Here is a 55311-nt window from a genome sequence, read left to right as displayed (position 1 = left end):
TTTTAAGCGAGGCTAACTTTTATGCCTCAAGCTTATGACTAGAGCCTTGCTCTGTGTCTATGGTTAAACTTTAGAGTGTTAGCTCCAATTTGACAAACGAGAAAAATAAACCTAATAGGTGAAAAAAACTAAACTATAGACCTTGGTCTAATACATTAAGGTTGTGTTTAGTTAAAAGAAGATATGAGCACTAAATATACAGGTACAAAAAAAGCGCCATAAGGCGCTTTTTGTCATTAAGCTACTGCTTAAATAATTTGGTTTTCTTTCCAGGCTTGCTCTTTAGCCATACGCTTTTTACGCTTATCACATGGATCGTCACAATCACAGGCTTTATCAATACCTACCGAGCCTAATCCACCGCAACTACTTGCCATAGATTTTCTTTGCACGATCATACCAACAGCCATAGCTATCACGATTAAAATTAATAAACCAAATGTAAGAAGAAAAAGTGACATTGCTTAGCCCCTATTGATCAGCAATAAATTATGCTCAAACATTGTTGAGCGACCGCTAAATTATACACCCAAAACCCACATAGATGCGAGAGAAGTCTATTTCAAAAAATCGGTTGTAATATGCGTTTAGCACTAATAAAGTTTTAGCTAAACGCCATTATATTACAAATAAGGCTTAAATGCAGTGCTCGCGTAAGTCACAATGCCTTTGTCTGATTTAGCCATTAAGTACACAGGTAAATCGTGCTTTTCAGCGTATGCTTTAGCATCGTCCATTCCCATAACCGTTAATGCGGTTGCTAAGCCATCTGCGGTCATTGCACTAGGATGTAATACAGTAACCGACACTAAGTCATGTTTGATTGGCATGCCTGTTACTGGGTCAATTAAATGAGTGTAAGTTTCGCCATCCATTTTATAAAAAATACGGTAGTCGCCTGATGTTGCAATGCCATTCGTACCGGGCGCTAATACACGGTGCACTTTTCGCTCGCCTGGTGGCGCATCTGGCTGCTCTATCGCGATTTTCCAATCTTGGTTATTTGGCTTTTCACCGCCAATGCGCAGCTCCCCACCTATTTCTACCATGTAGTTACTAATATTTTGGCTTTCAAGTAATTGCGCTACTTTATCAATGCCATACCCTTTCGCTGTGGCCGAAAACGACAGCTCTAAACCATCAACTGTTTTAGCAAGGCCCTGCTCAGTAAGATTAAGTTTATCTACACCAATTTTTTCAATCATTGCAGCAAGTGCTTCATCACTTGGGCGCTTAGTTGGTTTTTTATCAGGTCCAAAGCCCCATAAATCTATTAACGGGCCCATCGTTACATCGAGCGTTTTGGTCGACTTACCTAAACGAATCGATTCACTCACCACAGCCCTAAAGTCTTCACTAATTGGCATAACCTGGTTGGCAGGTAATTTATTAAATGTGTTAATTTCAGAATCGGGGATATACGTAGACATAGACTGATTAACCGCTTTCAATTGCGTATCTATTTGCTGCTGTAATTTAGTGGCATCGACGCTTTTATCGTCGGCAAAGTATTTAATATGATAGGTGGTGCCCATCGTTTTACCTTCTAAAAACACCTCCTGAGGTGTTTTATCAGCCCCACAGCCAGAGATAAATAGCATTATAGTTAATAAAAAAATACTGATAGCGTCTTGAGAACTGCTTACTCTGTTCATTAAATTAGCCCATGTAAAATAAAATAAAAAAGCCCCGTAGCACAAAGTGCGACGAGGCCCGTATTTTAACCAAAACTAAGCTGTTTTGATATGGGTGTTAGCCACCGAAGTCATCTAGTAAGATGTTTTCGTCTTCTACACCTAGGTCTTTAAGCATGCCGATAACAGCCGCGTTCATCATTGGAGGACCACACATGTAGAACTCACAATCTTCTGGCGCTTCATGATCTTTCAAGTAGTTTTCATAAAGTACGTTATGTATAAAGCCTGTGTAACCTTCCCAGTTATCTTCTGGTTGTGGGTCAGACAATGCGGTATGCCATACAAAGTTATCGTTTTCAGCTGCTAAGCCGTCGAAATCTTCAACATAGAACATTTCACGCTCAGAACGTGCACCATACCAGAAACTAATCTTACGCTTAGAGTTTAAACGCTTAAGTTGGTCAAAGATATGTGAACGCATTGGTGCCATACCTGCACCACCACCTACGAATACCATTTCAGCGTCGGTGTCTTTAGCGAAGAACTCACCAAATGGACCTGAAATAGTTACCTTGTCGCCTGCTTTAAGTGACCAAATGTACGATGACATTTTACCACATGGTAGGCTTAGGTTTCTTGGCGGCGGCGTAGCAATACGCACGTTAAGCATGATAATGCCTTCTTCTTCTGGGTAGTTAGCCATTGAGTATGCACGAATTGTTTCGTCGTCTACTTTTGACTCCAGGTCGAAGAAACCAAAGTGATTCCAGTCGCCGCGATACTCTTCAGGAATATCGAAATCTGCGTATTTAACATGGTGAGCAGGCGCTTCGATTTGGATGTAACCACCCGCACGGAAAGGCACTGATTCGCCATCTGGAATTTGTAGCTTAAGCTCTTTAATGAACGTTGCTTTGTTATCGTTAGAGATAACTTCACAATCCCATTTTTTAACACCGAAAATTGACTCTTCAAGTTCAATTTCCATGTCGTTTTTAACATTTACCTGACACGCTAAACGACAGCCTTCACGGGCTTCACCTTTAGAAATGTGATCAAGTTCTGTTGGTAAGATATCGCCACCACCTTCTTTAATGTGTACACGACACTGACCACAAGAGCCACCGCCACCACATGCAGATGATACGAAAATACCTGATTCAGATAGCGCGCCTAAAAGCTTGCTACCTGCTGATGTTTTAATGGCTTTGTCTGGATCGCCATTAATACCGATGATGATGTCACCGCTTGCAACTAACTTAGATTTAGCACCAATGATAACTAAAACTAGTAGTACAACGATAGCGATGAAAACACCAACGCCTAAGAAAATCTCATAACTCATGATTTATCCTCGCTACCTTTACAGTGAAATACCAGAGAATGACATAAAGCCAAGACCCATTAAACCAACAGTGATGAAGGTAATACCTAAACCACGTAGGCCATCTGGCACGTCTGAATATTTCATTTTCTCACGGATACCTGCAAGTAATGTAATTGCAAGCGCCCAACCAACACCAGCTCCAACACCATAAACAACAGACTCGCCGAAGTTATAGTTACGCTCAACCATGAATGATACCGCACCAAAAATTGCACAGTTAACTGTGATTAGTGGTAAGAAGATACCTAATGCGTTGTAAAGTGCAGGGAAAAACTTATCTAATGCCATTTCCAAAATTTGCACAAGTGCTGCAATAACACCAATGAACGTTAAGAAACGTAAAAAGCTAAGGTCTGCTTCAGGGTAACCAAGCCACTCTAATGCACCCGGTGCAAGTACGGCATGGTAAACCAAGTTATTTACTGGTACAGAAATACCCAGTACCACAATAACGGCTACACCTAGGCCAATTGATGTAGTTACTTTTTTAGATACTGCTAAGAAAGTACACATACCTAGGAAGAAAGCTAAAGCTAAGTTTTCAATAAAAACCGCTTTTACAAATAAACTAATATAATGTTCCACTGCTTGCCCCTTACGCTTTAGCTTCTACTTGGTCTTTCTTATAAGTACGAAGTACCCATATGAATAAACCAATGATGAAGAATGCACTCGGTGGTAAAATCAATAGACCCATAGGTTGATACCAACCACCATCTTGTACTAATGGGATAATATCAACACCGAATAGTGTTCCCTTACCAAATAGCTCACGAATGAAACCAACAGTAAGTAATACCACTGAGTAGCCTAAGCCATTACCAATACCATCTAAAAATGACATAAGTGGCGGCGACTTCATTGCGTACGCTTCAGCACGACCCATTACAATACAGTTAGTGATGATTAGGCCAACGAATACAGAAAGCTCTTTCGCCGTAGCGTAAGAGAATGCTTGTAATACTTGGTCTACAACAATTACTAGTGAAGCAATGATCGTCATCTGTACGATAATACGTACTGATGAAGGTATGTGGTTACGAATGCTTGAAATGAACAAGCTAGAAAACGCCGTTACTAATGTCAAAGCAATTGACATGATTAAGGCATTTTTTAAGCTAGACGTTACCGCCAGAGCAGAACAAATACCAAGTACTTGTAATGCGATTGGGTTGTTAGCTAAAACCGGACCAAATAGGACCGACTTCATTTCTTTAGTATCAGCCATTATTTCAACGCTCCTTCACGTACCTTCGCAAGGAAAGGACCAAAGCCGTTTTCACCAGTCCAAAAGTCAACTGTGTGATCAACACCATTAGAAGTTAGTGTAGCACCTGATAAACCATCAATTTGATGTTCGTTGCTAGCACCGCTTTTCATAATGTTAATAGGTAACTCTTTACCTTGCCATTTAGCTGTCCATTGTGGGTTTTGAATTTCGCCACCCAGGCCTGGTGTTTCGCTATGCTTGTAAAAGTTGATGTTTTTAACTGTTTCGCCATCACTTTCAAGCGCTAAGAAACCATACATTACACCCCAAAGGCCGTAACCTTGGATAGGTAAAATGATTGCATCTGTAGAGCCATCTTCTTTTTTAGAGATGTAAACAGGTGAGTTTTTAGTCATACGCTGAATACCAGCGATGTCCTTAATCCCTTCTGCTTTAAGTGCAAAACTTCTTTGTTGGTCGAATTTCGATTTTTCGAAATCAAATGAGTTTGGATCAGCATCTTCAACAAATTCGCCAGTATCCATATCAACAACACGTGCTTCGATTTTGCCATCGAATGTGTCAGATACAGAGTTTGCGATTTCAATATCAGCTGCTGCTAAGATATTACGTTGAATATCTTGAGTTTTATTAGCTTGCTGTAAAGGACGAAGCTGTACAGAAGCAAACGATACAATAATTGCACACACTAAACATAGTGCCACAACAACCGTTAACGTTTTGCCGATTGATTCGTTATTACTAGACATTACGTGCCAACCTCCGCTTGATATTAGCTTGCACTACAAAGTGATCGAACAGTGGAGCAAATAAGTTAGCAAATAAGATTGCTAGCATCATGCCTTCTGGGAAAGCAGGGTTTACTACACGGATCATAACTACCATAAAGCCAATAAGCGCGCCGTATGCGAACTTACCTTTATCGGTAAATGCAGCTGATACAGGGTCAGTAGCCATAAAGAACATACCAAACGCAAAACCACCCAGTACTAAATGCCAATGCCAAGGCATTGCAAATACAGGGTTGCTCTCAGAGCCAACCGCATTTAATAAGAATGCAGTTGCCACCATACCTAGGAATACACCTAGTACAATGCGCCAAGAAGCGATGCGAACGTAAATTAAGAATAAGCCACCAATAAGCACAGCAAGCGTAGATGTCTCACCTACAGAACCTTGAATGAAACCGTAAAACGCATTCCACCATAGCTCCATGTTGCTGTAATCAAGAGTGCCTACAAACGCTTGACCTAGCATAGTTGCACCAGAGAACGAGTCTACTGCAGTCCATACTGTGTCACCTGAAATTTGTGCAGGGTATGCGAAGAATAAGAACGCACGGCCCGCTAATGCAGGGTTTAAGAAGTTACGGCCTGTACCACCAAAGATTTCTTTAGCAATAACAACACCAAACGTAATACCTAACGCCACTTGCCATAAAGGAATAGTCGCAGGCAAAATAAGTGCAAATAATACAGAGGTTACGAAGAAACCTTCGTTAACTTCATGCTTACGCACAGAAGCAAATAGTACTTCCCAAAAACCACCTACTGCAAAAGTAACGGCGTATATTGGTAAGAAGAAACATGCCCCGTAGAACATTTTAGCGCCCCAGCCCGACTCAGCGGTTAATTCACCACCAAATAACTGGAACAAGCCAACCTGCCAAGAGTTTGCTAGTTCAAAACCTTGTGCTAAAGCACCCGCGGCCTGATGACCGATGTTGAACATACCAAAAAACATAGCTGGGAACGTCGCCATCCACACTAAAATCATCATGCGTTTTAGGTCGATATTATCGCGAACGTGAGTTGCGCCTTTATTTACATAACCTGGCGTATAAAAAATAGTCGCGGCTGCTTCATACAGGGCGTACCATTTTTCGTGTTTACCACCTGGTTCAAAATGCGGCTCAATGTCTTCTAAAAATTTCTTTAAACCCATCTCTTAGCCTTCCTTCTCGATCGTTGTTAAGCAATCGCGTAGGATAGAACCATACTCGTATTTGCCCGGACAAACGAAGGTACATAACGCTAAATCTTCTTCATCAAGTTCAAGCGCGCCTAATGAAATTGCACTGTCTAAGTCACGTGAAATTAAGTCACGTAATAATAGGGTTGGCAAAATATCTAGCGGCATTACGCGCTCGTAGCTACCAATTGGTACCATGGCACGTTTTGAACCACCTGTAGACGTTGTCATTTTAAATAAACGACTCGGTGCAAGGTGAGAAAGGAATGTACGCGTTACAGAGAATTTATCACTACCTGGTGCAATCCAACCAAACAGCTCTTTTTCGCGACCTTCAAGTAAAACAGATACTTGAACGTGGTAGCGACCTAAGAATGCATGAGGACCTGAAGAAATAGCGCCAGATAAAACAGAACCAGAAATAACACGGTTATCACCGTCTTCTAATTCGCCTGCCACTAAATCATCTAATGAAGCACCTAGTTGTGTTTTCACTAAACGAGGGTTTTTAACGCGAGGACCTGCAAGCGAAATAACACGGTCTGTGTTGATTTCACCAGTAAGGAATAAGTGACCATACGCGATAACGTCTTGGTAACCAATATGCCAAACTTGTTTATTAACAGATACTGCATCAAGGTGATGAATATGAGTACCAACTAAGCCTGCTGGATGCACGCCACCGAACTCATGTACTTCTACTTGCGCGATAGACGAGCTAGGAACTTGACTGCCAGCTTGCTTACATACAAATACTTTGCCATCGGTCAAACGCGAAACAACAGCAAGACCCGCTTCAAATGCAGCTGCATTTTCGGCAATAATTACTGCAGGATCTGCAGCAAGAGGGTTTGTGTCGATAGCGGTTACAAATATAGAGCTAGGATTTGCATCCAACGCAGCTATTTTGCTAAATGGGCGAGCACGAAGTGCTGTCCATTGACCTGACTGAACAAGTACTTCTTTGGCTTTTTCACGCGATAAGCTTGCAAGCTCATCTGCATTGAAAGAGTCAAAGGTGATTTGCTCACTGCCGTTTACTTCAATAACAACAGATTGCAGCACACGTTTAGCACCACGATTAATTTCTTTTACTGTACCAGAAGCTGGTGCAGTAAATAGGACGCCTGGGTTCTTTTTGTCTTCAAAAAGTACCTGGCCTTTTTTGACTTGGTCATCCACACGAACATGCATGGTTGGACGCATACCGATAAACTCTTCACCTAGCACAGCTACACGTTTGATGGCAGAACCATCATGAATAACTTGCTGAGGCGCGCCCTCTATGGGTAAATCCAGACCTTTTTTTATGTTGATCATACGCACTTGCATTAATTAACGGAAAGAAACTGAAAAATCGTATCAACCACGTCGCCACTTGAGTTATCCAAGATATATCAAGGTACAAAAGAACAACTTGCTAGGAATATCAAACAAGCAACGCAGTAAAACTCCTCACATATTGCTTCGATTTTAACATCATTATGTACGACTATGCGAGTGTATTTATGAAAATTATACGACAGAAACGCTTATTTAGTTTTGTTAAGTGTTTTAAATAAAAATCAAGGTAGACCAAAGTGGTAGCCTAAGCACCTAACTGCCACAAAATATCTAAAACACTAAAAGCAAAAAAGCCGCAATAAGCGACTTTTTATAATTACAAAGTATGATTAGTCAATCATGTTTGCAATTGGCTTCACTGCATCTACATCTTGCTCATAGTCAACAGCGTCAATGCCAAAACCAAATAAACGTAAAAATTCGTTATGGTAGCCTACATAATCGGTTAGCTCATCAATTGAACTCGTATCTACTTTATCCCAAACAGCTTGCACACGTGCTTGTACATCGTCTTCTAGCTCTTTGTAGTTTTGAAATAAGTGGCCGCCCTCGTCAAAGCGTGGGTTTTCACCGTATAGATTTTCGCTAAATAAAGCATGAATTTGCTCAATGGTGCCTTCATAAGTGCCATCGGCTTTCATTACTTTAAATAAAGCAGAGATATATAGCGGCATAATAGGAATAGCAGAACTTGCCTGAGTAACAACAGCATTTAAAGACGACACATAGGCTTGACCATTTAAATCTTTTGTCGATTCTTTAATTGCGGCAGTGGCACGGTCTAAATCTTCTTTTGCTTTACCTATTGTTGCGTGCCCGTAGATTGGCCACGTTAACTCTTTACCTATATAAGTATAAGCCGTGGTTTTAAAGTTATCGGCTAGTACATCTGCTTCTTTTAATGCATCAATCCACATTTCCCAATCTTCACCGCCCATCACTTTAATGGTGTTGTCGATGTCATCTTGGCTTGCAGCTTCTACTGTTACTTCGTCAATTTCGCGCTTTGACGTATTTAAATTTTTTGTAGTTACAGCACTGCCAATAGGTTTAAGTGTAGATGAATACACCTCACCGGTATTTGGATCGGTACGACGAGGCGATGCTAAGCTGTAAATAATACAGTCTACTTTGCCTAAATCTGCTTTGATTGTCTCGATTGCTTTTTGCTTAATTTCGTTAGAAAACGCATCGCCATTAATATTTTTTGACCAAAGCCCAGCTTCATCTGCAGCGTCTTGAAATGCTGCTGTATTGTACCAACCAGCAGAACCTGTTTTACGCTCTGTACCTTCTTTTTCAAAGAAAATACCCAGTGTTTTAGCCCCACCGCCAAATGCCGCCGTAATACGAGACGCTAAGCCGTAGCCAGTAGATGCACCGATTACGAGTACATTTTTAGGCGCATCTTTTAATTCGCCTTGTTGTTTTACATAGTTAATTTGCTCTTGAACATGCTCTGCACAACCTACAGGGTGTGCGTTAGTACAAATAAATCCACGAATTTTAGGCTTAATGACCATTGATCATCCTATATCTTTTACAATAAAAATTAGCGCTAGTTTAAAGGCTAATACTAAAAACACTGATCTGATCAGTTAAACCTGATCAAATACCCCTATTTATATTGGCTAACCTACAGTGTGGTTAATTTAGCTTTGAGCCGCCCATACAATTTGGAGAGTCAGGTGCTTCGCCACCTTGCTCTGAAAATTCATCAGGCGTGTACGTATGAATCGCTAAGGCATGAATATGATTTGCTAGCTCATCTTTTAGTACTTCGTTAATTTGGCGGTGGCGCTGTAGTAATCGCTTACCCGCAAATTCTTCGCTTACCACAATTACTTTAAAATGCGACTCAGTACCGGCGCTATGCATATGGCTTTCGTTAATTACGTTTAAATGCTTACAGGCAATCGCGCTACTAAGCTTGTCTTGAATTTGTTGTTGCATTGACATTAAAACACCATATTTAGTCACTGATTTGTGCAGCTACTATAACAAGTTAATTTAACTAACTAAATTGCTTTTGCTTAATGTGCTCAATAAAGCGGTACGTTAAGCTGATCCGTGGGTGAGCAAGCGTTGTTTGTTTGGGGATTGCGTGCTGGTAGTCGCGCTGACTATGCCCACTCATCACTAAGCAACTGCCGCTTTGTAATTTTAAGTCGGTGACTTTATTAGTGGCTTTTTGTTTTAATTTGAGTACGCGCTCAGCACCAAGCGATATACATACAATGGTAGGCTCAGGGCCTAGTTCTATTTCATCATCACTGTGCCAGCCCATGGTGTCGTTACCATCACGGTAATAATTGACTAATAACGAATTAAGCGGCTTATTTAAATGTCGCTCTAAACGTTTTCGCATTGCTAAAAGCACCTCATCCCACGGCTCTACTATTTGTTTACTGTGTGAGTAACCATATTCAATATTTAAGTCGCTCATAAAACATTGCAAACGTGGAATGGGCCCTGTTCTGCCATACACAGTGACATTAGGCTGCTGCCAATTAAGGTTTTTTTGTAAATAATAAAATAAATCGAGGCTTTTTTGCGCACTAAGCGCCTTACTTTGATAAGAAAAGCCGTTTGGTAACTGTTGGGGGTTGGCGTTTTGCCGTTGCATGTTAGAATTTACCTACATTAGATTACTGATCAACAAACCATTATGACGACGCAAGCCCAGCTAGGCGATAAAACATTTACTCTTGAACGTTTCCCTTTGGATCAAAAAAACCGCAGTTTACAAGCGTGGGATTCGGCCGACGAGTACCTTATCAATTATGTTAACGAACATCACCCTGATTGTCGCTCATTACTAATTTTAAACGACGCGTTTGGTGCCCTTGCCTGTTATTTTAGTGAATTAACGGTTTGTTCAGTTAACGATTCTTATATTAGCCACCAAGCTGCAGCCTATAATTTAAAAGAAAATAAACTATCAACAGCCCAATTTACACAGTTAGATAGCTTATCTGCGCTGCCTGAAGAGGTTGATTTAGTACTTATAAAAATACCGCGTAACGTCGGGTTTTTACAGTTTCAATTAAGCGAGTTGAGTGAAGTACTTGCCCCTGGCACACCGGTTATTGCCGCGGGTAAAACAAAGGAAATTCATAACTCAACTATAAAAGCATTTGAGCAATTTATTGGCGAAACCAAAACAAGTTTGGCCGTTAAAAAGTCGCGTTTAATATTAAGTACAGCTAAAGGCGGTTATAAAGAAGCTAACTTCCCGGTAAGTTGGCAGCTTGAAGGCACTGATTTTAATATAACGAACCATGCCAATGTGTTTTCGCGCGATTCGTTAGATATAGGTGCACGGTTCTTTTTTAATTACTTGCCGCAAACCTCAAAAGCAAAAAGTATTATCGACTTAGGTTGTGGTAATGGCGTAGTGGGCTTAATGACGTTATCACGCTGTCCAAATGCGTCGGTAACCTTTGTTGATGAGTCGTACATGGCGGTCGAATCTGCACGTTTAAATGTAGAACTTAACCAAGCAAATAAATTTGATGATTGCCAATTTATAGAAAACGATTGTTTAACCGGCTTTGCAAGAGACAGCGTGGATATGGTGTTGTGTAACCCTCCATTTCACCAAGCCCAAGCTGTTACCGACCACATTGCGTGGCAAATGTTTAAACAAGCAAAAGATACATTAAAAGAAGGTGGCGAGCTGCGTATTATTGGTAATCGTCATTTAGATTATCACGATAAATTAAATCGTATGTTTGGTAACTGTAAGCTATTAGGTTCAAACAAAAAGTTTGTAGTGCTCAGCGCAACTAAAAATAGTGGGATGCTATAAAATGAAATTAACTAAATTTATTTTAGCCTGTTGCTCCATGCTGGTGTTTAGCGCATGCAGTAACCAGCCAAACCAAGTGATATTAAACCCGGTTTATAAAAGTGGCCAAATTAGCGTTATTTCAGCCAGTTTAAGTACCAGCGTTATTGATTTACGTGGTGATAGCGCAACCCTTAAGCTTGTTGAGTCGGACAAAACCAAGACCTTTGCCAGCCAAGATATTGTAACCTCTGTTAAAAGCGTATTAGATAGCGCGCTAAACCGTAACGGGGCAAGTATTTCAAACCTAGCAACAACCCGCTTTGAACTAGACATTCATGCCTTACAAGCACAGGTGACTGAAAAGCTCATGAGCCATACCAGCGAAGCGCACATTGAGCTAGGCGTACGGGTCATTCGCTCTACCAGCAATTTTAGTAAAGTGTACCGTGGCAGTGCTAATTTAGAAGGGCCGCTGAGCCACGATCGCGCCAAAATTGAAGGTCAACTCAATAAGTTGACGGAACAAATTATAACCCGCATTGTATCGGACCCAGAATTAATTGAATTTTTAAAAGGTTAACAATGAAACGATTTTTAATCTGCTTAAGCCTACTATTTAGTGTAAGCACCTTTGCCGCGCAAGAAGGCCGTTTTGTTCAAAAAGACAATATTTTTCCGCGTGTAGAAATAGTCACGTCATTGGGTAGCATTGTGATTGAGCTAGACCGCTCAAAAGCCCCTATTACGGTAAATAACTTTTTAACCTACGTAATGGATAAAAGTTACCAAGGCAGTATATTCCACCGTGTAGAACGTGATGTTGAAAACGACCGTGACTTTGTAATACAAGGTGGTGGCTACGATAAAGACCTTGATGGCTTACACGAAAACGACCCTATATTTAACGAAAGTGGCAACGGTTTAAAAAATGATATGTACAGCATCGCTATGGCGTATCAAGACCGTGAACCGCACTCGGGAACTCGCCAATTCTTTTTTAATATGGATGATAACGATCATTTAAACCCAGGTAGAGATTGGGGCTTTGCCGTGTTTGGCAATGTAATGGATGGTTACGACACGCTAGATAAAATTATGGCTGTAGAAACCGGCTTTAATGAAAAAATTGGCTACGACTTTGTACCAAAAACGCCCGTTGTTATTTTAAATATTAAAGTACTTGAGCAAACCCCATTATAAATCACTGAGGTGCAACTAAGTTGCACCCAACGCCAATGAAGGCCCTATGAGCAAAACCCTCTCAGTAAGCGAATATTTCTCGTATTTTAAAGATAAACGTTTAATCAATATTTTTATATTTGGTATGAGCAGTGGTTTTCCATGGGTACTGATTGGCTCTGTGATGTCGGCTTGGCTAAAAGACGAAGGCCTAAGCCGCAGTATGATTGGCTTATTTGGTATTGTATTTGGCGCATATAGCATTAATTTTATGTGGTCGCCGCTTATTGATAGAACCAAACTGCCGTTATTGTACAAATGGTTTGGGCAACGTCGCAGCTGGATTTTATTTTGCCAAAGCTTTATGTTTATTGGCACCCTGCTTTTAGCGGGGCTTGATTTAAAAGCAAACTTAGCGATTGCCGCCGGCTTATGTTTACTCATCGCAGTCGCCTCTGCCACACAAGACATAGCAATTGATGCTTTTAGAATAGACACGTTAAGCGAAAACGAATCTCATAAAGCCACTGCAGCTGCTGCTATGGCCACATCGGGTTGGTGGACAGGTTATGCATTACTAGGGGCTATTCCTTTTTACATGGCCGATATCCCCTCTTTAGATTGGCCACAAGTGTATTACTTTTTAGCCGCTGTTATGTTGATACTAATGAGCGGCGTGTTATTTGCCAAAGAGCCTAAATCAAACCGAGAAGCTGTTCACGCAGAGCTTGAGCGCGTATACCTTGAAAAACTAGCCAGCATTAAACAAACGCCCTTTACTAAGGTGATAGCTTGGCTTGGCGTTACAGTGGTTGATCCCTTTAAAACTTTTTTTGCTAAAAATGGGGTTAAAACAGCCCTTGCCTTATTAGCATTTATTTTCTTATTTAAAATAGGCGAAGCTTTTTTAGGGCGTATGTCGATTGTTTTTTATAAAGAAATAGGCTTTAGCAACAGCGATATAGCTACTTTTTCAAAAGTAGGCACTGCAGTACTCACCATTGCTTTTACCTTTGTGGGCAGCTTGTTCAATCAAAAATACGGCATTGTAAAAGGGCTATTTATAAGTGGTGTTGCTATGGCGGGGTCTAATTTAGCATTTTCGGCTATTGCGCTGGTTGGCCCTAATTTGGGCTTATACGCTTTTGCTATTGTCATTGACGGCTTTACTCAGGCTTGGTCGTTAGTGGCTATGGTGGCATTTATATCGATGTTATGTGACCGAGCATTTAGTGCAACACATTATGCTTTACTGGCTTCGCTTGGGAATTTAGGGCGTACATTGCTTTCAAGTTATAGTGGTGTGGTTATTGATGATTGGCTAATGGGAAATTGGGCATTATTTTTTGTGTTAACGGCATTAATGGTAATACCTTCGCTGGTGTTTTTATATTTGATTAGGCATAAGCTCTATCAGTTAGAGCAAAATTACCATAAAAATATGTAATGCATCCCTGCATTAACGTGATTTGCTTAGGCCGTTCAAGTGCCCCTTATAACACCCTAAGCAAAACAATATTAATCCGCTTTAATTAAGCCTAGCGCTTCATGCGGATCAACTTCAAGTGCATTACAGTAACGTACAAACTCAATAACATCTAAGCGGCGTTCTTGATTTTCAATCTTACCGATAAATGAGTGAGGTGTTCCTAGCACTTGTGCCAGGCTACGCATTGTATGACCCTTTTCATGGCGTTTTGTTTTAAGCCATTTAGTTAGCTTTTCGTTTTCTTCAGAAGAAACAGTCTTGCCCATCATTTTACATCTCCTACTAGATGATATGACATACCCGTCAAAGCAGTAGTCACACAATGATTGGAGGCATATAAGCAGATACCCACTACATTATTCAATAGCAAGCTATTGCTTAAATAAGCAAAGGTATTGCTACTTATTCAACCTACCAATCTATTCAGTGCTAACCCGCAAAAATAGGATATAGGTTTATTTTTATTAAGAGTGAAATTTTGCCCGTCTCACTCTTGGATACATTATATACTATTAACAGTTCGGTTAAATAATTAATTACATAGTTCGCATAAATTTACCCAACCACTAACCTTTACTTATGCTGAATATTTAAGTTAACGTACCAAAAATATTAAGTTTTTTCCTAAAAAATTAATTGTAAGATAAAAGCACTTTGTTACAAATTAACGTGCAAATAACCTTGCTGTATTGATGTTTAAACAACAGTAAGGGTAAAAAAGTTCCCATAAATAACGTTTTTCCCTAACTGAGGGACTAAAGAGGAAGTATGTTTAGAGTCTTATTTTTGTTGCCTATTTTACTATGCTTTTTATGGTTTTTGTTTTTACGTCACTACGGAGTACCCATTAAACAAGGTAAAAAAGGCTTTTTATACATACTTGCCTTTTCTGCTTTTGTATTAGGCTTTTTTGTATTAATAATGCAGTTTACCCATTACAGCCCAATTGAATTTTAGGCATTAAAAAAGCCGCTAACGCGGCTTTAATAGCTAAGCGTAAATTGCTTAAACGCTAAAACTTGCACCACACCCACAGGTAGTCGTTGCATTAGGATTAGATACAAAAAAGCGTGCGCCTTCTAACCCTTCTGTGTAATCCACTTCGCCATCAACTAAGTACTGAATACTCATTGGGTCAATAACCAGGGTTACACCATTTTTAACTATTTCTAAATCGCCAGGATTTGCTTTTTCATCAAAAGTAAAACCATATTGAAAACCAGAACAACCACCACCTGTTACGTAAACACGCAGTTTTAAATCTGGATTTTCTTCTTCGTCGATTAACTGTTTAACACGAACAGCAGCTGCATCGCTGAACTTTATTGGTAATTCTTCAGACATTTTAAAACCCTCAATATCGCAATGGCGTGATTATCTAATACCCGAGTGTTTTAATCAAGTATAGTCAAACATCTCTTGTGCTATCTTAGGCTTTTAACTATTGCTTTAGCCGATACGATAGCAAAATGTGTTTTCAGTGATTGCTGTAATATTTGTTAATATAAGTGTTTAAAATTGCAAAATCACAAGGACTTACCTGCACACTTTTGTTAAACTGCTCGCTGAAAAAATGTGGCGGAGAATACAGCATGTGGCTTGAGCAACTCAGGCGTCGATTAGCAAAACCAAAAACCTCTGTGCAATTATGCTTATTAGGCGTAAGTGCTGGTTTAATTGCTGCATTTTTTATTATTTTATTTCGCTTAACGATTCTGTTTTTTCAAAGCTTATTTTTAGACACTCCCGATAATTTTACTACTATCCCCACTCTTGAACGAGTTTTAATGCCGTTGATTGCTGCGCTACTGATTGCTACATTTGCTGCATTTACTGGCTTTAAGCACTACCGATTAGGCATTCCTTTTGTTATTCATCGCATTAAACGCCACTACGGGCAAATGCCGCTTTACAACACTGTAAATCAATTTGTTGGTGGTGCACTGGCACTTATTAGTGGTTTTTCGGTTGGCCGCGAAGGGCCATCTGTTCATATGGGCGCCACTGGCGCAAGTATATTAGCCGATAAACTTCATTTACCGCATAACGCCATGCGTACATTAAGTGGCTGTGGTGTCGCCGCTGGTATTGCGGCCTCGTTTAATACCCCACTGGCTGCGGTTATTTTTGTAATGGAAGTGGTGCTACGTGAGTACAAAGTGCATATTTTTGTACCAATTATGCTTGCCGCACTAACTGGTGCATTAGCGACTCAATTTGTGTTTGGTGAAGGCTCAGAGCTTGCACTTATTAGCATTACGCCATTGAGTGGTTGGCATTACCCATATTTAATTTTATGTGGCATGGCCTTAGGGGCAATTGCCTATAGCTTTAATCAAAATTTAATGCTGATCATAAAAACATTTAAACCTTTAAGCATGTTTCCTCGTTTACTCATTGCAGGTTGTATTGCGAGTATTATTGCCTATGCAGTGCCCCAAGCGATGGGTTCGGGTATGAGTGCGATTACTATTGCGGTTGAATCGCCTGAAAACGCGCAGCTACTTACCACTATTTTAATAGCTAAACTGCTGGCGACCCTGTTTGCCATTGGCCTAGGAATACCGGGTGGCTTAATAGGTCCCGTTATTGGGCTAGGTGTATTAACAGGTACTTTAATGGCCTTTTTTGCTCAATTTATAAGCCCAGGTGCTGACATTGCAGGCACATACGGCGTATTAGGAATGGCAGGGTTACTCGCGGCTACATTACATGCGCCTTTAGCAGCATTAACAACTGTGATGGAGCTTACGTCCTCGCCAGAGATTATTGTACCGGCCATGTTAGTGATAACAACCGCCTATGTAACGGCGCTGCAAGTATTTGGCAATCGGTCTATATTTTTGCAACAGCTTGATTTTCAGGGGCTACCCTATCATGTATCGCCCGCGACGGAGGCGCTACAAAAAGTGGGCATAATGGATGATATGGATGAGGACTTTAAACTGCTTTATTCAGACGATAAAGAGCAAATTAAAAACACCTTAGACGCCATGGACAGCCAAACCCCTTTAATAGTTTACGATGAAGAAAACGGCTATCGCCTAGCAGAGTACGACCTTACCCTGATGTCGGGCGAAAACATAAATATAAACTACATTAGTTTACAAGGCATTAGCAGCCAGTCGACCTTAGCTGATGCCTTTGATATTTTAAAAGATAAACGCAGCGGCGCCCTGTATGTATACAACTTGCTAGATGATCAGCAAATAATGGGGCTATTACGCTGGGATCAAATAAATAATATTTTAACTATTCGTAACAGCCTACTTTAGGATTCTTATGAGCGCTTTACTAATTTATAAAACACTGCACATTTTTTTTATGATTGCTTGGTTTGCCGGTATTTTTTATTTACCTCGGTTATTTGTATACCACGCAATGAGCGAAGAAAAAGCCTGTAACTCAATGCTTAAAGTAATGGAGCGTCGGCTACTCTTTTTTGTTACCCCGTTTGCTATTTTAACGGCCGTTTTTGGTGTACTCACTATTGTAGAATATGGCCGTGAGTGGTTTAGATACAGCATGTGGCTGCACTACAAACTGGTACTGGTCATTATTTTATATCTATACCACGGCTACTGCTTTAAATTACTGAGCGACTTTAAACACGACAGAAATACCAAAACGGACCGTTTTTATCGTATTTTTAATGAGCTCCCAGTTATTGCGCTGCTAATTATTGTTGCGCTTGCGGTAATAAAACCTAATTTATAAGCTGTGTAGCGCATGTTAAACTGCGCTGCAATTTACAATACTTGCTATAACACGCGCGATTGCGTGCCCCATTTTTATGGATTATCGCGCCCCTTTGATTGATTAGGAATAACCCCATGTTAAGTTTCCAAGGTGAACATATACTGTCGGTAAATCAACTCGACAGAGACTGCATTGAGCGTATTTTTGCAGTAGCGAAAAAAATGGAGCCTTATGCTAAAAAACAAAAGCAAACAACAGTGCTAGAAGGCGCTATTTTAGCTAATTTGTTTTTTGAACCAAGCACGCGTACGCGTGTAAGCTTTGGTACTGCCTTTAATTTATTAGGCGGTGGCGTGCGCGAAACAACCGGCATGCAAAGCTCAGCACTTGCTAAAGGCGAATCGCTTTACGACACTGCGCGCGTTATTTCAGCGTACGCTGATGCCGTCGCTATGCGCCACCCTGATGCAGGCTCGGTAAGCGAATTTGCAGACGGTTGTACCGTACCGGTAATTAACGGTGGTGATGGCCCTAACGAGCACCCTACTCAAGCTCTACTTGACTTGCTTACTATTGAGCGCGAACTAAACCGATTTGATCAAAACATTGATGGCATGCATATCGCCTTAGTTGGCGATTTAAAATATGGCCGCACAGTACATTCATTATCTAAATTATTGTGCCATTACAAAAACGTAAAATTTTCGATGGTGGCGCCCGATGGCCTGCAAATGCCAACGAGCATTTTAGATGCGGTAGAAAATGCAGGCCATAAAATACAATTAGTCAACAAAATGGAAGGGAACTTAGCAGCCGATATTGTGTACCAAACACGTATTCAAGAAGAGCGCTTCCCTTCACAAGAAGAAGCTAATAAATACCGTGGCGGCTTTAGAATTAGCCAATCAATTTATAACGCGCACTGTAAGCCAAATTCTGTGCTTATGCACCCGCTCCCACGCGATAGCCGTTTAGAAGCTAATGAGCTTGATAACGACTTAAACAGTAACGACAATTTAGCTATATTCCGCCAAGTACAAAATGGCGTGTTAATTCGTATGGCACTGTTTGCTTTAACCCTCGGCGTAGAAAACAAAGTCGAGCAATATGAAGTAGACGTACCTTGGTTTAGCCGCAAACGCGACAGCTAAACACTTTTACCAAGCGACAACTAATAGGATTTTTCATGACAATTAGCCAAGATTTATTTAATCGTGCACAAACTTCAATTCCTGGTGGCGTAAATTCACCTGTACGTGCATTTAACGGTGTAGGTGGTACGCCACTATTTATTACCAAAGCCGAGGGTGCCTTTACCTTTGACGCCGATGGCAACCGTTATATTGATTACGTAGGTTCGTGGGGTCCGATGATCATGGGCCATAACCACCCAGCTATAAAGCAAGCTGTTCACGAAGCGGTAGAAAACGGTTTAAGTTATGGGGCGCCCACTGAAGCCGAAATTTTAATGGCTGAAAAAGTAAAAGCGCTTGTTCCCTCAATCGAAAAAGTACGTATGGTAAGCTCGGGTACCGAAGCCACAATGAGCGCCATTCGCTTAGCACGTGGCTATACAGGGCGTGATAAAATCCTTAAGTTTGAAGGTTGTTACCACGGCCATGCCGACTCATTATTAGTAAAAGCAGGCTCTGGCGCATTAACCATGGGTGTGCCAAATTCACCCGGTATCCCTGAGGATTTTGCAAAGCACACGCTTACCGTATCGTTTAATAACCTTGATGAAGTAAAAGCTGTATTTGAAAAATACGCAGACGACATTGCCTGTATTATCGTTGAGCCAGTAGCGGGTAACATGAACTGTATTCCTCCTGTAGAAGGCTTTTTAGAAGGCTTGCGGGCAGTATGTGATGAGTACAAATCAGTGCTTATTTTTGACGAAGTAATGACCGGCTTTCGTGTTGCTTTAGGTGGCGCTCAGGCGTATTACAACATAAAACCTGACTTAACATGTTTAGGTAAAGTCATTGGCGGCGGCATGCCTGTTGGTGCCTTTGGCGGCAAAACCGAAATTATGGATTACATTGCGCCAGTAGGTCCGGTTTACCAAGCTGGTACTCTTTCTGGTAACCCTATTGCAATGGCTGCGGGTTTAAAATCGCTTGAGCTATTAAGTGAGCCAGGTTTGCACGATAAGTTAGAAGCTATTTCTAAAGCTATTTGTGAAGGCTTTGAAGCAGGCGCTAAAAAAGCAGGCATACCTTTAACCACTAACTACGCAGGCGGTATGTATGGCTTTTTCTTCACTGAAGCAGAAAAAGTAACCACTTATAAACAAGCTACAGAATGTGATTTAGAACGCTTTAAACGCTTTTTCCACTTAATGCTGGAAGATGGCGTATACCTAGCACCTTCTGCATTTGAAGCAGGCTTTGTGTGTGCTGCGCACACAGAGCAAGAAGTACAAGCGACTATTGAAGCTGCAGAGCGCGCCTTCGCTAAGCTATAAGCATCCAATACATGTGTTAATAATATGCGTTATTAACTCTGTAGTTAAAAAAAGCCCTTACGGGCTTTTTTTATTTGTGCGTATTGATAATTGAATGGTTTTTAGCCTTTATACGGTCTCACTTTTTAGACTCACTTTTACCCCACAAGAGAAACGTATGACGAGCTTAAGGCACTTAGCAGCACCTGCTATATCATTAATGGGCAACTTAAAATATAAAACTAAAATTGGTTTAGTTTTTGGTATTTTATTATTACCCCTTGCGCTTAGTTTGTTTTTTTTAGTCTCTTTATTAAGCGAGAGTATCAGCGTCTCTCAAATGCAAAAACAAGGATTACTGAGCTACAGAGACATTCTTGCAAATCAAATGCAGGGTGGAACCTATAAAAATGTAAAAGTAGCTAAAGCACGTGGTTTTAATGTAAAAGATGAGCAAATAAATGACGTACTTGAGCTGGTTTCAATACAGTCTAATTTAGCCTTAGATAACCAACTTGCGAGTGCTTATGTTAATCGCGCATTAGTTACGCCTATACCTGCGCTTATCATGCAGATAAATGCGACAGCGCAAAGCGCTAATACTGTTCTTACTAACCAGCGTTTTACACCAGAGACTTTTATTGCGCTTTCAAACTTAAGTAAGTCGCTCCCTTTATACCAGCAGCAACTCGATAAAATACTTACAATTGCCACCACGGCCGATGCATCTGTAAATAAAGCACTCACGCCCTCTCTCACTAATTTACATAACGCCATAGCCGCTTTTAAAACAGCCATTGATAAAAAGCTGCTTGAACCAGATGATATACAGCTTACACAAAACGAATTTGCAGGGCTTACCAGCCAAGTGCTTAGTCGTATTAGCCAACTAATTGATAAAAGCATCCCTACCCTTGAATCGCTAATAAATGAAAAACTGAACACGCAACGCTTGACAAGAAACACTGTATTGGCTGCATCATTAATTAGTTTATTGATTGCATTTTACTTAATGGTTGGTTTTTATTTTGCGGTAGTTGATACCATTAATCGCTTTGCCGAAGCTGCGCAAAGTGCAGCAAATGGCGATTTAAATGCGGTTATCAACTCAAGTACTAACGATGAAATGGATATTATTGCAGCGCGATATAACGCACTTCTTAATGCTTTTTCAAAACTTTTAGAGAATGTAAAAGCAAGCACTGTGGAGCTATGTGGCGCCACTAAATCGCTTTCACAGGCAAGCAGCCAAACGAGTAACGATGTTGAAAAACAGCAAATACGGGTAAACGCTATTCATGATGCACTAAGTAATATGGAGCAAAGTGCAGTGAGTGTAGAAGAGTCTGCTAATCAAGCAATGTTAACAGCACAAGATGCCGCGCAGCATGTAAAGCAAGGCTCTAACAACACCATGGAACTTGCCAAATACATGCAAGACCTCCAAGTTGAATTTACCGAAAGCCAACAAGCCTTAGATAGACTAGCTCAAGATAGCCAAGAAATTAGTAAAGTAAGCAAAGGCATTAGCGAAATAGCCGATCAAACTAATTTATTAGCCCTAAACGCAGCAATAGAAGCCGCACGAGCCGGTGAACATGGCCGTGGTTTTGCCGTGGTAGCTGATGAAGTAAGAACCCTTGCACAGCGTACACAAACTCAAACACAAGAAATTCACCAAATTATTAGCTCACTTCAGCAGGCCTCTGACGATACACAACAAAAAATGCGCTCAAGTGTCCAGAAGATGGAACAATCGGTAAACGCCGCCACCGAAACAAACGATATTTTACAAAGTGCAGAGCAAAGCATGGGCGATATAAAACACCAAGGCGAAGAGATAGCACTGCGGGTTAAAGAGCAATCTAACGCAACCACCCAAGCATTAAGTGATGCACAAGAAGTAAGTAACTTAGCAGATCAAACTCTTCTCTCTGCACAATCTACACTGCAAGACGCACAGCAACTTAGTCAGCTCTCTGATGACTTAACTAAATCAATGCAGTTTTTTAAATCTTGAAAATAATAAAAATGCTTTTAAATTACAAAAAACCCTTCGATTAAGAAGGGTTTTTAAGGTTAGTTATTAATAAGTATTAAAAGCGAGCTTCCAAACCTATACGAACGTAACGTGGTGTTTGCCAAGAGTATGCAGCATCATGGTACGCATTTACTTCACCTTCATTTTGCTCATAGTGTTCATTCAGTGATGACTCTGTTTGCGAGTTGAAAATGTTAAATACATTAACCGATGCACGCATGTCGATATCAGATACTGTGAAATCATATGCAGCAGATAAATCTAAGTTAAATACCCAAGGTGTACGGCCATTTGTGCCTCGGCTATGTTTTTCATAGATTTTCTCATCTTGATCACAGTCGCCGTTGCCATTTGTATCCGGACACTCATTAGTATAAATGTAGAAAGTATCACCCCAACCACCATTTAAATTTGGATCGGTAGATGGATAGCCTTGACCAAATAAGCTCTTAGGACGCCCGCTTTGTAAAGTAGCATTCCAGCCTACAGTTAAGTCTTCCATTGGCTCCCAACTACCAAAGAATTTAAATGTATGGCGTCTATCATTAGGTTGATAGCCCTGAGAACCATCCATAACTGCTGGGAAGTCGAAGTCTTGGGTAATACCCGCATCTGCTTGACCAATATCTGATTTAACAGCACCTTCAAAGTTACCTACACTTCTAGCCCATGTATAACCAAACTGATAACGAATAGTGTCAGCTTTATAGTCAAGGCTAAACTCTACAGCGGTGTATTCATTATTTGCTTTAGGTAGGCCTATTGTTTCTGCTGAATAGGTAGTTAAAGAACCACTATCTGGAACACCGTCGTTATTGAATGATGAATCTCCCCAATCGGTTCCATTCCAGTAGTAACCGTCACTGTACCAGCTAGACGAATCGCCAGGGTTTATCATTACGCAGTAAGGGTATGCATATCGCCCACAGTAGTCATCTAATGCTGTTGCAACTTCGCGGTATATACCTTTAACACCTACTGTATATTCATCATTTAAAGCTTGCTGTATACCTATAATATATTCATCTTTAGAGAATGGATCAGCCTCTTGCGCTTGGAAGATATCTTTTTCAGGTATAACCGGTACACCACTCACTTGCTGTGAGTTTTGAATACCACCATTCCCAAGCGTGTCAGCTAATGGCGTTAGGCCTGTTGGTGCGCCAGTTTGTGAATCAACACCAGTATACGTATAAGCTGTGGTTATATCACTAACCCCTGATGCGGCTCTAAAAATAGTATTATTGGCTACGGGTAAGTAATAACGCCCATATGTACCATAAACTTTAGTGTCGCCTGTACCTGTAGGATCCCAAGTGAAGCCTAGTCTAGGTGCAATATCTGTTTCAAAGCTAGTTAGTAACTTACCAGTCGTACCCCAGCTATCAAACTCATCAATACGTAAGCCAACTTTAACTGAGAAATCCTCTGTTACTTGCCACTGATCTTCTATGTAGTAAGCTGTTAACTCTGATTCAAAGCTGCCGCCGCCATCAAAGATACGGTCTTCAACATAGTCAAGCGCGGCACCAGTGTTATTTGTTAGTGCGCCATTATCGGCTTGCCAACTACCATTATCTGCAAGAGTTCTGTAATCATAGCTGTGGCCACCAATAGGACTACTTATATTCTCAGACTTACGCTCTTGGTAATCGATACCAAATGTTATTTCATGGTCATTCCATACATATTCAACATCTAATCGGTATTGGGTATTTTCATCATTATTGGCACCAAAGCTACCGCCTGCACCACAGCCAGTGATTGGATTAGCAGTACCTCGAGAGTCGGTAATAGATGGACAAACCAAGTTTTCTGATTGCGTTTCATATTCTGTTTTAATATTACCAGCCATAGCAGTAACAACTAGGTCTTCGGTTAAAACACCCGTATAACTTAAGCTTTGCGCTTCACCACCACGCTTTAAAATGGCACCATCGATACGATCGCCCACAGTACCGTTATTGTATTCGTACACTGAACGCTCAATATCACGACGATTAGAGTAGGCAAAGTAGCTTAACCTATGGTTTTCATTAATATCCCAATCAAGCTTACCGCCCCAAAATAAATTATCGCCACCAGAAGCTGATTCATTTCGGTATTGATCGTTTGGCGAAAATTCATCTCCACCCCACGTGTATGTAGACTCAGTATCTCTTGGGTTAATTAATCCATAGAAAAACAACGTGTCTTCAATCAGAGGACCACCAGCAGAAATAGTCACATCTGTTTTGCTATCAGTGTCTAAGCTTTCATCTCTAAATATTTGACCTGCGCCATTGTTACCACGAGAAATACTTCCCTCTTCTTGCAAAGAGTCTGGTTGAAATTGCACAACTGCCGCAAATTCCCACTCATTTGTACCACTTTTAGTAGTTGTATTTATGGTACCACCGGTTGCGCGGCCAAATTTGGCAGAGTAACCACCCGTTTTAACTTGGAACTGGTCATAGAACTCAAACGGTACTTCACCACAACCAAGGCCTTGGCGTGTATTAGTAACCTCTAAGCCATTAATATAACATGCATTTTCAGCTACTGATGAGCCACCAAACGACGCAGTATTACCAAAAGCACTGTCTCCTTTAACAGCTCCTGGTGCCAACAATGCAACCGAGGTAAGGTCTCTGTTTATCGGCATACGGTCTATTTCAGCATCTGTAATAACTAGGCCAGAATCGGCAGTTGTTAAATCAATCGAAGAAATACGAGCGCCTAATACTTGAATTACTTCAGGACCGGAATCACTGACTTGTGCTAAATCAAAGCTCGCTTTTGCATTAGCACCTAATGAAACGCGCACACTATCTTCAGCTACAACGGCGCCGTTTTTTAAGATTTGTATTTGATAGCTACCTGAAGGCAATGAAGCAAATCGAAATGAACCGTCTTCAGAAATATTTAATGTTCTTTCTAACCCTGTTGCAGGATTTTTTACTGTTACGGTATACCCTGCTGTAGTAGAAATATTATCGATAGAACCTACAACATCAGATGCCACTGCTGGAAGCGCTACACCTAGTGAAGCGAGAACCGCTATTGCCGTAAGATTTTTTTTGAAAATATTTTTCATACTCTTATCCCTGTTAAGTTTATAATTATTTTTGCACTTTATACAAAATGCATACAGAGGGTAACAAAAGGGTACAAATTGTAAATATGTTAATTAAATAAAGATAAAATAGAAATAAAAATAATTTAAAAACAATAACTTAAATTTATTTTTACATGTTTATTTGTGAAATATAAGATTCTCAATGTTAATTTAAAGAAACAAAAACAGACAATTAATTAACAACAATTCAGTTAATTAAACTATTAACATACTCGTTACAATGATCTTATTTTTAATCTCGCAAAGTGCTACTTTACTCTAATTATACTTACTGCTTTTTAATTTATTTATAAGAAAATAAGCTAATAAAAGTAATTAAAATTTATTTAGTTTCAAATTTTGATTGCTAGATAGTGAAGCAAATATAAAAAAACCGCTGAGTTAGCGGTTTTATTATTAAGGTTTTATTTTATTAGCGTATACACTGCGGCCTAGGCTCAAACTCACTGGCTCTTAGTGGTAACTGAATAACTTTTCCGCATCCGGGCGGTGCTTGTAAACCCGTTCTTTCATTGACGAAAGCCCATCTTATTGATGGCGGGCGTGTATCTGCTATTGCTTCAGGGTTGAGCGGTTTTAAGTAACGTATATAAGCTTCTAACGCGCCCACACTCCCTGTTAAACCGGTGCTTCTATTATCGTCTCTACCAAGCCATGCAACGGTCACTGTGTTTTGATCAAACCCTGCAAACCAACTATCACGTAAATCATTACTAGTGCCTGTTTTACCGGCAAGCTGAATTGATGGAAAGTGTAAGTTTAAACGCTTAGCGGTGCCGTCTTTTGTCACTCGCTTCATGGCATATTTAGTCATATATACAGCGTCTTTTGCAAAGCGCGGCTCAGACTTAACTTTATGCTTATACAAAACGTTACCTACCGAGTCTGTTAGCGCAGATACAGAGGTAAGCTCTCTATACTCGCCATCTGCTGCGATAGTGGTATAAAGCTGGGCAACCTCAAAGCTCGACATTTCTACAGCACCAAGTAGCAGCGAGGGGTATTCATCTATATTACCTTTTGCGCCTAATCCTTTGAGCGTATTTGCTACTTTATCAACACCTACATCTAGGCCTAAATTTACCGCAGGAATATTAATACTGTTACTAAAGGCTTTATAAAGTGGCAATGCACCTCGGTATTGGTGATCAAAGTTCTCAGGTTGCCACACTTTACCTTGCTCATTTGTTACCTGCACAGGGGAGTCATCAAGTAATGTGGCTAAGTTATAATGTGGTAACTGCAGGGCTGTTAAGTACACCGCGGGTTTAACTAAAGAGCCAATATTTCGTTTAGTATCGAGCACTCGGTTAAAACCTGAGTAGCGAACATCGCGCCCCGACACTAAAGCCGACACACCGCCTTTTTCTACATTAACTGAGATCATGGCTGCTTCGAGTTTATCGGTGTTAGGGCGTTTTTCTAAATACGGCAAACTTTTTTGAATGGACTCTTCCATTGCCGTTTGTTTTTGCAAATCAAAGTAAGTAAATACACGCACACCGGCATCTAGTGTTTTTTGATCAGGTAATAACTGCTTAAGCTCACGGTTTACAAGTTCTAAAAACCCAGGGTATGACTTTTGTAAACTTGCTTTCATAGGCGCTATATCAATTGGGCGTTTAAGTGATGCACGGTATTCTTTTGTAGTTAGTAGCTTGTTTTCAACCATTAAGCGCAGTACTAGGTCGCGACGCTCCATAGTGCGCTCTTTATAGCGTCGAGGATTGTAATACGAAGGCCCTTTGACCATCGCTACCAGCAGCGCTATTTGGTCATATTCCAGCTCATCAACAGGCTTTGAAAAATAAAACTCAGAGGCCAAGCCCATGCCATGCACGCCTTGGTTATAAGACTGACCTAGGTAAACTTCATTTAAATAAGCTTCTAAAATCTGATCTTTTGAATAACGGTAATCTAGAATAAGCGCAATAAATGCCTCATTTATTTTTCGCACTAAAGAGCGCTCACGCGTTAGGTATATATTTTTTGCAAGCTGCTGCGTTAAGGTGCTACCACCTTGCACGGTACGCCCTGCTTTAATATTTGAATAAAGCGCGCGCAAAATAGAAAATACCGACACACCATGGTGCTGATAAAAATCCCGATCTTCTACCACTAATAACGTGTCTTTCAACATAGGCGGAAACTTATCAAGCGGTACAAACTCTCTATCTTGCTTTGAATCATTACCAATACGGGCTATTTGCACAGGCTCTAGGCGAGCACTGTTTAGCCGCCTGCCAAATTTATCTTTAATGGTTGCTACCTTTTGCCCCGCAAAACGTAGCTCAATAATGTGCGATTCTTCAAGGCCATCATAAAACTCAAAGTCGCGTCGGTAAATTTTTATGCTATCGGCTTTTTTTACAAACTGCCCCGTGCGGCTTAGCCTATTAACTGATGAATAATTGAGGCGCTCAAGCTCCCACACAACCTCTTGGCTAGATAAAAACTGCCCTGGGTAAAACTCCATTGAGCGTGCGTATACTTGGGCGGGTAACTGCCATTTATTACCTTCAAATATACGTGTTGTTTTCGAATCTAAATAAATAAGATACATGGCCATAGCAATAAAAACAGCTAAGCTCAATTTCCAAAAAACAGACCATGTTTTTCGCATAAATGTGCGTTTAACAACAGTGTTTGACTTTTTTTTAGTCGTTTTTGATTTAGCTTTACGTGGCGAGCTGGTTGCTTTATGTGCACGCTTAGGAGTGGTTTTACTACTGGGTGTTTTTTTGTTGTCAGCCATTTAAGTGTAATTTATTCCAAGGTTTATTCACGAGTGTGAGCTTAGCATATTGGGTATAGCCTAACACCTGAAAAGTTAACCTTCCCTGAAACGAAAAAAAGCCCTACCAAGGTAGGGCTTTGTGAAGACAATGATTAATCTATTTAATATTAGTTACTGCGAACAGATACAAACTCAGGGTAAGCATCAACACCACAATCGTGTTGGTCCATACCGCTTAGCTCTTCTTCTTCGGTTACGCGAATACCCATAGTTTGCTTTAAAATAGCCCACACAATAAATGAAGCTACAAAAACAAAGGCTAAAATAGTCACTAAACCAATAAGCTGTGTTACAAAGTTTGCATCGCCGTTAGATACAGGCACTAACATAATACCCAGCGCGCCACATACACCGTGAACAGAGATAGCACCTACTGGGTCATCAATCTTCGCTTTATCTAGAGCTACAATGCTAAATACAACCAGTGAGCCACCTAAAATACCTAGTAAACACGCCATTAATGGAGATGGTGAAAGTGGGTCTGCTGTAATAACCACTAAACCTGCTAATGCGCCGTTTAGTACCATAGTTAAATCAGCTTTCCCCCACAACACTTTACATACAAACAGTGCAGCAATTGCACCCATTGCAGCAGCAGCGTTAGTGTTAAGTAAAATTTGACCTACAGCTGTTGCATTTTCTTTATCTGAAAGAAGTAATTGCGAACCACCGTTAAAACCAAACCAACCCATCCATAAAATAAACGTACCTAATGTAGCAAGTGGTAGGTTAGAGCCTGGAATTGGGTAAATTTCACCGTTTTTACCGTATTTACCTTTACGAGCGCCAAGTAAAATAACACCTGCTAAAGCAGCTGCAGCACCAGCACCGTGAACAATGGCAGAACCTGCAAAATCTACAAAGCCCATTTCTGATAAGAAACCGCCGCCCCATGTCCAGTAACCTTCAATTGGGTAAATAAAGCCAGTTAAAACAACTGCAAATGCTAAGAAAGCAAATAACTTCATACGTTCAGCCACGGCACCCGATACAATCGACATAGCCGTTGCAACAAATACTACTTGGAAGAAAAAGTCAGATTCTAAAGAGTGGTCAGCATCGGCCGCTTGCGTGCCAATTAATGCGCCAATTGAAGGGATGATGCCGCCTTCAGCGTTGTCTACATACATGATGTTGTAGCCAACCAATAAAAACATGGTACATGCGATAGAATACAGCGCCACGTTTTTAGTTAAAATTTCAGTGGTATTTTTAGAGCGAACTAAACCCGCTTCTAACATGGCAAAACCTGCTGCCATCCACATTACTAGTATACCCGACACCAGAAAATAAAAGGTGTCGAGTGAAAATTTGAGTTCTACAATTGTGTTTTCCATTAATCAGCCCCCTTAAATTGCTTCTTCATCAAGTTCGCCCGTACGAATACGCACAATTTGATCTAAGTCGTACACGAAAATTTTACCGTCACCAATTTTGCCTGTTGATGCAATTTTGGTAATTGCTTCAACTACGCGTTGGCAATTTTCAGTACGAGTAGCAATTTCAAGTTTGATCTTAGGAATAAAATCTACCTGATACTCTGCTCCACGATACAGCTCTGTATGGCCTCGTTGACGTCCAAAACCTTTAACATCAACTACGGTCATCCCTTCAATACCTAAATCAGCGAGCGCTTCACGCACATCATCTAATTTAAATGGTTTTATGATTGCACTAATCATTTTCATAGTGGCCCCCTCGGACGCTTTATTGTTATCCTGTTGGCTTACATAATCCAACCTTTGTGCCACTATTAAAAAACATTTAATATCAATAAGATAATCATGAATAGTAAATTAAAAACAAAAAAAACGCACCATCAAGGTGCGCTTTTTTAACAACTTAGCTACATTGGTGCATCTCCAAAAGTGACGCCCTACTAGCTTGTAATTAATGTTATTTTTTATATTTACACAACACAGTTTCGGCCATTGTTTTTGGCTTCGTAAAGGGCAGCATCAGCGATGCGCATGGCCTGAGTTAAATCAGTGTTTTGAAAATCAGCAACACCAATACTGATGGTGATAGAAAACGGTTTTTCATCGATTAAAAACTCATGTTTAGCGAGTTTTTTTCTAAAGCCTTCTAAGTACTCTCGCCCACGCGCCGTGTCTATATCATCTAATATAATGGCAAACTCTTCGCCGCCCACCCGCGCAACGGTAAACTTAGAAAACGTAGTTTTAATTAACGTGGCTACCTGCTTTAGTGCCTGATCGCCCGCTTCGTGGCCTAAGGTGTCATTAATATTTTTAAAAAAATCTATATCGAGTAATGCAAGCGTATTTTGCTGTTGTTTTTTTAATAGTTGCTCTGCATATTGGTAAAAATAACGGCGGTTATACATACCCGTTAAATAGTCTCTGTAAGCACTTTCTTTAATATCCGCAATCAGTGACAACTGCTCCATTGTTTGCATAACACGACAATGAAACTCTTCATTCATAAATGGCTTTGTTAAAAAGTCGTTGGCACCGTATTTAATAAACCGAGCCGATAACCCATGTTTACCTGCACCCGAAAGCCCGATAATGGCCAAATCATCGCGCCCTCTAAAATTACGCACCGCTTTAACCAGTTCAAAGCCATCCATTAATGGCATCGCATAATCGGTCATGAGCAATTTTATATTAGGGTTACTTTTTATTATTTCGAGTGCTTGCTGACCATCTTGCGCATCGGTTACATCAAATAATTGCTTTTCTAGCATTTGCTTCATTAAGGAGCGGCTTAACACCGAATCATCAGCAACCAAGGCCTTACAGCCTTGATTTCTCAGAAGCTGAGCCACTAACTTGATAGCGTAATGGTATGAATCGCGATTGTCTTTAATTACGTAATCAATAACACCAAGCTCTAGCATTTGTTGGCGCTTATATTCATCAATTTTTGAGGTAAGTACCACAGTAGGAATAGCGTGTGAAAGTGTAAATTTAGCGACCTCGCCATTAGGTGCATCAGGCAAAGTTAAATCAACTAAAGCCAGCGAGTATTTATGTTTCTCAATATAGTCTTGGCATTCATTTAATGACCATGCGAAATCGACAGCGACATCTAAATATTGAGCCGTTAAGTGGCGTAGCACCTGCTGCACTACTTTACTGTCTTCAACCACTAATACTCTTTGCATAAACTTCTCTTTAATCTTGTTATTTTACGTACTTAAACTTGCACTGAAGCGACAAGCTATGAAAAACATCCAGTAAAGTTCTGTTTATGTAGCCAGTAAGTAGGCTAGGTCCATTAATGTAAGCGCAAGGCTTGTATTTAATTCAAATACAAAGCCGACCAAATATACTTGATTTTTTAGCTAAGCTAAACACGCTAGGATAAATTAACCCTAAATAAACAAACACGCCGTGTATAAGTTTAGACTTAACCAGTATTATCGACCATTAATCTCAATACTTTTGTTATTTGTGTGTTTTTTATTTTAAATAGCATCTAAACAAAAATAAGGAACGACAATGAAGCTTGTCCAATTAACTCGTTACACCTTAGCGCTTGCCATCGTATTATTTAGCAGTACTGCAACAGCAGAAAACCAACGAAAAATAGACATTGATAGCCACGTAGTCACTAAGCATAAAGCTAAAATTAATGGTGAACGCTTTAGCTACACAGTTAAAACAGGCACTCAGCCGGTGTGGAGTGATAATGGCGATGCCATTGCCACATTACAATATACCTATTACACACGAGATAAAGTCGATGACACCGCAGCTCGCCCATTACTGATATCGTTTAATGGCGGTCCTGGCTCTGCATCTGTATGGATGCACTTAGCCTATACTGGCCCACGCGTATTAAAAATTGATGACGAAGGCTACCCCATTCAGCCTTATGGCGTAAAAGATAACCCCTACTCAGTATTAGATGTAGCAGATATTGTTTATGTAAATCCGGTAAATACAGGTTATTCACGCGTAGTAGAAAACGCTAAAGGTGAAATGCTTTCGAAAGAGCAACAAAAAGAGCACTTTTTTGGTGTGAATGCCGACATAAAATACTTAGCTGAATGGCTAAATACCTTTGTTAACCGAAACGAGCGCTGGCGCTCACCTAAGTTTTTAATTGGAGAAAGCTACGGCACTACTCGTGTATCAGGCCTTGCCCATGAACTACAAAACAGTCAATGGATGTACATTAATGGGGTGGTTTTAGTATCGCCGACCGATATTGGTATAAAACGCGACGGTCCTATAAAAGCGGCTAATCGCTTACCTTATTTTGCTGCAACTGCGTGGTATCACAAAGCACTGAATAAAAACTTGCAAGAAAAAGATCTCAATGAACTTTTACCCGAAGTAGAACAGTTCACTATTAATGAGCTTATTCCTGCCCTCGCGAAAGGTGGCTTTATCGATGCCGATAAAAAACGCCAAATAATAAAGAAGATGGCCGAATATGCTGGTCTTTCAGAGCAGTTTGTAGCGCAAAACAACTTAGATATTCCCACTCGATTTTTTTGGAAAGAACTTTTACGTGAGCGCGGACAAACTGTCGGACGTCTAGATTCGCGCTATTTAGGTATTGATAAACGCGATGCTGGCGAATCACCTGATTACTGGGCTGAGCTTACCTCTTGGCTGCACTCATTTACGCCTGCAATTAACTATTACCTGCGTGAAGAGCTCAACTATAAAACGGATGTTAAATACAACTTATTTGGCAATGTTCACCCATGGGATCGTAGTAAAAATAATACCGGCGAAAACTTACGTTTAGCGATGGCGCAAAACCCGTATTTAAACGTCATGATTCAAGCGGGTTACTACGATGGCGCAACAAATTACTTTGATGCTAAATACACGTTATGGCAGCTTGACCCAAGTGGAAAAATGAAAGATAGGTTAAGCTTTAAAGGGTACCGCAGCGGCCATATGATGTACCTACGACATGAAGATCTTAAGCTTTCAAATAACGATTTACGCGACTTCATTTTAAGCTCCCTACCCGCTAAAGGGCAGGCCGCTAAATATTAATTAAAAGGGCCATTACATGAGGCATTAAGAAGATGCCTCATGTTTATTACAGTACACTTTTAACTGTGTAACCACTTCATTAAATCCTGTTTGTAGTGCAAATAATAACGCTTCATCGACCTTATTTTGCGCGGCTAAGCTTTCTATCTGCTGGCAGGTATCACTTAACTTTAACGCTGCAACCGATTTAGCAGATGACTTTAAACCATGCGCCTGAAAAGATAAATCGGCATAATTTAAACTATGTGTATATGCTTCAATTAATTTAACTTGCTCATAAGCGGTCTGTAAAAACGCCTGAAAGACTAAACAATGTACATGCGTATCTTTTCCTAACATCGAAAACAATAAAGGCATATCTAATTGACTGTACATAGAGCTTGCTTGCGCTGTTATTTGCAGCGGCTGTGTATGCGAGGGAACAATGTCTTGCGAGTGTTTCATTAGCAGTGCTTTTAGGCTTTCAAGCTCTATCGGTTTAGTTAAAAAACCGTTCATCCCAGCGCTGTGACAATCCTGTATGTTTTTTTCCATTATATTGGCAGTAACAGCAATAATTATTAGCTCATTGAACTGTGTGTTTTTTCGGATTTTTTTAGCCAATTCAAGGCCATTTAGCAACGGCATTTGAATATCAGTAAGTAGCATATCGAAGGACTTATCTTGGAGCATTTGCCAGGCCTGTTCACCATTATTTGCAAACGTTGAATTAACACCAAGCATGGTCAGTTGCTGCTTTAAAACCTGCTGATTAGTCAGTTGATCTTCTGCCACCAGCACATTTAATACTGGGAGTTTACCTGTGGCGGAGTCTGCGGGCTCACTGCTGGGGTGATTTATCGGTTCATCAGCTTGTATAGTGGTTAAAGCGCTTTCTTTAAAACTATTAAAGCTAATGGTAAAGCACGCGCCTTTATTTATTTGGCTATTTACTTGTAGCTGCCCTTGCATACGCTCTACAAGCTCTTTAGTAATAACTAAACCTATGCCCGTACCATGTGTTTTACTGGTCTCTGCCCCTAGTCTATCAAAGGGTTTAAAAAGCCTTAAAATATCATCTTCTGAAAAACCGCACCCTGTATCTTCAATATCAATATTACAGCGGCTTGAATCAGCAATCTCGCAACGTATATCTATTTTACCTCGCACTTTGTTATATTTTATTGCGTTGGAAAGTAAATTAAGCAGTACCTGTTTAAAACGGCGCTTATCTACATATAAGTAAATACCTTCTAGGGAGTCAATATTGTGAGTATCTATAGTAACAAGCTCAACTCTGGCAAGTTCGCTCACCATTTCAATACTATGCTGTAGCATGTCTTTCACGGAGGCATATTCAAAATTAAACTGCATATTCCCCGACTCAATAGAAGTTAAATCTAGCACGTCGTTTATTAGTAAAAGTAAATGCTCCCCAGCTTGGTAAATACTTTGCGCATTGTCTTTGTGTACCTCGGTTGCTTTACTGTCATATTGATAAAGCTGCGCTAACCCTAAAATCGCATTTAACGGCGTTCTAAGCTCATGGCTCATACTCGCCATAAAGTCAGACTTAGCCTTACTGGCCGACTCGGCTTGAATTCTCAGCGCGTTTACTTTTTGATGATTAGTAGCAACCTCACCGGCCATTTTATTAAATGCATTTATGACGCTGCCAATCTCATTTTTTTGCTGAACGCTAACGTGGCAATCAAAGTTCCCTTTAGCCAGTTTAGAAAAGGCGACTTCGAGCGCCCGTAAAGGGCTGGTAATTCTATAATCGACCAACCAAGCTAAGCCAATAAAAAACACTACAAGTATAAAAAACTGAATATAAATTAACGTGTAATGTAGCTTGGCCGCTTCGTTTATTTCGTCTTCAAAATTAACGACTAACGTTATTTCAGCCAAAGGTTTATCTAAAAAAGTAATGTGCTCATTTAACGTAACATTGCCCTGCTGCGCTAACAGCTGCCACTCATCTAAAGGGTATAACTGATTACCTGTAGTCGGCTCTACTACTCTAATTGCTTTCCAATTAGGGTTTGTATTAAGTTGCGCGTCTATTTGCTCATAAAGCTGTGCGTATTGGCGAGTTAATAAAGGGGTTTTTATTGATGTGGATAGTTGCTGTAAAGAGCGCTGCGCTGCGCTAGAAAGGCCATTGTTTACCCACCTAGCTTGCTCTGGCAAAGCGTAAAAAATAAATAAGCATATTAATAAAAAGCCAAATGCCATTACCGCAATAAAGCTTTGAACCCTTAGGCTGCGCCACCAGTTAATTTTCAACATAAAACGAGCGTAAACCCCATTGCGTTAATTGTTTATAATCGTCAATGCTTGCTTTGCTTGGGTTAATTATAGGAACACCCGCTAGTAAGTGTTTTTGTTTAGGGTCGCTCCCTATTTCTATAATTGCTTGTTGAACTTGCGCTTGTACCTGATTATTTACTCTAGGGTGAACCACAATGGGGTGGCGGCTAACTTTCCGCGTTTTGTAAATAACTTTTAGCTTTTGCTGCAAATTTTGAGGCTGTTGCTTTAATGTGCCCATTACCCCGCCGCCGGCAGGTGTTGCGTTAAGTGCCACGTTTAAATAAACAGATGAGTGCGTTTGTACATACACAGGCTTTATTGTTAAGCCATACAATAGGGCAAGCTCCGCCCGCATTAATAAAGAAGCGCCTAATGCATTAGGCGCAGGAAAAGCAATTTCGGCGCCTCCAAGCTGCTTAACGGATTCAATATTACTGTTTTTATTGACCACTAATACGCCTTGCAAATGGCGCGCAGCATCTTTCACTATAGGTAAATAGCCTTGCTTGTCGTAAGCAATCACACTATGCCATGGGTTCATATAAGCAAAATCGTAATCGCCATCTGCAAACCCTTGCTCAAAAACCGGGATTGATTCCACGGTAACAAGCTTTAGTTGCACGCCTGTTTTTTCGGTTACTTTATTAAGAAAGGGCTGCCATATTGCAGTGAGTTTTTGAGGCTCATATTGCGGAACTACACCAAAAGTAAAGGTTTGAGCATAGCCACCCATACTATTGAATAAAAAAAGCAAAACAACACTACACTTCATATTAGTCTTACCGTTGTATGTTTATGACTATAAGCATAGTTAACGAGTGACTAACGCACCATTTTTATTACGTAGAAATTAAGAGGTTATTTAATTTAGGAGGTTTAAGAAAGTTTCAACAAAAAGATAAAAGCAGGTGCCCATACACACACCTGCTTAAATATATTACTGCCAGTACGGCTCTATATCAAAAGACGCTAAACGGCTTTGCTCCATTGCACTGACTAAGTAATCTGACTTTTGATCTAGCCACTGTTGAATTTTAGCCAATTGCTCGTCTTCTTGCCCGCCGCAAAGCTGCTTTAAATATTCCAGCGTGCTGAGCTCGTACATACCATGAGAAATATCCAGCCACGGCAGTCTAAATTCTAAGCGCTCTTCTTTGTCAAACAATGACCCTAAGCAATTACCGCTTAATAAGCTGTTTTCTAGTTGGGTGCGTAAGCTTAAATAATCTTGTGCTGTAAGCGTTTGCTCTTTAGGAAGTAGCTTATCTAAATTTTGCCAATCTTTATTAAATAAACGTTTAGCAATTTTAGCTACTGGCTGCTCTGCCGCCTGTAGTTGAGTTTGCCCCCAAAACTTACGCCATTGTTTATCTACCAACCAGGTAGTTAACGACAGCAATAAACGGTTGTATCGCGCGCTTTGAAACAAAGCATTAATATCATCAATGCTTGGCTGTAGCTCTTTTAAATCGTTAATAACTTGCGCTAATGCAGGCGCTGCATTTATTTTTTTATAAAATGCATGGCGTTTAGATGTATAAGTTTTTAGCTGAATTGCATTTTCAACCCAGGCTAATTCACTTAACAGCCACTTTAACTCTGTTCTTAATTGCTCAGTACTGTCTTTACTTACAATATCGTCAAACAACCAAAAATTATGCCTAATTAAGCTAATGCCATCAGTCACACGTTTGAGCGTTTTTAAACTTGGTTTGTCAAAATAACACTGCTCATGTTTTTGCACAAAACGAATACCAAAATTCATGGCCTCTATTAGTGCTTGCTCTTGAGTTGCTTGTTTTTTTAATTTTACAAACCCAATAGACTTACTTGGTTTAAGCGGTGTTTCATCGGCTAGTCGATAGCCTCTAGCTGCTTTTGAATAAAGCCCTAAACGAATACAGTTTTGGCTAACAAGTTTATCTGCCAAAGCAAATAGCTCGTCTCTGTTGCCCTCAACAAGCTCTATTTCTAGCTCGCTAATAATATCAACCTTACCCGATGCTGCTATTTCGCCTTTATCTAGCACGACTTCAATTTTTGCGCCATTTGGGGTTTCTATTAACCAGGTACGACGAATAAAGTTAGTGCTAAAAATAGGATATAAATTATCGCTAATAGCATTCACTTGCATACCATGAGGCCAAATAGCATTATTAAATGCTAATAAATCAGGACGGCTTGATTCAATTGGTAAGTTGTATTCAGGACGTTGGTGTAGCCCGCCCACAACTTCGCCAGCAAGCTTTATTGTTTGTTCGCATTTACTGTCAGCACAGCGGGTTCTAAAACCTATATCAAGGGCTCTTAGCTCTCTACTTGGGGTATCGTAATAGGCATTTTGCAAACTACGTGAAGGTTTATTAATAACCGTTTTAGCAAATTGTGTGATTAGCGAGGGGATCAGTGGAACAACGGCATCTGATACCAAAAACTTCAGTTCTATCTCAGTATCCATTAGGGTTGAGGATTACCTTTAAAATAAATAAGTGCTCAAAATAAACAAAGCCACCTCATTTTGCAAATTTTTTAACCTTTTTGGCTGAGCAACGCCCGCACTGGGTTACAATATCAACCTTGCTATTAACGCGTTTAATCCATACTATCTCACTACTTATGTGAAAATCTCAATCACAACCACAACGGACACGGATAGACTAACAAGGTAGATAAATGCTAAAACACTGTTTACTAGGGCTACTTTTAACAGCCACCTCGTTTATAAGCCAAGCACAAGAAGCTCAAACAGCCAATTCATCAGATGCAAATTCAGCTTATATAATCGATAATCTATATACCTTTATGCGCTCTGGCGCAGGTAAAAACTACCGCTTACTTGGCTCTGTAGATGCGGGTACTAAATTAACCGTGCTATCAAAAGAAGAAAACGGCTTTATAAAAATAAAAGACGATAAAGACCGTGAAGGTTGGGTTGAGTCTAAATTTATATCGCAAACGCCAGGGCTTCATCAGCAGTATCAAACACTCAGTAGCGAAATGAGCACAGTGCAAAACAAACTACGCCAAGCACAAGTTGAGCTACCTCAGTTACAAGAACATAATCAAAGCTTAACTAATCAAAACAAATTGCTTAATCAACAAATTACTGAGCTGCAAACAACACTTGAACAAGAGCGTGCTCAAAAACAAGCTGCCACTGCAAAAGAAAAACGCCAACTACTTACTTATGGTGGCGCTATTGCTTTTATAGGTTTGTTTTTAGGTATTATACTTACCGTTGTACTTTCGCGCCGTAAGCGCTACGAAGGGTGGGCTTAATTAACCTAAACCTTGGTTAACTAAGTTTAATAGCCGCAGGCTAATCATTAAAAAAGCACCCTTAGGTGCTTTTTTAATGTGTGTGTAATGTATTGCAATAAGCATTTGGTTTTTAAACATCCAAACGTAAACCAGGATCCTGCTTAATTTTTTCTATTACCATGTAAGTATGGTGAGTACCTACTCCCGGAATATCGACCAAGTCTCCTAGCACCTGTCGATACTCATCCATATCCGAGACCCTAATTTTTAGCAGGTAGTCGTACCCTCCCGCTACCATATCGCACTCTACAACTTGCTCAATTTTAAGTATATGCTCTTTAAATACTTTAAAAACAGCCGTGTTAGATGTCACCAGCGATACTTGCACATGCGCTACTAAGCTCTGATTCAGCTTTTGTTCGCTAAGCTTTGCAAAGTACCCTTCTATATAGCCTTCTTGCTCTAAACGTTTTACACGGTCAAGGCATGGACTAGGACTTAAATTAACCTGTTTTGCTAGGTTAACATTAGAAATTCTGCCGTTCTTTTGAAGAACGTCTAATATTGCTAAATCGATACGATCAAGCAGGCGTAATCTATTTGGACTTGTCATACAGAATTTTATACGGATAAGTTGAAAATATGCCCTGTAAATTATCGTAAATCGTGAAATTTAACCAGCATATTCTGCTGAAATTTAATTAGAATGCACGCATTACATCACTGGTAATTTATTGGTAGCAAAGTTGCTTTAGCTCAACAGCCCAAGCACATAAATTTTGTTCTACTATTTACATATTAACATTCCTAAGGGTTGCTTATGTTATTCAATGGCGATTTGACAACAACCTGTCCTACAAGACAGAAAATTCGTGATTTTTACCGCATTGATGAAAATGCTGTTATTGATCATATTTTACCACTTGCAGAAGTGGGTGTTAAAGCACGAAGCCGTGCATGGGAAAGAGCTCGCCAGATTGTTTTAAACATTCGAAAAGATCAAGACGGTCAAAGCGGTGTAGACGCACTTTTAAATGAATTCTCACTCTCTAGTGAGGAAGGTGTAGTGTTAATGTGTTTGGCCGAAGCCCTACTTCGCGTACCAGACAAAGCCACGCAAGATACGTTAATTCGTGACAAGCTTGCTAAAGGTGATTGGAGTTCTCATTTAGGAAGCAGCGATTCTTTATTCGTTAATGCTTCTTCGTGGGGATTATTAGTAACCGGTAAAATGGTTAACTACACAGATAAAACCAAAGAACAGCAATTTGGCATGCTTAAAAAGACCATAGGTCGTTTAGGCGAGCCTGTGATCCGCAAATCTGTAAACTTTGCCATGAAAATTATGGGTAAGCAGTTCGTTATGGGTCGCACCATTGACGAAGCCATTGAACGCGCTGCTGAAAAAGAGCAAAAAGGCTACGTTTACTCATACGACATGCTAGGCGAAGGCGCGCGCACAATGAAAGATGCCAAGCGTTACTTCGACAGCTACATGAACGCAATCCATGCAATTGGTAAAGCGGCAAATGGCCGTGGACCAGTTAAAAGCCCAGGTATTTCAGTTAAACTTTCTGCTATTCATCCACGTTATGAGTTCACGCATAAAGACCGCGTAATGGCCGAAATTGTACCTAAACTGAAAGAGCTCGCGCTTGCTGCTAAAAAGTACGACATTGGCTTTACAGTTGATGCAGAAGAAGCTGACCGCTTAGATATTTCGTTAGATGTTATAGAAGCGGTATTTAGCGATGAAGATTTAGGTAACTGGCAAGGTTTTGGTTTAGCCGTACAAGCATACCAAAAGCGCGCTATTTTTGTTATTGAATGGGTAACTGAACTTGCTACTCGTGTAGGCCGTAAAATGATGGTTCGCCTTGTAAAAGGTGCCTACTGGGATACAGAAATTAAAACCACGCAACAAGATGGTTTAGAGCACTACCCAGTATTTACGCGTAAAGCAACTACCGATGTATCTTACAAAGCTTGTGCTATTAGAATGCTAGAAGCACGCGATGTACTGTACCCGCAATTTGCAACACACAACGCTTACACTGCAGCCACTATTTTAGAAGTTGCTAAAGGCGATAACACCGGGTTTGAATTCCAGCGTTTACACGGTATGGGCGAATCTTTATTTGACCAAATCGTAAATGAAGAAAAAATTCAATGCCGTGTTTATGCACCCGTTGGCCAGCACGAAGACCTACTTGCCTACTTAGTACGTCGTTTACTAGAAAATGGCGCTAACTCATCGTTTGTAAACGCCATTGTAGATACCACTAAACCTGTTGAGTCGCTATTACCTGATCCAGTAGAAACACTGCAAGGTTTACGTAATAAGTACAATACGCAAATTAAAATGCCAATCGACTTATACGGCGATGAACGTGCTAACTCTAAAGGCATGGACTTAACCGATATTAATGTAATTACGCCATTCAAAGAAAACCTTGAAAACTGGTTTAACGATCACTTAATTGATCAAAGCCAAGTACCTGAAGGCGCATTAGCAGTTAAAAACCCAGCTAATCACAACGAAATCATCGGCCACGTTAAACTGCAATCTGGCGATGAGATGAAAGACATTTTGGCCAATGCAGAAGCGGCATTTGAGTCATGGTCGCAAACATCTGTAAAAGAGCGTGCTAATTTATTACGCCGCGTGGCAGATATTCTAGAGCGTCACCACGATGAGCTCGTAGCTATATGTATTAAAGAAGCCGGTAAAATTGCGCAAGATGGTATTGACGAAGTACGTGAAGCCGTTGATTTTTGTCGTTATTACGCGGCACGTGCAGAAGAACTTGCAAGCGATGAGCGCTTTGAAGCACGCGGTGTAATTTTATGTATTAGCCCGTGGAACTTCCCGCTTGCTATTTTCTTAGGTCAGGTGGCCGCTGCGATAGTGACTGGTAATACTGTTATTGCAAAACCTGCAGAGCAAACAAGCTTAATCGCACTTCGCGCTATTGAGTTAATGCTTTCGGTTGGCTTACCAGAGCATGTAGTACAGCCGGTGATTGCCCGCGGTTCTGAGGTAGGTAAAACAATCGTACCTGATGAGCGTATTCAGGCAGTTATGTTTACCGGTTCTACAGAAACAGGCACACTGATTTCACAAACACTGGCTGCGCGTAACGATATTCAAGTACCGTTAATTGCAGAAACCGGTGGCCAAAACTGTATGATTGTGGATTCAACAGCGCTGCCAGAGCAAGTTGTTGATGATGTAATAAGCTCAGGTTTCCAAAGCGCAGGTCAGCGTTGTTCAGCACTGCGTGTATTGTTTATACAAGAAGATGTAGCCGATGGCATTATTGAAATGCTTAAAGGCGCACTCGCCGAGCTGCATATTGGCGACCCGTCATTACTTTCTACCGATGTAGGCCCAGTAATTGATGAAAAAGCCCTTAAAACGCTAAATGATCATGTTGAATACTTAAAAGGTAATGCAACACTTCATTACGAGTGTAAGATCCCTGATAACACCGAAAATGGCGCCTACTTTTTTGCCCCTCGTTTATACGAAATCGAAGATTTATCAGTACTTAAACGTGAAGTATTTGGTCCATGTGTGCACATTGTTCGCTTTAAAGCGAATGATATCGACAACGTGATTGACCAAATTAACAACACAGGTTATGGCTTAACAATGGGTGTTCACTCACGAATTGAAGAGCGTTGTGAGTACCTAGCTAAAATGTCGCGTGCGGGTAACGTATATGTAAACCGCAACATGATTGGTGCCATTGTCGGTGTGCAACCGTTTGGTGGCCGTGGTTTATCTGGTACAGGCCCTAAAGCCGGTGGCCCTAACTACCTGCAGCGTTTAGTAAAAGAGAAAGCATCACCTGATAACGTGCAAATGACTAACCTAACGCCAGATGAGCTTGATTTACACCATTACAGCGGTGCAAACGAGCAAGTTGAAAAGTTAATGGCTAACTCAATGCGCGATGAGAAAATTTGGCGTGCAACACCGTTAAATGACCGTGTATCGGCTGTTCGTCAGCTGCTTGCTAAAGTAGCAACGGTCGAAATTATTGATGACCTAGCGGACGATTTGGCATTAACGCTTTCAGAAGCCCGTGCACAACTTAACCGTTTAGAAAAACACATGCGTAAGTTTACTACTTTGCCTGGACCTACTGGTGAATCAAACACCTTGCACCTTGAAGCACGTGGTTGTGTAGTATGTTATGCAGATAAAAGCACGTCATTTAACTTTTGGGCGCTTTCAATCATCACAGCACTTGCTGCAGGTAATACAGTAATTACGGTAGCATCAGAGCTATTTTACGATGAAGCGGTAGCCTTTAAAGATAAGTTTATTGCCACAGGCGTTGCTGAGGGCGTGTTCCAGGTTGCAAAACCTAATCAGCTACAAGCTATTTTGGCTCACCCTCACTTAGCGGGTGCGGTGGTTGCTGCACGTTCGTCTCGTTTAGGTTACTTCAGCCAACAACTTGCACAGCGTAAAGGTGCTATTTTGCCAGTAATTACTTCAGAGTATTACGATACGTTAATTAAGCGCTTAATTACTGAAAAAACGATCAGTATAGATACTACCGCATCTGGTGGTAATACTTCACTGATGACCCTAGTAGAAGATGACGAATAGCCCATCTAGTACTAATTAACTAAAAATGTAAAAAAAGGCACTTAAAAGTGCCTTTTTTTTTACCCTGCAACGTATAATGATGCTAATTTAAACAAAGCCCCATTACAGAAGTAAAAAAAATTGAAAGTCATCTCTATTTCGCAATTACAGCCTGGCATGTTTGTTCAAAGTGTTACAAAACAAACTGGGCGCATTAAAATTAAAAACCAAGGCTGGGTTAAGACTCAGGCGAGTATCGATAAGCTCAAAAAAGCGGGCATTTTAGAAATAGAGATAGATCCAGATAAAACATTAACTACACCCGAGCCCGACACTCAAGCCCCTGCGCCTAAGGCAGAGATTAAAAAACGCGACCCTTGGCTTAAAGTTCACAGTAGTGAACAAGAAATGGGCAAAGCTAAAAAGCTCTACGACGAAGCTAAAACACTTCAACAAAAGGCCTTTGGCGATATAAAAGCGGGTAGAGATATAGACATAGCGCCTTTTAAAGAACTTGCCAGTGGCTTTATGGACTCTATTTTTAGAAACCAAGATGCCCTAGCCTGCTTAACGCAAATGCGTCAAAAAGATGCTTACTTATTAGAGCACTCTATCAACGTTTCTATTTTAATGGGTATTTTTGCAAAGCACTTAGGCATAGAGCGCGACATTATTGTAGAGCTCACTACAGGTGCTTTGTTACATGACATAGGAAAAATTAAAATTCCTGACAAAGTGCTCAATAAACCGGGTCGCTTTAGTGATGACGAATTTAAAATTATGCAAAACCATGCTCTGTATTCTAAGCAAATTTTAGAAGAAGCGGGGTTAACGGGTATTGCTGTAGATATTGCTGGCCTACACCATGAGCGCTTAGACGGAAAAGGCTATCCGTTTGCCAAAAAAGGCGATGAGATAAGCCAATACGTACGTATGGCGTCAATTGTAGATGTATATGATGCACTTACGGCAGAGCGGGTATATAAAGCAGGTATGGAGCCTATAAAAGCGTTTAAAATTTTAAAAGATGGTTGCCCTGATAGCTTTGATGGTGAGCTACTTACTAAGTTTATCCAATGTATTGGCATTCACCCAGTAGGCACCTTAGTGCGCTTATCTAGCCAAAAAGTAGGCTTGGTTACACAGAGTAACCCTGAAACACCTTTAAAGCCGGTGGTTAAAACATTTTATAGTGCTAAACACGGTCGCTACACGGAAATGCAAGATATAAACTTGGCAAATAAAAAAACAGCTGACAAGCTCGAATCAACTGTTAAGCCGACCGACTACAACATTGATTTAGAGCGCTTTTACAAAAACGCTATTTTACCTTGAGTTAAAAAGTAAAGCCGCAGTTTTGCGGCTTTACTTTATTAGCTGCGCTTTATTGCGGCCAATCCTGCAAAGCTTTAATACTGAATTCATAACCATCAAAATCAAGTACACTTTGCTCTGGGGTAATTTCGCGCACTGTTAGTGCCCCTATGCTCTCCCCTTCGTGTAGCTCTCTCCCATTAAGCTTTATCCAGCGTTTATCTGCACTTGAGGAGTATATATGTGCTTGGTATTTAATGCTTGGTAGCATGGCTTGTAAACCATCTGGTAATAGCTCAACCGGTTTAACTCGAGATGAACTGCGAGAGGCCTGCGTTACTTCGTAATCTTGTTCTTGCTCCGAGTCTTTTATCGCTTGAGCAAAGGCATCTTTTAATTTACTCGGTACAGCATCAAGCTCCGGACTACTTTGCGGCGCTTGCGTGCTTGGCGTATTTTCACCATTCAGTGGTTTTCCAAGCACTTTGTACTTGCTCATATCTAAACCTGCTGAGCTTGTATTTTGTGCTTGCGGCTGCATAAATTGCGTGTTTTGGCCGTGTGCATTATAAGCAAGTGGATTATAGCTTTGCGTATTAGGTAGCTGTGCATTGTAAGTTTGCTGATTAAACGCATTTTGATTATACCCGTTAGCATTTATAGGGGGTTGCACATTGTAACCTGGTTGCTGCTGCGCCAGATTATCATTAATAGGGATATACTGCCCCTGTGGGGTAAGCAACATTTTTTGTACCCCGGTAGGTGTTTGTACATACACCAACTGCCCTTCAATCGTTGCTTTATTACTATTTTTTTCAGCCTCTGAAGAAGGTGATGTTACAGGCTTTTCGGCTTTATTTTGCGCTGTAGTTGGCTCATCTGTTACTGCTTGTTTTTGCTTTTTGCTATCAGTGCTAACAACATCAACCGGCTGGCTTGTTTTTAATAGTGCGCTGCTTTGAAACCACTTACCTGCTGTAAAGCCACCCGCTATAGCAATAAATGCTGCAATTGCGCCGCCAAGTAGCCACACCATTTTTTTATAGCGCGTAAGTGCTTGCTGCTGTTTTAACTGCGCTGACTGCAAATCATATTGCTCGGCGCTCATATCTGCTTGTTGAGATTGCTTTAATGCATCTAATAAATAAGACATAAATTACCTAACTATATAATAAACGACATGCCAACACCTACTGCAAACAAAGCAGCAAATGCTAAGTAATAATAAACACGGCCAGTGGATTTAGGTGCATTATTCTGCGCAGCCACAAAGTCCATAGGCAGTGATTCTTGGACTGATTGTTTTATAATATCACTATCAACAATAAGCTGCTGCTTAGAAAAAGCCCCGACTAACGCGCGCTCACAGACTAAATTCATTAAGCGTGGAATGCCGCCAGTTAACTGATGTACAGCTTGCATAGCATCGAGCGAAAACACGCCTTTATCACACCCGGCAATATGTAAACGATGCTTTATATACGCAACTGTTTGCCCTTGGGTGAGCGGTAATAAATGATACCGTGCTGTAATTCGCTGCGCCAACTGCCTAAGCTCAGTACGTTTTAATAATGCCTGAAGCTCTGGTTGACCCACTAAGACTATTTGTAACAGTTTTTTATGATCAGTTTCTATGTTAGTTAATAGTCGTAATTGCTCAAGCACATCGGGGGCAAGGAGCTGCGCTTCATCAATAATTAAAATTGTGTGCCCGCCCGCTTTGTTATTAGCCTCTAAGTGCTGCTTAATAATGTCGGTTAAACTTTTAAGGGTGGCATTTTGGGCATCGTAAGTAATGTTTAGCTCATCACAAATACTGGCCAAAAGCTCAAGCTCCGACAGCGCCGGATTATGGATCATTGCAACTTGAGTGTTCTCTGGCAGTTGCTCTAACATACTGCGGGTAATGGTGGTTTTGCCTGTTCCCACTTCGCCGGTTAGCAATACAAACCCGCCATCTTCGCCTAATCCATAGGTTAAGTGGGCAAGTGCCTCTTTGTGGCGTTCGCTTAAAAATAAATAATGGGGGTTGGGTGAGATCGAAAATGGCTTTTCGCTCAAGCCAAAGTAGCTTAAATACACCGCAATGTTCCTTCGTCATTAAAACTCGGCCTATAATGGCAAAAAAAACGACAAAGTAACAACGTTGTATGCGCTTTATTATTGAAATAACGTAAATTTATGTAAAACAAAAAAGCGCCGCTAAATTTAGCGGCGCTTTTGTATTAAAGCTAAGTGCTTGGCTATTTTACTTTACTTAGTTTTCGTAACGCACTAAACGTAAATACACGTCACTGGTTTTAGCATGTAAGCTATTAAGCCCGCTATCAAACTGGTAAACCCATGCTGAGCTCATCGTGCTTACCCCTGAGGTATTACTCCAGTAGTTTTGCAATTTAGTGCCTAAAAACACCTCTTCGTTAATACTTGGCTCGGTGCAGCTGTGCTCTAAAATACTGGCAAGCTCTTTAATATTAGGCACCTGCCAATCGTCGTATTCGGCAGTCGTGTCGTTTTCTGCGCCTCTAAGTGCTTCTTGCCAATTAAGTGACGGAGAAGAGCCTGTACATGTTTCAGTGTCGCTATCGTAAACTTGTCCGTAGCTACAACGTTGCCACATTAGGCCTGTTTCTGAATCTAACACTGTGCCATCGTCATAAAGAGTGAAGCGTGTGGTTGGTGTTGTTGTATCCGCCCCGTCGTAACACGTTTGCGCTGCGGCTAGTTGAAAGCTTGCGCTAAATACAGCCATTGAAAATAGTAAGCATGTTTTCATGATTTTCCCCTATCGGCTTCTGACTAAACGTACATACGCGTATTTTTCTTTCGGGTAGGCTAAGTCATTCCCGTTGCTCATATCGATAATGTACGCTTGCGATAAGCTGGTACCATCGGCTGCAGTTTGCGATGTCCAGTACGGTAAATTCACATCATCTATAGCGCCTGCTTCTGGCATATTTGGAAAAAACGCTTCATCAATTAATACGTTTTCGCCCTGCTTGCCATAATCTATTAAGCTCAACAGCTCAGTGTAAGTTGGTAAGCGCCAATTGGTACCGCCGCAAAAATCTAAGTCGTTCACTTCATTTATATAGGTTTGCACACCACAGCTTGTATCATCTGGGCAGGTGGTATTAGCGGTACTGGTATCGGTAAAGGTTGTCGTGCCTAAATCCCAAAAGTAATGATTTTGGCCATCGCGTAAGGTGGTATTAGGTAATGTACCTGATTCTACACTTTTCACTTCCCATACAAGCCCCGTTACGTTGTCGCGTATACAAGTAAAGTCGTCACTATCATCAGCTACTTCATCAGCAAACTGATTTAGCTTAGTGTAGTCAAACGCAAGGTTACCTTGGCCTGCTTTATCGAGTTGGTTGGCAAAGCTGTCTCGACCAAGCTCTGCATCTTGACCCGGAAAGTCACTACTTTGGCAATTGATACGCTGCGTATTGTTATAACACTCGCCTAGGCCACTGTCGTTAATTAACCCTAATGCTTTTGGTGATACGTCAATAAATACGGTATCGGTGTCAGTGCGCCCTTTAGAATCAGTAACAGTGACTTCAAAGCTCAATGTGGTATCTAAATCAACGTCGGAGGCAAAAAATATCGTGGTACATTGGCTAGTATTTGCCAGCGTTTCGGCATTGCCCGTTAATTGTTGCCAGCTACATGAAAACGTATCTGTTAGGGTGTCACTTTCACTTGCATCTAAGGTCACTTCCTCAAATTCTTCAACGTTTTGGTCATCTCCGGCATTGGCCACAACCAGCTCGTCTGTTTTATTTAATGTCATACTGTATTCAGTACTTGCCTCGCCGCCCTCGTCGTCGGTAACGCTTAATTGCCATATTAAATTAGTATTTGATTCAAGCAGCGGGTGGCTAAAACTTACCGTAGAGTTGTCAAAGTCGGTTACATCTAAATCAGGGCCTGAAATTAATTGCCACTGATAGCTATTAATTTGGCCATTTTCATCAGGGTCGCTCGACTCTTCAGCACTTAACGTTACGGTGTCGTTATAGGTTGAAGGTAGTGTTTCTGGGGCTGTTTGACTAACAACAGCAAGCGGTAATTGATTACTTGAGGTAATAAATATGCTCACGTTGTCACTAACTAAGCTGCCATTATCTGTTTGATAGCTTACAGATAGTACAAGTTCACTATCGGCTTTAACATCGGGCGCAGTAATTGTTTGCTCTGCACCTTCAAGCGGGAAGCCGTCCACAGATGGCCCGCTAACGCGCTGCCAAGTAAAGGTACCGTCGGCTGGTGAGCCTTGTGCGGTGATTGTAAACTCTGTTTTTTCTACAACCTGAAGATCGGTTCCGGCATTAACCGAGGTTTCAACAGCAGAGTCTTCACTACCGCCGCCTCCACCGCCACAGGCAGCCAATAAAAAACAAGATATAAGGGGAGTAAAAGCAAACGCTTTCATAAAACGCACCTATAATGTCAAATAATTACTATAGTGTAATCACTAGCAATAAAGGTGCCATTTAGAGTTATACCAATTCGCTTAATTAAGTGAACCATTTTGAGGCTGGAAAACGTGTCGCAAAATGATTAAGCATTATTGCGGATTGGTATTACATATACGTATCTTGATGAATACGCACAAACAGCTTAGTGCCTATTTTTGAGTAATCTACTTTGTATTCACGCCCATCAAGCGCCTGAATAAACAACAGCTGTTTTTCTTCGCCAAAAATATCAGCGCTACTTACATTAACAATTTCAAGGTAACGCTCTTTGGCATCACGCCGGTTTTTAGGTAGGTCCTCTTTAAATGGCTCCAAACCATTTTGAGTTACCTTTATACGTGGGTGCTGCTCTGCATTTACAATGACTAGATCAAGCTTTTTATCTTTATGGATGATGGTATTGCGACCACTCTTTATAAAAGATCTTTCTTGGCTCATTATTTTTCCTACTATCGCATTTAGTGTCCAACTTGCGATGCTATAAACCGTTCAGGTGCGCGTTTCCATTTATTTAAATCGGCACTGAACGACCAAATGTCTGTCTCTAATACACTTGCGGGTAACAGTAAATTATATCCCGTTAACAACTCAAGGTGCTTGGCTCTGTTAGCAAACATAGCTATAAGTCCAGTATAGCTAAATCCTTTAGGTGAGGTGTATTGTGTCTCTTCTATTAACCATTCTGATGGGCAATTGCCATTTTTGCAATGTTTTTGAACAGCTTGCATAAATAAATTACGCTGCTCTATCAGTAGTTTTCCGGCTATGCGTGGGTGTATAGCGCTTAAAAATTCGTCCATATCATTGAGTTTTAAACCTACTGCGTTTAATTCAAGGTGTTCAAGCCCGTCAGCCACCTTAGGAATACCGCTGTGATGTAAGTTACTAACATGTAATTGCCACTGGCCATACTTATGCTGATACACAAGTAAGGACTCACTAAGCACTAAACTGTAATAAGGTTCCTGTGTTTTTAAAAAACCAATAAAAATAGCAGCTATGCACATGCTTACTAAAAAAATTTCTATTAAGCTAATTTCACCCGGGCGCAGTAAATTAAACAGCATAATAAATACCAAACCTACGCTGCCTACAGTAAGTACTTCAATGCCATTGCGCGCCCCTTGCGCCCTGTATTTTATTATTGAACTTGGCTTACCCATATTGGTAAAAAGCCATATAAAATAAAAACATAACAATACCCCAAAGTATTATTTTTCTCATTGTTAAACAGGTTTTACACTGCGGTGGTTGCTTCATCGTTTTATCATAATTTTAGTGTTAAATGGGAACAAGTAATTAGTCTCATAAATTTTTACGCCTAACGCACAAATTTATGAGACACATAACCGCCTTTTCACGGTCTTATTTCGTACAATACTTACAATTTATTTTCAGGTATGAAAACGATGTATTCAAAACAGTCAGGTAAAGCTCTTTTTCCATTTTTAATTACGCTTCTTGTTATTTTAAGTGTGTACTTATATTTGCCATCTAGCCATGGCGAACAATCTAATTCAAGTGATACACCCACACAGGTAATGGCTCATACGGTATCGTCTCAAGAAAACACCGTTATGATTGAAGCCATAGGCAGTGCACGCGCAAACCAAGCAATTTATATAAAAAGCGCACAAAGCGATTATGTTACACACATATATTTTGAAGATGGCGACTTAGTAAGTAAAGGCCAACGCCTTGTGCAGCTGCAAAATCAGCAAGAACAATACGCTGTAAAAGAGCTAGGCATTAACTTAAAAGAAGAAAAACGTCAGTTAAGCCGCCTTACTGAGCTTTCTCGTACGCAATCTACCGCTAAATCATTATTAGAAGAGCAGCTTTCTCGCGTAGATGCCACGCATGCTCAACTAGAAAGCGCTAAAACCAAACTTGATGAAATGCTAATTACCGCGCCGTTTTCTGGCCTATTAGGCAAACGAGAAGTGTCGGTGGGTGCTTATGTAAGTAGCGATACAATTATTACAACGCTTGATGATATTAGTATTATAAAAGTTGACTTTAAAGTCCCTGAAAAATATTTATCTCAACTTAACCTAGGCATGAAAGTACATACTCAAAACGATGCCTACCCAGGGCGCACTTTTACCGGCAAAGTGACCCATATTAGTTCTCGTATCGACTCGGTTACTCGCAGTGTTGAAGTAACCGCAAGCTTTGCTAATAAATCCGGGCTATTACGCCCTGGGATGCTTTTAAACACCGCTTTGGAGCTTAGTAGTAATCAGGCGCTTATGGTGCCAGAAAAAGCCGTGATCCCACTGCAAGATAAACATTTTGTATACCAAGTAAAAGATGGTATTGCCAACAAGGTAGAAGTGCATGTTGCTGGCAGAAATAACGGCTGGGTAGCGATTGATGAAGGCCTTAGCGATGGCGAGCAAGTGATTACCGAAGGCATTATTAAAATTCGCCCTGGTAGCAAAGTAAGTGTTGAGGGTTAATCGGTGAAAATTACAGACACGAGTGTTAAACGCCCTGTTTTTGCCATAGTAATTAACTTACTACTGCTAACATTTGGCTTGGTGGCTTTTTCGATGCTACCACTTAGAGAATACCCAGATATTGAAACCCCTATTGTCAGTATTAGTACTGACTACACTGGTGCTTCGGCAGAAATAGTCGAGACAAAAATAACGCAAATATTAGAAAACCGGATATCGGGTATTGAAGGTATTAAAAGTATTAATTCTTCAAGCAGAAATGGGCGCTCTAATATCGTTATTGAGTTTGATATAAGCCGTGATATTGACGCAGCCTCAAACGATGTACGAGAGCGAGTAGCCCGCGCTCTAGATAACCTACCAGAGCAAGTGCGCCCACCAGAGGTATCTAAGTCAAACAGCGACGAGAGCCCTATTGCTTGGTTTGTACTTAACAGTGAAACCATGAACTCGCTGCAATTGAGCGATTATGCACAGCGCTTTATTGTCGACCGATTAGCCGTTGTAGATGGCGTTTCAAATGTACGTATTGGTGGTGAGCGCCAATACGCCATGAAAATTTGGCTAAACCGCCAAGCCATGGCTGCTCGTGGGATCACTTCAAGTGATATCGAAAACACCCTACGCAGTGAAAACGTAGAGCTACCAGCAGGTGAAATTGAATCTATCGACCGCGACTTTACCGTACGAACAGCGCGTAGCTATAAAGACCAACGTGATTTTCAAAACTTAGTTATTAAACGCGGTGAAGACGGCTACCTTGTGCGTTTAGGTGAAGTTGCCGATGTACATTTAGAAGCCGCCGACGATGAAAGCCTGTTCCGTGGTAACGGCCGTAACATGATTGGCCTTGGTATAGTAAAGCAAGCTAAAGCAAACACCTTAACAGTAGTAGACAACGCCCGCAGTGAACTTGAAAAAATAAAACGTAATTTGCCAGAGGGCACCACTATTCAAGACAGCTACGACTCGTCTATTTTTATTAAAGAGTCAATCAACGAAGTATATAGCACGCTTGCCATTTCTATGGGATTAGTGGTGTTAATAATATTTATCTTTTTAGGTAATATTCGCGCTACGCTTATCCCCGCCGTTACTGTGCCTGTAGCACTTGTTGGCAGCTTTATGTTTTTACTTGCCATGGGTTATTCAATCAACTTATTAACCTTACTTGCGCTGGTATTAGCGATTGGTTTGGTCGTAGATGACGCCATTGTAATGCTTGAAAATATTCACCGTCGTATTGAGCTTGGCGAACCACCTTTATTAGCGGCCTTTAGAGGTGCCCGCGAAGTAGGCTTTGCAATTATTGCGACAACGCTTGTGCTTATTTCGGTGTTTGTACCTTTAGTATTTATGGATGGGCGAATTGGCGCCTTGTTTACAGAGTTTGCAATGGCTGTAAGTGCCGCGGTGTTTTTCTCTAGTATTACTGCCCTTACCCTCTCGCCGGCGCTGTGCTCTAAAGTTTTAAAAGCGTCAGAAAAAGAAAGTAAATTTAGCCAATGGATGGACCGTGTTTTTAGCAAAGTTGAAAACAGTTACCGCCAATCGCTTACCTCAAATATGACCAAAAAATGGGGCCTAATGATAAGCCTAGTACTTGCTGGTTTTGTTAGCTACTCGTTGTTTTTGCAAGTGCCCTCTGAGCTTACGCCAAAAGAAGACCGCGGTACCTTTTTTATTATGATGAGCGGCCCTGAAGGCGCAAGTTATGAAAATAACGCTGCCAACATGGCCAAAATAGAAGAGCGCCTGCTTCCTTACTCAGAAGCTGGCGAATTAAGCCGTGTTTTAGTGCGCGTACCGGGCTGGGGCGGCAGTGGCGGTGTTGCTATCGTTGGTATGGCCGATTGGGATAAGCGCAAACGCTCTACCTGGGAAGTTATGGACGAAATAAGCGCCAAAATGACCGAAGTAACAGATGTACGTGCCTTTGCTATTATGCGCCGTGGTATTGGCGGTGGGGGTTCTTCTCGCCCCATTGAGTTTGTACTACAAGGTAACGATTACGAGCAACTTGCTGATTGGCGCGACCGCATTATAGAGCGCGCAGAAAAAAATCCAGGCTTGGTAAGAATCGATCACGACTATAAAGAAACCTTTCCACAATTTTTAGTCAGCATAGATAAAAACAAAGCCGCCGATTTAGGTGTGTCGGTATCAGATGTAGGCACCACGCTTGAAACCATGTTAGGGCAGCGCCGCGTTACCACCTTTATTGACCGAGGTGAAGAATACGATGTAATTTTAAAAGGCACTAAACAAGACTTTACAAACCCTACTGATATTTCAAATATTTACCTTAAATCACGCAGTGGTGAACTGGTCCCGCTAGATAGCCTTATAAGCTTGAAAGAAGAGGCCACAGCATCGCGCTTAAACCGTTATAACCGAATGCGCGCCATCACACTAAGCGCTAATCTTGCGGACGGTTATACACTTGAACAAGCACTTAACTTTTTAAACAAAGTAGCTGCAGAAGAAAACGACATTGACGGCGCTGTAGATTATAAAGGTGAATCACAATTATATTACGAAGGCGCATCGGCCATGACCTATGTATTTGTGCTTGCCCTAACTGTGACCTTTTTAGTTTTAGCTGCGCAATTTGAAAGCTTTATGCACCCGTTTATCATTATGCTAACAGTACCACTTGGCCTAATGGGCGCTATGTTTGGCCTATGGGCAACGGGCTTAACGCTTAATATTTATAGCCAAATTGGTATTGTAATGCTGATAGGTTTAAGCGCTAAAAATGGTATTTTAATAGTCGAATTTACCAACCAACTGCGTGATAAAGGCGTAGAATTTAGCGAGGCTATTTTGCAAGCGGCCACTCAGCGCCTGCGCCCAATAATAATGACCTCTCTGACTACGGTAATGAGCGCAGTGCCTTTAGTATTGGCATCAGGCCCAGGCGCAGAGAGCCGCATGGTAATTGGTGTGGTGGTATTTACAGGGGTTATTGTATCAACATTGCTAACGCTTTATGTTGTGCCTGCGGCGTATTATGCCCTAGCCCGCAACACACAGTCGCCAGAGTTTTTACAGCAAAAATTAAATAAGCAAGCCGACTCTCACCCGCTAAAAGACAGCGAAGAAATTTAACTGAGCTTACACTGCGCCGTAACTTGCTGTTACGGCGTATTCAATTTATGCTCGCCTTAATACTGTAACAGACATAATTAGGACAACTTATGAGCACATCAACACAACTAGCAACATTTGGTGGAGGCTGTTTTTGGTGTATAGACGCTGCATTCAGACGAGTAAAAGGTGTACTAAACGTAAGCTCAGGTTACACCGGCGGCCATACCGACAACCCCACGTATAAATCGGTCTGCTCTGGTACAACAGGCCATGCCGAGGTTGTGCAACTGGAATTTGACAGCGCTGTAGTGAGTTTTGAAACACTGCTTAGCATGTTTTTTACGTTACACGATGCCACGCAATTAAATCGCCAAGGTAACGATATTGGCACACAGTATAGAAGTGTTGTTTATTACCACAACGATGCACAATTAAGTCAAACCAATGAGCTGATAGCTCAGCTACAAAACCATATTAGCGAGCCAATAGTGACAGAGGTTAGCCCTGCTACCACATATTACCCAGCGGAGCATTATCATCAAGATTACTACAACGAAAACCCACAGCAGGGCTACTGTAGTATTTTAATTGCGCCTAAGTTACACAAGTTTGAAACTGTATTTAAAGAATTTTTAGCTGACTAGCTAATTTGCGTTGTTAAAACAATTCTAATACCAAT

45 protein-coding genes are annotated in these 55311 nt (G+C 40.8%); 17 read left to right on the top strand and 28 right to left on the bottom strand.

Annotated features, from left to right (window positions below; all coding sequences use genetic code 11):
- Positions 1-248: 248 nt before the first annotated feature.
- The 11 genes from nqrM to PAT01_RS11645 all read right to left on the bottom strand — a co-directional run bounded on the left by nqrM (position 249) and on the right by PAT01_RS11645 (position 10196).
- Positions 249-461 carry a (Na+)-NQR maturation NqrM gene (gene nqrM / locus PAT01_RS11695; protein ID WP_004587136.1) on the bottom strand — a complete coding sequence of 71 codons (213 nt, stop codon included), beginning with the start codon at positions 459-461 and terminating at the stop codon, positions 249-251.
- A 162-nt stretch (positions 462-623) separates the two neighbouring features.
- A complete protein-coding gene (locus PAT01_RS11690) occupies positions 624-1655 on the bottom strand; it encodes an FAD:protein FMN transferase (RefSeq protein WP_154945530.1) in 1032 nt (343 codons plus the stop codon).
- 97 nt (positions 1656-1752) lie between these two features.
- Complete coding sequence (gene nqrF, locus PAT01_RS11685) at positions 1753-2982, bottom strand: NADH:ubiquinone reductase (Na(+)-transporting) subunit F (RefSeq protein ID WP_004587138.1); 1230 nt, start codon at positions 2980-2982, stop codon at positions 1753-1755.
- 18 nt (positions 2983-3000) lie between these two features.
- Positions 3001-3609 carry an NADH:ubiquinone reductase (Na(+)-transporting) subunit E gene (gene nqrE, locus PAT01_RS11680; RefSeq protein WP_004587139.1) on the bottom strand — a complete coding sequence of 203 codons (609 nt, stop codon included), beginning with the start codon at positions 3607-3609 and terminating at the stop codon, positions 3001-3003.
- A 10-nt stretch (positions 3610-3619) separates the two neighbouring features.
- Positions 3620-4252: an NADH:ubiquinone reductase (Na(+)-transporting) subunit D gene (locus PAT01_RS11675; RefSeq protein ID WP_004587140.1), complete on the bottom strand. Its 633-nt coding sequence runs from the start codon at positions 4250-4252 to the stop codon at positions 3620-3622.
- Positions 4252-5004 (bottom strand): Na(+)-translocating NADH-quinone reductase subunit C, encoded by a 753-nt coding sequence (locus PAT01_RS11670; RefSeq protein WP_004587141.1) that lies wholly within the window; start codon positions 5002-5004, stop codon positions 4252-4254. The genes PAT01_RS11675 and PAT01_RS11670 overlap by 1 nt, the downstream gene beginning before the upstream one ends.
- Complete coding sequence (locus PAT01_RS11665) at positions 4997-6199, bottom strand: NADH:ubiquinone reductase (Na(+)-transporting) subunit B (protein ID WP_004587142.1); 1203 nt, start codon at positions 6197-6199, stop codon at positions 4997-4999. The genes PAT01_RS11670 and PAT01_RS11665 overlap by 8 nt, the downstream gene beginning before the upstream one ends.
- A gap of 3 nt (positions 6200-6202) precedes the next feature.
- A complete protein-coding gene (locus PAT01_RS11660; protein ID WP_004587143.1) occupies positions 6203-7546 on the bottom strand; it encodes a Na(+)-translocating NADH-quinone reductase subunit A in 1344 nt (447 codons plus the stop codon).
- Positions 7547-7899: 353 nt separating this feature from the next.
- Positions 7900-9093, bottom strand: coding sequence for an enoyl-ACP reductase FabV (fabV, locus tag PAT01_RS11655; protein ID WP_024034299.1), 1194 nt, complete (start codon positions 9091-9093; stop codon positions 7900-7902).
- 124 nt (positions 9094-9217) lie between these two features.
- A complete protein-coding gene (locus PAT01_RS11650) occupies positions 9218-9529 on the bottom strand; it encodes a BolA family protein (protein WP_004587145.1) in 312 nt (103 codons plus the stop codon).
- Between the two features lie 55 nt (positions 9530-9584).
- Positions 9585-10196: an alpha-ketoglutarate-dependent dioxygenase AlkB family protein gene (locus PAT01_RS11645; protein ID WP_004587146.1), complete on the bottom strand. Its 612-nt coding sequence runs from the start codon at positions 10194-10196 to the stop codon at positions 9585-9587.
- A 42-nt stretch (positions 10197-10238) separates the two neighbouring features.
- On the opposite strand from PAT01_RS11645, the gene PAT01_RS11640 reads away from it, so the two are divergent.
- From PAT01_RS11640 to PAT01_RS11625, 4 genes are read left to right on the top strand one after another with little or no spacing between them, the layout of a single operon-like run.
- Positions 10239-11381 carry a methyltransferase gene (locus PAT01_RS11640; RefSeq protein ID WP_024034301.1) on the top strand — a complete coding sequence of 381 codons (1143 nt, stop codon included), beginning with the start codon at positions 10239-10241 and terminating at the stop codon, positions 11379-11381.
- A gap of 1 nt (position 11382) precedes the next feature.
- Positions 11383-11943, top strand: a complete 561-nt coding sequence (locus PAT01_RS11635; protein ID WP_154945529.1) for a YajG family lipoprotein — start codon at positions 11383-11385, stop codon at positions 11941-11943.
- Between the two features lie 2 nt (positions 11944-11945).
- The gene (locus tag PAT01_RS11630; protein WP_154945528.1) at positions 11946-12563 is read left to right on the top strand and encodes a peptidylprolyl isomerase; all 618 of its coding nucleotides are present in this window, start codon (positions 11946-11948) and stop codon (positions 12561-12563) included.
- A 46-nt stretch (positions 12564-12609) separates the two neighbouring features.
- A complete protein-coding gene (locus PAT01_RS11625) occupies positions 12610-13989 on the top strand; it encodes an AmpG family muropeptide MFS transporter (RefSeq protein ID WP_004587150.1) in 1380 nt (459 codons plus the stop codon).
- A 71-nt stretch (positions 13990-14060) separates the two neighbouring features.
- Here PAT01_RS11625 and PAT01_RS11620 read toward each other — a convergent pair whose 3' ends face one another.
- Complete coding sequence (locus tag PAT01_RS11620; protein ID WP_004587151.1) at positions 14061-14300, bottom strand: helix-turn-helix domain-containing protein; 240 nt, start codon at positions 14298-14300, stop codon at positions 14061-14063.
- Positions 14301-14799: 499 nt separating this feature from the next.
- Here PAT01_RS11620 and PAT01_RS11615 point away from each other — a divergent pair, with 499 nt between their 5' ends.
- Positions 14800-14988 carry a hypothetical protein gene (locus tag PAT01_RS11615; protein ID WP_004587152.1) on the top strand — a complete coding sequence of 63 codons (189 nt, stop codon included), beginning with the start codon at positions 14800-14802 and terminating at the stop codon, positions 14986-14988.
- 48 nt (positions 14989-15036) lie between these two features.
- Here the strand turns inward: PAT01_RS11615 and erpA are convergent, their stop codons facing one another.
- Positions 15037-15375, bottom strand: a complete 339-nt coding sequence (gene erpA / locus PAT01_RS11610; RefSeq protein WP_002958911.1) for an iron-sulfur cluster insertion protein ErpA — start codon at positions 15373-15375, stop codon at positions 15037-15039.
- 248 nt (positions 15376-15623) lie between these two features.
- On the opposite strand from erpA, the gene PAT01_RS11605 reads away from it, so the two are divergent.
- The 5 genes from PAT01_RS11605 to PAT01_RS11585 all read left to right on the top strand — a co-directional run bounded on the left by PAT01_RS11605 (position 15624) and on the right by PAT01_RS11585 (position 22196).
- Entirely contained in the window at positions 15624-17306 is a 1683-nt protein-coding gene (locus PAT01_RS11605) for a chloride channel protein (protein WP_055252948.1), read from the top strand.
- Between the two features lie 7 nt (positions 17307-17313).
- On the top strand, positions 17314-17748 hold the full coding sequence (locus PAT01_RS11600; protein ID WP_024034304.1) for a CopD family protein: 435 nt from the start codon (positions 17314-17316) through the stop codon (positions 17746-17748).
- 116 nt (positions 17749-17864) lie between these two features.
- Entirely contained in the window at positions 17865-18881 is a 1017-nt protein-coding gene (locus PAT01_RS11595) for an aspartate carbamoyltransferase (protein ID WP_004587156.1), read from the top strand.
- Positions 18882-18916: 35 nt separating this feature from the next.
- Positions 18917-20197 (top strand): glutamate-1-semialdehyde 2,1-aminomutase, encoded by a 1281-nt coding sequence (hemL, locus tag PAT01_RS11590; protein WP_138578313.1) that lies wholly within the window; start codon positions 18917-18919, stop codon positions 20195-20197.
- Positions 20198-20354: 157 nt separating this feature from the next.
- The gene (locus PAT01_RS11585; RefSeq protein WP_138578315.1) at positions 20355-22196 is read left to right on the top strand and encodes a methyl-accepting chemotaxis protein; all 1842 of its coding nucleotides are present in this window, start codon (positions 20355-20357) and stop codon (positions 22194-22196) included.
- 76 nt (positions 22197-22272) lie between these two features.
- Here PAT01_RS11585 and PAT01_RS11580 read toward each other — a convergent pair whose 3' ends face one another.
- From PAT01_RS11580 to PAT01_RS11560, 5 genes are all read right to left on the bottom strand, one after another.
- Positions 22273-25293 (bottom strand): TonB-dependent receptor, encoded by a 3021-nt coding sequence (locus tag PAT01_RS11580; protein ID WP_024034306.1) that lies wholly within the window; start codon positions 25291-25293, stop codon positions 22273-22275.
- 454 nt (positions 25294-25747) lie between these two features.
- Positions 25748-28090, bottom strand: a complete 2343-nt coding sequence (gene mrcB / locus PAT01_RS11575; RefSeq protein ID WP_154945527.1) for a penicillin-binding protein 1B — start codon at positions 28088-28090, stop codon at positions 25748-25750.
- 149 nt (positions 28091-28239) lie between these two features.
- The gene (locus PAT01_RS11570; RefSeq protein WP_154945526.1) at positions 28240-29469 is read right to left on the bottom strand and encodes an ammonium transporter; all 1230 of its coding nucleotides are present in this window, start codon (positions 29467-29469) and stop codon (positions 28240-28242) included.
- 12 nt (positions 29470-29481) lie between these two features.
- Positions 29482-29820, bottom strand: a complete 339-nt coding sequence (locus PAT01_RS11565; protein WP_004587162.1) for a P-II family nitrogen regulator — start codon at positions 29818-29820, stop codon at positions 29482-29484.
- Between the two features lie 221 nt (positions 29821-30041).
- Entirely contained in the window at positions 30042-31262 is a 1221-nt protein-coding gene (locus PAT01_RS11560) for a GGDEF domain-containing response regulator (protein WP_029773860.1), read from the bottom strand.
- 337 nt (positions 31263-31599) lie between these two features.
- Here PAT01_RS11560 and PAT01_RS11555 point away from each other — a divergent pair, with 337 nt between their 5' ends.
- Complete coding sequence (locus PAT01_RS11555; protein WP_154945525.1) at positions 31600-33117, top strand: S10 family peptidase; 1518 nt, start codon at positions 31600-31602, stop codon at positions 33115-33117.
- Between the two features lie 24 nt (positions 33118-33141).
- Here the strand turns inward: PAT01_RS11555 and PAT01_RS11550 are convergent, their stop codons facing one another.
- From PAT01_RS11550 to PAT01_RS11540, 3 genes are all read right to left on the bottom strand, one after another.
- Entirely contained in the window at positions 33142-35388 is a 2247-nt protein-coding gene (locus tag PAT01_RS11550; RefSeq protein WP_154945524.1) for an ATP-binding protein, read from the bottom strand.
- Entirely contained in the window at positions 35375-36184 is an 810-nt protein-coding gene (locus PAT01_RS11545; RefSeq protein WP_154945523.1) for a phosphate/phosphite/phosphonate ABC transporter substrate-binding protein, read from the bottom strand. The genes PAT01_RS11550 and PAT01_RS11545 overlap by 14 nt, the downstream gene beginning before the upstream one ends.
- A gap of 165 nt (positions 36185-36349) precedes the next feature.
- Positions 36350-37870: a CYTH and CHAD domain-containing protein gene (locus tag PAT01_RS11540; protein WP_024034312.1), complete on the bottom strand. Its 1521-nt coding sequence runs from the start codon at positions 37868-37870 to the stop codon at positions 36350-36352.
- 215 nt (positions 37871-38085) lie between these two features.
- Between PAT01_RS11540 and PAT01_RS11535 the strand changes: the two genes are divergently transcribed.
- On the top strand, positions 38086-38691 hold the full coding sequence (locus PAT01_RS11535; RefSeq protein ID WP_024034313.1) for a TIGR04211 family SH3 domain-containing protein: 606 nt from the start codon (positions 38086-38088) through the stop codon (positions 38689-38691).
- 112 nt (positions 38692-38803) lie between these two features.
- Here the strand turns inward: PAT01_RS11535 and PAT01_RS11530 are convergent, their stop codons facing one another.
- Entirely contained in the window at positions 38804-39286 is a 483-nt protein-coding gene (locus PAT01_RS11530; RefSeq protein ID WP_004587169.1) for a winged helix-turn-helix transcriptional regulator, read from the bottom strand.
- A 207-nt stretch (positions 39287-39493) separates the two neighbouring features.
- Here PAT01_RS11530 and putA point away from each other — a divergent pair, with 207 nt between their 5' ends.
- Both putA and PAT01_RS11520 read left to right on the top strand, forming a co-directional pair.
- Positions 39494-43297, top strand: coding sequence for a bifunctional proline dehydrogenase/L-glutamate gamma-semialdehyde dehydrogenase PutA (gene putA, locus PAT01_RS11525; protein ID WP_029773864.1), 3804 nt, complete (start codon positions 39494-39496; stop codon positions 43295-43297).
- Between the two features lie 120 nt (positions 43298-43417).
- Positions 43418-44611, top strand: a complete 1194-nt coding sequence (locus tag PAT01_RS11520; RefSeq protein ID WP_154945522.1) for a cyclic di-GMP phosphodiesterase — start codon at positions 43418-43420, stop codon at positions 44609-44611.
- A gap of 49 nt (positions 44612-44660) precedes the next feature.
- Here the strand turns inward: PAT01_RS11520 and PAT01_RS11515 are convergent, their stop codons facing one another.
- The 6 genes from PAT01_RS11515 to PAT01_RS11490 form a co-directional block, all read right to left on the bottom strand.
- Complete coding sequence (locus tag PAT01_RS11515) at positions 44661-45743, bottom strand: general secretion pathway protein GspB (RefSeq protein WP_154945521.1); 1083 nt, start codon at positions 45741-45743, stop codon at positions 44661-44663.
- An 11-nt stretch (positions 45744-45754) separates the two neighbouring features.
- Positions 45755-46672, bottom strand: a complete 918-nt coding sequence (locus tag PAT01_RS11510; RefSeq protein ID WP_154945520.1) for an ExeA family protein — start codon at positions 46670-46672, stop codon at positions 45755-45757.
- A 175-nt stretch (positions 46673-46847) separates the two neighbouring features.
- Positions 46848-47366, bottom strand: coding sequence for an Lcl C-terminal domain-containing protein (locus tag PAT01_RS11505; RefSeq protein WP_154945519.1), 519 nt, complete (start codon positions 47364-47366; stop codon positions 46848-46850).
- A gap of 9 nt (positions 47367-47375) precedes the next feature.
- On the bottom strand, positions 47376-49031 hold the full coding sequence (locus PAT01_RS11500) for an Lcl C-terminal domain-containing protein (RefSeq protein WP_154945518.1): 1656 nt from the start codon (positions 49029-49031) through the stop codon (positions 47376-47378).
- Positions 49032-49182: 151 nt separating this feature from the next.
- Positions 49183-49515 carry a hypothetical protein gene (locus PAT01_RS11495; protein ID WP_024034321.1) on the bottom strand — a complete coding sequence of 111 codons (333 nt, stop codon included), beginning with the start codon at positions 49513-49515 and terminating at the stop codon, positions 49183-49185.
- Positions 49516-49535: 20 nt separating this feature from the next.
- Positions 49536-50240: a DUF2982 domain-containing protein gene (locus PAT01_RS11490; RefSeq protein ID WP_004587177.1), complete on the bottom strand. Its 705-nt coding sequence runs from the start codon at positions 50238-50240 to the stop codon at positions 49536-49538.
- Between the two features lie 246 nt (positions 50241-50486).
- Between PAT01_RS11490 and PAT01_RS11485 the strand changes: the two genes are divergently transcribed.
- From PAT01_RS11485 to msrA, 3 genes are all read left to right on the top strand, one after another.
- Positions 50487-51539 (top strand): efflux RND transporter periplasmic adaptor subunit, encoded by a 1053-nt coding sequence (locus PAT01_RS11485; protein ID WP_154945517.1) that lies wholly within the window; start codon positions 50487-50489, stop codon positions 51537-51539.
- A gap of 3 nt (positions 51540-51542) precedes the next feature.
- Positions 51543-54650 carry an efflux RND transporter permease subunit gene (locus PAT01_RS11480; RefSeq protein ID WP_154945516.1) on the top strand — a complete coding sequence of 1036 codons (3108 nt, stop codon included), beginning with the start codon at positions 51543-51545 and terminating at the stop codon, positions 54648-54650.
- Positions 54651-54739: 89 nt separating this feature from the next.
- A complete protein-coding gene (msrA, locus tag PAT01_RS11475) occupies positions 54740-55276 on the top strand; it encodes a peptide-methionine (S)-S-oxide reductase MsrA (protein ID WP_154945515.1) in 537 nt (178 codons plus the stop codon).
- Positions 55277-55311 lie beyond the last annotated feature (35 nt).

The organism is Pseudoalteromonas atlantica, assembly GCA_007988745.1.
Taxonomy (GTDB): Bacteria; Pseudomonadota; Gammaproteobacteria; order Enterobacterales; family Alteromonadaceae; genus Pseudoalteromonas; species Pseudoalteromonas atlantica.
The sequence above is the reverse complement of the archived record's forward strand: the minus strand, read 5'-3'. Positions and strand labels throughout refer to the sequence as shown.

Bases quoted from the DNA above. Each gene is read 5' to 3' on its own strand.
- nqrM (WP_004587136.1), bottom strand. From the start codon at position 461: ATGTCACTTTTTCTTCTTACATTTGGTTTATTAATTTTAATCGTGATA.
- PAT01_RS11690 (WP_154945530.1), bottom strand. From the start codon at position 1,655: ATGAACAGAGTAAGCAGTTCTCAAGACGCTATCAGTATTTTTTTATTA.
- nqrF (WP_004587138.1), bottom strand. From the start codon at position 2,982: ATGAGTTATGAGATTTTCTTAGGCGTTGGTGTTTTCATCGCTATCGTT.
- PAT01_RS11675 (WP_004587140.1), bottom strand. From the start codon at position 4,252: ATGGCTGATACTAAAGAAATGAAGTCGGTCCTATTTGGTCCGGTTTTA.
- PAT01_RS11670 (WP_004587141.1), bottom strand. From the start codon at position 5,004: ATGTCTAGTAATAACGAATCAATCGGCAAAACGTTAACGGTTGTTGTG.
- PAT01_RS11665 (WP_004587142.1), bottom strand. From the start codon at position 6,199: ATGGGTTTAAAGAAATTTTTAGAAGACATTGAGCCGCATTTTGAACCA.
- PAT01_RS11660 (WP_004587143.1), bottom strand. From the start codon at position 7,546: ATGATCAACATAAAAAAAGGTCTGGATTTACCCATAGAGGGCGCGCCT.
- fabV (WP_024034299.1), bottom strand. From the start codon at position 9,093: ATGGTCATTAAGCCTAAAATTCGTGGATTTATTTGTACTAACGCACAC.
- PAT01_RS11650 (WP_004587145.1), bottom strand. From the start codon at position 9,529: ATGTCAATGCAACAACAAATTCAAGACAAGCTTAGTAGCGCGATTGCC.
- PAT01_RS11645 (WP_004587146.1), bottom strand. From the start codon at position 10,196: ATGCAACGGCAAAACGCCAACCCCCAACAGTTACCAAACGGCTTTTCT.
- PAT01_RS11640 (WP_024034301.1), top strand. From the start codon at position 10,239: ATGACGACGCAAGCCCAGCTAGGCGATAAAACATTTACTCTTGAACGT.
- PAT01_RS11635 (WP_154945529.1), top strand. From the start codon at position 11,383: ATGAAATTAACTAAATTTATTTTAGCCTGTTGCTCCATGCTGGTGTTT.
- PAT01_RS11630 (WP_154945528.1), top strand. From the start codon at position 11,946: ATGAAACGATTTTTAATCTGCTTAAGCCTACTATTTAGTGTAAGCACC.
- PAT01_RS11625 (WP_004587150.1), top strand. From the start codon at position 12,610: ATGAGCAAAACCCTCTCAGTAAGCGAATATTTCTCGTATTTTAAAGAT.
- PAT01_RS11620 (WP_004587151.1), bottom strand. From the start codon at position 14,300: ATGATGGGCAAGACTGTTTCTTCTGAAGAAAACGAAAAGCTAACTAAA.
- PAT01_RS11615 (WP_004587152.1), top strand. From the start codon at position 14,800: ATGTTTAGAGTCTTATTTTTGTTGCCTATTTTACTATGCTTTTTATGG.
- erpA (WP_002958911.1), bottom strand. From the start codon at position 15,375: ATGTCTGAAGAATTACCAATAAAGTTCAGCGATGCAGCTGCTGTTCGT.
- PAT01_RS11605 (WP_055252948.1), top strand. From the start codon at position 15,624: ATGTGGCTTGAGCAACTCAGGCGTCGATTAGCAAAACCAAAAACCTCT.
- PAT01_RS11600 (WP_024034304.1), top strand. From the start codon at position 17,314: ATGAGCGCTTTACTAATTTATAAAACACTGCACATTTTTTTTATGATT.
- PAT01_RS11595 (WP_004587156.1), top strand. From the start codon at position 17,865: ATGTTAAGTTTCCAAGGTGAACATATACTGTCGGTAAATCAACTCGAC.
- hemL (WP_138578313.1), top strand. From the start codon at position 18,917: ATGACAATTAGCCAAGATTTATTTAATCGTGCACAAACTTCAATTCCT.
- PAT01_RS11585 (WP_138578315.1), top strand. From the start codon at position 20,355: ATGACGAGCTTAAGGCACTTAGCAGCACCTGCTATATCATTAATGGGC.
- PAT01_RS11580 (WP_024034306.1), bottom strand. From the start codon at position 25,293: ATGAAAAATATTTTCAAAAAAAATCTTACGGCAATAGCGGTTCTCGCT.
- mrcB (WP_154945527.1), bottom strand. From the start codon at position 28,090: ATGGCTGACAACAAAAAAACACCCAGTAGTAAAACCACTCCTAAGCGT.
- PAT01_RS11570 (WP_154945526.1), bottom strand. From the start codon at position 29,469: ATGGAAAACACAATTGTAGAACTCAAATTTTCACTCGACACCTTTTAT.
- PAT01_RS11565 (WP_004587162.1), bottom strand. From the start codon at position 29,820: ATGAAAATGATTAGTGCAATCATAAAACCATTTAAATTAGATGATGTG.
- PAT01_RS11560 (WP_029773860.1), bottom strand. From the start codon at position 31,262: ATGCAAAGAGTATTAGTGGTTGAAGACAGTAAAGTAGTGCAGCAGGTG.
- PAT01_RS11555 (WP_154945525.1), top strand. From the start codon at position 31,600: ATGAAGCTTGTCCAATTAACTCGTTACACCTTAGCGCTTGCCATCGTA.
- PAT01_RS11550 (WP_154945524.1), bottom strand. From the start codon at position 35,388: ATGTTGAAAATTAACTGGTGGCGCAGCCTAAGGGTTCAAAGCTTTATT.
- PAT01_RS11545 (WP_154945523.1), bottom strand. From the start codon at position 36,184: ATGAAGTGTAGTGTTGTTTTGCTTTTTTTATTCAATAGTATGGGTGGC.
- PAT01_RS11540 (WP_024034312.1), bottom strand. From the start codon at position 37,870: ATGGATACTGAGATAGAACTGAAGTTTTTGGTATCAGATGCCGTTGTT.
- PAT01_RS11535 (WP_024034313.1), top strand. From the start codon at position 38,086: ATGCTAAAACACTGTTTACTAGGGCTACTTTTAACAGCCACCTCGTTT.
- PAT01_RS11530 (WP_004587169.1), bottom strand. From the start codon at position 39,286: ATGACAAGTCCAAATAGATTACGCCTGCTTGATCGTATCGATTTAGCA.
- putA (WP_029773864.1), top strand. From the start codon at position 39,494: ATGTTATTCAATGGCGATTTGACAACAACCTGTCCTACAAGACAGAAA.
- PAT01_RS11515 (WP_154945521.1), bottom strand. From the start codon at position 45,743: ATGTCTTATTTATTAGATGCATTAAAGCAATCTCAACAAGCAGATATG.
- PAT01_RS11505 (WP_154945519.1), bottom strand. From the start codon at position 47,366: ATGAAAACATGCTTACTATTTTCAATGGCTGTATTTAGCGCAAGCTTT.
- PAT01_RS11500 (WP_154945518.1), bottom strand. From the start codon at position 49,031: ATGAAAGCGTTTGCTTTTACTCCCCTTATATCTTGTTTTTTATTGGCT.
- PAT01_RS11495 (WP_024034321.1), bottom strand. From the start codon at position 49,515: ATGAGCCAAGAAAGATCTTTTATAAAGAGTGGTCGCAATACCATCATC.
- PAT01_RS11490 (WP_004587177.1), bottom strand. From the start codon at position 50,240: ATGGGTAAGCCAAGTTCAATAATAAAATACAGGGCGCAAGGGGCGCGC.
- PAT01_RS11485 (WP_154945517.1), top strand. From the start codon at position 50,487: ATGTATTCAAAACAGTCAGGTAAAGCTCTTTTTCCATTTTTAATTACG.
- msrA (WP_154945515.1), top strand. From the start codon at position 54,740: ATGAGCACATCAACACAACTAGCAACATTTGGTGGAGGCTGTTTTTGG.